Origin of the sequence: Chryseobacterium sp. Bi04, assembly GCF_918698085.1 — a bacterium.
Classification (GTDB): Bacteria; Bacteroidota; Bacteroidia; order Flavobacteriales; family Weeksellaceae; genus Chryseobacterium.
On sequence record NZ_CAKKLP010000007.1, the window covers coordinates 1 to 57671 of the forward strand.

Annotated in this window: 42 protein-coding genes (1 of these 42 running past the window's edge); 20 read left to right on the forward strand and 22 right to left on the reverse strand. The window is 36.3% G+C overall.

Annotated elements, in window-relative coordinates:
• Window positions 1-1029: 1029 nt before the first annotated feature.
• Window positions 1030-3936 carry a SusC/RagA family TonB-linked outer membrane protein gene (locus LQV47_RS12415; RefSeq protein ID WP_230037313.1) on the forward strand — a complete coding sequence of 969 codons (2907 nt, stop codon included), beginning with the start codon at window positions 1030-1032 and terminating at the stop codon, window positions 3934-3936.
• Between the two features lie 16 nt (window positions 3937-3952).
• On the forward strand, window positions 3953-5848 hold the full coding sequence (locus LQV47_RS12420; RefSeq protein WP_230037315.1) for a SusD/RagB family nutrient-binding outer membrane lipoprotein: 1896 nt from the start codon (window positions 3953-3955) through the stop codon (window positions 5846-5848).
• A gap of 112 nt (window positions 5849-5960) precedes the next feature.
• Here the strand turns inward: LQV47_RS12420 and LQV47_RS12425 are convergent, their stop codons facing one another.
• The 10 genes from LQV47_RS12425 to LQV47_RS12470 form a co-directional block, all read right to left on the reverse strand.
• Window positions 5961-6530, reverse strand: a complete 570-nt coding sequence (locus LQV47_RS12425; protein WP_230037317.1) for a hypothetical protein — start codon at window positions 6528-6530, stop codon at window positions 5961-5963.
• 8 nt (window positions 6531-6538) lie between these two features.
• On the reverse strand, window positions 6539-7072 hold the full coding sequence (locus LQV47_RS12430; RefSeq protein ID WP_230037319.1) for a hypothetical protein: 534 nt from the start codon (window positions 7070-7072) through the stop codon (window positions 6539-6541).
• A complete protein-coding gene (locus tag LQV47_RS12435; RefSeq protein WP_230037321.1) occupies window positions 7069-9822 on the reverse strand; it encodes a hypothetical protein in 2754 nt (917 codons plus the stop codon). The genes LQV47_RS12430 and LQV47_RS12435 overlap by 4 nt, the downstream gene beginning before the upstream one ends.
• A complete protein-coding gene (locus LQV47_RS12440; protein WP_230037323.1) occupies window positions 9815-10615 on the reverse strand; it encodes a DUF3324 domain-containing protein in 801 nt (266 codons plus the stop codon). Before LQV47_RS12440 ends, LQV47_RS12435 begins: the two co-directional genes overlap by 8 nt.
• 104 nt (window positions 10616-10719) lie before the next feature.
• Entirely contained in the window at window positions 10720-11298 is a 579-nt protein-coding gene (locus tag LQV47_RS12445; protein ID WP_230037325.1) for a hypothetical protein, read from the reverse strand.
• 194 nt (window positions 11299-11492) lie between these two features.
• Complete coding sequence (locus tag LQV47_RS12450) at window positions 11493-13838, reverse strand: phosphocholine-specific phospholipase C (RefSeq protein ID WP_230037327.1); 2346 nt, start codon at window positions 13836-13838, stop codon at window positions 11493-11495.
• A gap of 80 nt (window positions 13839-13918) precedes the next feature.
• Window positions 13919-15451 (reverse strand): SusD/RagB family nutrient-binding outer membrane lipoprotein, encoded by a 1533-nt coding sequence (locus LQV47_RS12455; protein ID WP_230037329.1) that lies wholly within the window; start codon window positions 15449-15451, stop codon window positions 13919-13921.
• A gap of 16 nt (window positions 15452-15467) precedes the next feature.
• A complete protein-coding gene (locus LQV47_RS12460) occupies window positions 15468-18626 on the reverse strand; it encodes a SusC/RagA family TonB-linked outer membrane protein (protein ID WP_230037331.1) in 3159 nt (1052 codons plus the stop codon).
• 190 nt (window positions 18627-18816) lie between these two features.
• Window positions 18817-20421 (reverse strand): hypothetical protein, encoded by a 1605-nt coding sequence (locus tag LQV47_RS12465; RefSeq protein WP_230037333.1) that lies wholly within the window; start codon window positions 20419-20421, stop codon window positions 18817-18819.
• 154 nt (window positions 20422-20575) lie between these two features.
• Entirely contained in the window at window positions 20576-21364 is a 789-nt protein-coding gene (locus tag LQV47_RS12470) for an SDR family oxidoreductase (protein ID WP_230037336.1), read from the reverse strand.
• 407 nt (window positions 21365-21771) lie between these two features.
• Between LQV47_RS12470 and LQV47_RS12475 the strand changes: the two genes are divergently transcribed.
• From LQV47_RS12475 to LQV47_RS12485, 3 genes are all read left to right on the forward strand, one after another.
• Window positions 21772-24660, forward strand: coding sequence for a TonB-dependent receptor (locus tag LQV47_RS12475; RefSeq protein ID WP_230037338.1), 2889 nt, complete (start codon window positions 21772-21774; stop codon window positions 24658-24660).
• Window positions 24661-24684: 24 nt separating this feature from the next.
• On the forward strand, window positions 24685-26193 hold the full coding sequence (locus LQV47_RS12480) for a RagB/SusD family nutrient uptake outer membrane protein (protein ID WP_230037340.1): 1509 nt from the start codon (window positions 24685-24687) through the stop codon (window positions 26191-26193).
• Window positions 26194-26269: 76 nt separating this feature from the next.
• Window positions 26270-28096: an alkaline phosphatase gene (locus LQV47_RS12485; RefSeq protein WP_230037342.1), complete on the forward strand. Its 1827-nt coding sequence runs from the start codon at window positions 26270-26272 to the stop codon at window positions 28094-28096.
• Window positions 28097-28289: 193 nt separating this feature from the next.
• Here LQV47_RS12485 and LQV47_RS12490 read toward each other — a convergent pair whose 3' ends face one another.
• The 6 genes from LQV47_RS12490 to LQV47_RS12515 all read right to left on the reverse strand — a co-directional run bounded on the left by LQV47_RS12490 (window position 28290) and on the right by LQV47_RS12515 (window position 33691).
• On the reverse strand, window positions 28290-29285 hold the full coding sequence (locus tag LQV47_RS12490; RefSeq protein WP_230037344.1) for a phosphatidylinositol-specific phospholipase C: 996 nt from the start codon (window positions 29283-29285) through the stop codon (window positions 28290-28292).
• A gap of 116 nt (window positions 29286-29401) precedes the next feature.
• Complete coding sequence (locus LQV47_RS12495; protein ID WP_230037346.1) at window positions 29402-30085, reverse strand: hypothetical protein; 684 nt, start codon at window positions 30083-30085, stop codon at window positions 29402-29404.
• 16 nt (window positions 30086-30101) lie between these two features.
• Complete coding sequence (locus LQV47_RS12500) at window positions 30102-30590, reverse strand: hypothetical protein (RefSeq protein ID WP_230037348.1); 489 nt, start codon at window positions 30588-30590, stop codon at window positions 30102-30104.
• A gap of 73 nt (window positions 30591-30663) precedes the next feature.
• Window positions 30664-31887 (reverse strand): 3-phosphoshikimate 1-carboxyvinyltransferase, encoded by a 1224-nt coding sequence (locus LQV47_RS12505; protein WP_230037350.1) that lies wholly within the window; start codon window positions 31885-31887, stop codon window positions 30664-30666.
• A 68-nt stretch (window positions 31888-31955) separates the two neighbouring features.
• A complete protein-coding gene (locus tag LQV47_RS12510; RefSeq protein ID WP_047488591.1) occupies window positions 31956-32282 on the reverse strand; it encodes a nucleotide pyrophosphohydrolase in 327 nt (108 codons plus the stop codon).
• A complete protein-coding gene (locus LQV47_RS12515; RefSeq protein WP_230037352.1) occupies window positions 32282-33691 on the reverse strand; it encodes a hypothetical protein in 1410 nt (469 codons plus the stop codon). The genes LQV47_RS12510 and LQV47_RS12515 overlap by 1 nt, the downstream gene beginning before the upstream one ends.
• 184 nt (window positions 33692-33875) lie before the next feature.
• Between LQV47_RS12515 and LQV47_RS12520 the strand changes: the two genes are divergently transcribed.
• The 8 genes from LQV47_RS12520 to guaB all read left to right on the forward strand — a co-directional run bounded on the left by LQV47_RS12520 (window position 33876) and on the right by guaB (window position 40726).
• Complete coding sequence (locus LQV47_RS12520) at window positions 33876-34127, forward strand: type B 50S ribosomal protein L31 (protein WP_047489008.1); 252 nt, start codon at window positions 33876-33878, stop codon at window positions 34125-34127.
• Between the two features lie 256 nt (window positions 34128-34383).
• Window positions 34384-35544, forward strand: a complete 1161-nt coding sequence (locus LQV47_RS12525) for a putative sugar nucleotidyl transferase (RefSeq protein ID WP_230037355.1) — start codon at window positions 34384-34386, stop codon at window positions 35542-35544.
• Window positions 35545-35642: 98 nt separating this feature from the next.
• The gene (locus LQV47_RS12530) at window positions 35643-36152 is read left to right on the forward strand and encodes a sigma-70 family RNA polymerase sigma factor (protein ID WP_230037356.1); all 510 of its coding nucleotides are present in this window, start codon (window positions 35643-35645) and stop codon (window positions 36150-36152) included.
• A complete protein-coding gene (locus LQV47_RS12535; RefSeq protein WP_230037359.1) occupies window positions 36127-36795 on the forward strand; it encodes a hypothetical protein in 669 nt (222 codons plus the stop codon). Before LQV47_RS12530 ends, LQV47_RS12535 begins: the two co-directional genes overlap by 26 nt.
• A 60-nt stretch (window positions 36796-36855) precedes the next feature.
• Window positions 36856-38136 carry a DUF4252 domain-containing protein gene (locus LQV47_RS12540; RefSeq protein ID WP_230037361.1) on the forward strand — a complete coding sequence of 427 codons (1281 nt, stop codon included), beginning with the start codon at window positions 36856-36858 and terminating at the stop codon, window positions 38134-38136.
• 11 nt (window positions 38137-38147) lie between these two features.
• Window positions 38148-38648 (forward strand): DUF4252 domain-containing protein, encoded by a 501-nt coding sequence (locus LQV47_RS12545; protein WP_230037363.1) that lies wholly within the window; start codon window positions 38148-38150, stop codon window positions 38646-38648.
• A 53-nt stretch (window positions 38649-38701) separates the two neighbouring features.
• Window positions 38702-38908 (forward strand): hypothetical protein, encoded by a 207-nt coding sequence (locus LQV47_RS12550; protein WP_230037365.1) that lies wholly within the window; start codon window positions 38702-38704, stop codon window positions 38906-38908.
• A 357-nt stretch (window positions 38909-39265) separates the two neighbouring features.
• Window positions 39266-40726 carry an IMP dehydrogenase gene (guaB, locus tag LQV47_RS12555; RefSeq protein WP_230037367.1) on the forward strand — a complete coding sequence of 487 codons (1461 nt, stop codon included), beginning with the start codon at window positions 39266-39268 and terminating at the stop codon, window positions 40724-40726.
• Window positions 40727-40790: 64 nt separating this feature from the next.
• On the opposite strand, the gene LQV47_RS12560 is transcribed toward guaB, so the two are convergent.
• The 3 genes from LQV47_RS12560 to LQV47_RS12570 all read right to left on the reverse strand — a co-directional run bounded on the left by LQV47_RS12560 (window position 40791) and on the right by LQV47_RS12570 (window position 44026).
• A complete protein-coding gene (locus LQV47_RS12560; protein ID WP_230037369.1) occupies window positions 40791-40988 on the reverse strand; it encodes a KTSC domain-containing protein in 198 nt (65 codons plus the stop codon).
• Window positions 40989-41066: 78 nt separating this feature from the next.
• Window positions 41067-42941, reverse strand: coding sequence for an AAA family ATPase (locus LQV47_RS12565; RefSeq protein ID WP_230037371.1), 1875 nt, complete (start codon window positions 42939-42941; stop codon window positions 41067-41069).
• Between the two features lie 14 nt (window positions 42942-42955).
• Entirely contained in the window at window positions 42956-44026 is a 1071-nt protein-coding gene (locus LQV47_RS12570) for a DUF4407 domain-containing protein (protein WP_230037373.1), read from the reverse strand.
• A gap of 370 nt (window positions 44027-44396) precedes the next feature.
• On the opposite strand from LQV47_RS12570, the gene LQV47_RS12575 reads away from it, so the two are divergent.
• The 4 genes from LQV47_RS12575 to LQV47_RS12590 are packed head-to-tail and all read left to right on the forward strand — an operon-like array spanning window position 44397 to window position 52926.
• Window positions 44397-46064, forward strand: a complete 1668-nt coding sequence (locus tag LQV47_RS12575; RefSeq protein ID WP_230037375.1) for a T9SS type A sorting domain-containing protein — start codon at window positions 44397-44399, stop codon at window positions 46062-46064.
• Window positions 46065-46068: 4 nt separating this feature from the next.
• Complete coding sequence (locus tag LQV47_RS12580) at window positions 46069-48996, forward strand: hypothetical protein (RefSeq protein ID WP_230037377.1); 2928 nt, start codon at window positions 46069-46071, stop codon at window positions 48994-48996.
• Window positions 48997-49001: 5 nt separating this feature from the next.
• Complete coding sequence (locus LQV47_RS12585; RefSeq protein ID WP_230037379.1) at window positions 49002-52592, forward strand: DUF6443 domain-containing protein; 3591 nt, start codon at window positions 49002-49004, stop codon at window positions 52590-52592.
• 7 nt (window positions 52593-52599) lie between these two features.
• Window positions 52600-52926, forward strand: a complete 327-nt coding sequence (locus LQV47_RS12590) for a hypothetical protein (RefSeq protein ID WP_230037381.1) — start codon at window positions 52600-52602, stop codon at window positions 52924-52926.
• A gap of 129 nt (window positions 52927-53055) precedes the next feature.
• Here LQV47_RS12590 and LQV47_RS12595 read toward each other — a convergent pair whose 3' ends face one another.
• Complete coding sequence (locus LQV47_RS12595) at window positions 53056-53493, reverse strand: hypothetical protein (protein ID WP_230037383.1); 438 nt, start codon at window positions 53491-53493, stop codon at window positions 53056-53058.
• A 68-nt stretch (window positions 53494-53561) separates the two neighbouring features.
• On the opposite strand from LQV47_RS12595, the gene LQV47_RS12600 reads away from it, so the two are divergent.
• The gene (locus LQV47_RS12600; protein ID WP_230037385.1) at window positions 53562-54548 is read left to right on the forward strand and encodes an RHS repeat-associated core domain-containing protein; all 987 of its coding nucleotides are present in this window, start codon (window positions 53562-53564) and stop codon (window positions 54546-54548) included.
• Between the two features lie 360 nt (window positions 54549-54908).
• On the opposite strand, the gene LQV47_RS12605 is transcribed toward LQV47_RS12600, so the two are convergent.
• Both LQV47_RS12605 and ruvC read right to left on the reverse strand, forming a co-directional pair.
• Window positions 54909-55346 (reverse strand): hypothetical protein, encoded by a 438-nt coding sequence (locus tag LQV47_RS12605; RefSeq protein ID WP_230037387.1) that lies wholly within the window; start codon window positions 55344-55346, stop codon window positions 54909-54911.
• A 104-nt stretch (window positions 55347-55450) separates the two neighbouring features.
• Window positions 55451-56005 (reverse strand): crossover junction endodeoxyribonuclease RuvC, encoded by a 555-nt coding sequence (ruvC, locus tag LQV47_RS12610; protein WP_115916273.1) that lies wholly within the window; start codon window positions 56003-56005, stop codon window positions 55451-55453.
• Window positions 56006-56107: 102 nt separating this feature from the next.
• On the opposite strand from ruvC, the gene LQV47_RS12615 reads away from it, so the two are divergent.
• Together LQV47_RS12615 and LQV47_RS12620 are read left to right on the forward strand one after the other, a co-directional pair.
• Entirely contained in the window at window positions 56108-56599 is a 492-nt protein-coding gene (locus LQV47_RS12615; protein WP_230037389.1) for a hypothetical protein, read from the forward strand.
• Between the two features lie 2 nt (window positions 56600-56601).
• On the forward strand, window positions 56602-57671 hold the 5' portion of the coding sequence (locus tag LQV47_RS12620; protein ID WP_230037391.1) for a M64 family metallopeptidase. It continues 292 nt past the right edge of the window; the window shows 1070 of its 1362 coding nt (coding positions 1-1070); its start codon is at window positions 56602-56604; its stop codon lies beyond the right edge, outside the window.

Consider the following 57671-nt stretch of genomic DNA (forward strand, 5'->3'; position numbering starts at 1 on the left):
TTCCCATTCCGAACACAGAAGTTAAGCCCACCAGCGCCGATGGTACTGCTAACGCGGGAGAGTAGGCCGCCGCCAGTTTTTATTTTATTTTTAAAAATCCTTTATCGTAAGATAGAGGATTTTTTTTTGTTTATATACTATAACTGCTATACTCTTATACTTCAACTCTAAACTATACCCAACCTCAGTTGATAGTTGATAGTTGATAGTGCTGTCAACCCTCAACTCATAACTCATAACCCTTCTATTAAGTTTAGGCTAAAGCCAATGGATGGTTTTGTATTTTAATAAGAATGGTTAAAGCCCGTCCCTATTGAATATCATATCTTAAACTGAATTGAACGAACTGAATTTACAACAGGAGCTATTATTCACAATTAACCATTGACCATTGACGATTCATAACTCATAACTTATCACTTATCACTTATCACTCATCATTTATAACACAGATCACTTCACTCTGTTCATTACCTATCCATCATTTATATTTACTCCGCTTATTTGATTATTCAATAGAAATGGGCTTTAGCCCATTTAAACAAGAGCATCCCCAATATGGCTTTAGCCAAAACTTAAAACCGGTAACACTCAAAATTTTAACCCATTGAGGTTTAAGATAAAGCCGATGGATGGTTTTGTATTTTAATAAGAATGGTTAAAGCCCGTCCCTATTGAATAGTATATCTTAAACTGAATTGAACGAACTGAATTTACAGACAGGGGGCTATCTATAACAGACATAATCTTACCATTCTTATAATGTTATAAAGTTTAAATAAACAGCTTAGCTTTTAAATAACTCTAATTTTCATTTCATTTTTTTATTTCTTGATTTTCCTTACTCTCAACCGTTTTTTGGGATTCATAATTGCTCTGTTTTTCCCTTTATTTATATGAGATTTATTAACTTTTATTTAGATAACTCCCATTAAATCAATGTTATTTTTATGCATATTATTTAATTTTTAGTAGTATACTATTAAATACTGTTAAAATATTATATTTGTTTAAATCATTATATATTATATGAATAGAACAATAATTAAGATAGGACTTCTTCCATCTGTAATTTTTTGCTTTAATGGATTGTATGCACAGAATACCGACTCTACTAAAGCTTCAAAAATTGATGAGATCGTTGTAACAGCTTATGGTGTTAAAAAAGAGAAGAAAGCTTTAGGGTACTCTTTCCAGGATGTGAAAGGACAGACCCTTGTTGATGCTAAAGAAACAAATGTTACCAATGCATTGGTAGGAAAGGTTTCTGGACTACAAGTCATAAAAGCAGGTTTTGGACCTGCCTCTTCATCAAGGATAAATCTTAGAGGATTTAATTCATTTAAAGGCGATAATCAGCCTCTTATTGTGGTAGATGGGGTACCATTAAGTAACAATTTAGGATCGAAGCCTAAACAAAATGACGGGAATTACAATAATGATTTTTGGAATCCTGACTTGGATATGGGAAACGGTTTAGGCGATATTAATGCTGAAGATATAGAAAGTATTTCTGTTCTTAAAGGAGGTGCAGCTTCTGCATTGTATGGATCAAGAGGAGGAAATGGTGTAATTCTAATTACTACAAAAACTGGTAAAAAGAAGGGAGGGTTAGGGATTACCTATTCTACAAGCTTAGGTTTTGAAACTCTCTTTATGAAACCTGATACGCAAAAAAGTTTTGGTCTGGGGCTTACCGGTATACCAAATCCTGCCAATAGTGATAATACATCTTCTTGGGGCCCTACTTTTGAAGTATCTGGATCAAAAAGATATGATAATTTAAAGAATTTTTTCAAAACCGGTATTAATTCACAACATACTTTGAGCTTTCAGGAGAACTTAGGAGAAGGGACAAGTTTATATACTTCAGCAAATTACTTAAATGATAACAGCCAAATTCCTAATTCCAAGTTTGAAAGATTCAACTTTATGGCCAAAATGAATTCAACTTTTGGTGCAAACAAAAGATGGACATCAGAAGTAAAAGTACAATATATTAGTTCAAAAGCCAAAAACAGGCCTTCTGGAGGAAGAGGAGATGGTAATTATTATTCTAATATTCTCCTTATGCCACAAAATATCGATATAAGAGATTATCAGGCAGAGCAAACTCAGAATGATATAACATCTCGTTGGATTACACCTAACGGAATTAATCCCTATTGGTCAGCCTATAATAGCCTTAATGCAGATAAAAAAGATCGTTTTTTACTAAATGGATATCTTAAATATCAATTCAATGATTGGTTAAGTGCAGATGTTAGACTCGGTACGGATTTTTATTCTTTAAATTCTGATGCAAGGGTGTGGACAGGATCTTCACGTAAAAATTCTTATGCAACAAATGAAGAGAAGTTTTATGAAAACAATTATATAGCAAGTCTTACGGCTAAAAAAGATAATTTATTTGGAAAATGGGGAGGTTCAGTTTCCGTATATGGGCAAATGATGGAAAGCAGAACTAAAGCTCTTTATTTTTCTACTCAGAACCTTATTGTCCCAAATGTCTTTAGTGTAAATAATACAAGTGACCTTGCAGGTATAGCTAATAATGAAGTAGATTTTTGGAAAAAAATTAACTCAGTATTTGCAGCAGCAGAAATTAATTATGATGGTTATTGGTTCATCAATGCTACAGCAAGGAATGACTGGTCTTCTACTTTAACTATCGAAAATCGATCCTATTTTTATCCATCCATAAGTACCTCCTTGGTTTTAACTGAAATGCTGAATAAATTGAACGGGACGACTTCTAAAATATTGACATTTGCTAAATTGCGTGCAGCCTATGCTGTAACAGGAAATTCTTTAAATCCTTACGAATTATATAATACTTATAAGCTTGGTGCTGATCCTGGTGGCCATGCAGTTCTTGGGAGAAAAAAAATACTTTATAACTCTAATTTGCAGGCTGAAGAACTGAAAACTTTTGAAGTAGGTGCAGACCTTAAATTCTTTAACCGGGTTTCTTTAGATCTTAGTTATTTTAGAAACAGTGCGTCAGGGCAATTGATTGATTTGCCTATGAATCCTCTTTCCGGTTATGAAGCTAAAAAAATAAGTTCAGGGGGACTTCGTAATAGCGGAATTGAGATTGTTTTAAATACAGATATTTTTAAAAAAGAGGTTTTTACATGGAATGTTAATGCCAATTTCTCAAAATTGAAAAGTGTAATCGATAAGATTGATGATAATGTTTTAAAGTACCCTTTGGCTGGTTTTGATAATGTTGGTATTTTTGCGGAAGTGGGTAGACCATATGGAGCTATTTATGGAACGAAATTTTTAAGAGTTGAAGATCCTAATAGCCCTAATTTTGGTAAGCTCATTGTAGGAGAAAACGGTTTACCTCAAGCTACTCCTGATCAGTATTATTTAGGTGATCAAACTCCAAGAGCCTTATTTGGATTTACAAATAGCTTCGTTTACAAAAATATTGGATTTTCTTTTCTTATTGATGGGCGTATTGGAGGAAAGTTTTATTCATCCACTCAATCCGCTCTGCAAAAAGTAGGGCTTGCAGCTGATACTGCACCGGGCGGAAGGCGGGATAATTTCGTACTTGATGCTGTGGTACAACAAAATGGTGGAGGATATGTATCTAATACAAAAGAAATTACTCAACAAGATTATTGGGCTGCTGTTACAGCGGGCAATCTTGGAATTACAGAACAGAATATTTACGATGCTACTAATATTAGATTAAGAAATGTTCAGGTATCTTATAGTTTTCCTAAAAGTATCTTTCAAAAATTAGCTTTACAAAGCGCTAAAGTTTCATTTACAGCCAATAATGTATGGATGATTTATAGTAAAGCAAAAGGAATAGATCCTGAATCTGTGTTTGCCATTAACTCCAATGCTGTAGGATTTGAAAATATGGCTTTCCCTACTACAAGATCTTATTTATTCACTATTACATTAGGATTTTAATATCAATAATAACATCATGAAAAAATATATTTTATCTTTCATAGCGCTGGCCACAATTTTTACGGCATGCAACGATTTTGAGGACATTAACAATGATCCTTTCTCAGTGGACATTAATAAAGCTGAACCTGAATATTTTTTGAATAATTCTATTTTGGGTGCTCAGCAAGATCCTAATATTGCGGAGCGTGTTTTTGTTCTCTACTGGAAAACTGCAGGAAGGCAGCATTTGACAACAGGGATTGCCGGGGGAACATACGATGATTCCTGGACTGTTGAATACTGGAAAGGCATTTCAGAATGGCTTAATAATGCCAATGCAACGATTGAGATAGCCAATGAAAAAAAAGCAATAGGGCAAGGTAAGCCCCATTATGATAATCTCATTCAGGTTTCCCGAATTTGGAGGGCCTATTTGATGAGTGAATTTTCTGATAATTTTGGACCACAGCCTATCCAGGCATTTAAGGGAACAAATCCGGGTTTTAATTCTGAGAAAGAAATCTATTATTTTATTTTAGATGAACTGAAAGATGCAGTTGCTAAAATGGATACCAATCAACCCGTTCCTGGAAATCCTAATGCTAATGATATGGTATATGGTTTTAATTGGGGTAAATGGGTAAAATATGCCAATTCTATGAGAATGAGAATTGCCATGAGAATTGCCGAAGTAGATCCTGCAAAAGCAAAAACTGAGTTTGAATCGGCTGCCAACTCTAATATGTTGATCACTACAAGTGCAGACAATTTTACAGTAAAGGAAGACACTGGTTGGAATCCACTATCAGGAGTAATGTCCAGAGAATGGAATTCTCAAATCTTATCGGCAACTCTTAATAATATGTATATTGGATTAGGGGGAATTAATTCTACGGACCAGCTGCCTGCAGCCCAGCATACTGCTGTGAAAGCCCCTGATTATGTGGGAATAAAATATGATCAGCAGTTCACCACAATGACGAATGATCCCAGTGCGGGTTATTGGCTGGATGGGCTTCCTAATAAAATTGACCCAAGAGCTTATAAAACATTCTATATCCCAGGAGATTTGACAAGTCCTATTTACTCTCTTTATCCAACCTATACCAATCAGGCTACCACCAATTACGGTGATTTGACGTTTGCTGATAATTCTAAAATCACTGTTAATGCCGTAAACACCTGGAATGCTTATACCATTGGAAACTGGGGGGTAAAAGGACAGCGAAACGGATTAAGAAATGTAGTAGGATGTATGCCGGCATTAGGCAAACAATACAGAGAAAGTAAAAACTTCAGAATATTTTTTGCAAGCTGGGAAACGTATTTCCTTATGGCAGAAGCTGCCTTAAAAGGATGGTCTGTTCCTATGAGTGACGAAGCTGCTTATAACAAAGGAATACAGGATAGTTTTACTTATAATGGAGTATCACAATTCTATGGACAGTATATTGCTTCCACAGATTATAACCGTGACGGAACTTCTGTTTCTTATACGCATATAACAGAACCCGGAGCGAGTCACAGTATGAAATATAAAGATCCTGCAACGGGTAATCTGGTTTCTGTTGATATTAAATATCCTGTGAATACTATTTACAAAAACGGATCAGTTAAAAATGATAAGTTAACGAAGATCATCACGCAAAAATATTTAGCCAATACACCATGGCTTCCGTTAGAAGCCTGGAATGATCAGAGAAGATTAGGATTACCATTCTTTGAAAATCCGGCGGTGGAAACTCCATTGGTGAATTTACCTAATTTAAATTCAGGAAATTATATGACTAATTCTATTCAGAATTTTCCGCAAAGATTGAGATATCCCAGTACATTCAGAAATACTGACCAAACCGGATATGATAAGGCAGTGCAGTTGCTTGGAGGAACTGATGCTGTTTTAACACCTCTTTGGTGGGCAAAGCATTAATTAAAAATTATATACAAAAAAGTCCTTTATCATATGATGAAGGGCTTTTTATGTGTTTTAAAGTCATCTATACTACTCTCTTTCATGAACAAAAGGTTGGCTAAAAAGACTTTTAATTAGGTCCTATGGTAAAAACTACTTGCGCACTATATGCTTTGGCAGGAATGACTACAGAAACACCACTTATCTGAAATTGCACATTAATTGCCGAAAAATTGACACTGTTACCAAGTCCTAAAACTCCGGTAAAGTTGATTGTAAAAAATGATGTATCCGTTGTTGGAGGTATTTCCAGATAAGTAGTTCCACCATTGACCGTTGCACTACAGAGAAGACAAAGTCCGTTAATAACAGTACTTCCTCCACTTCTTCTTGTGTAAAGATGCAGCGCACTGTTCCAGGAAACAGGATTATAATGCATACTGACCCTGGCAGCTCCACTTGAAAGAAGATTTAAAAAAGATCCCGGTAAAAATCCGGATAATGTTGTGATATTAGTGGCACTCTCATAAGTTCCGGCATAGTTATTTCCTGCTTCAGTAATAGAAGGGACGCTTACGGTCCACCCACTTCCACTGGCATTTATGGTTTGCGCACTCAGGTAACTGCTCATTGTGAAAGCAATAAGGTATAGATATTTTTGTAAGCGTATTTCTCTGAGAAAGCGACTATTGATTTTCATTTTCAATTTTATTCAGTGATGGTATAAACAATTGTAATAGCCGTATTAGCCTGCGTCAATACATTAGCATAATTATTCGGAACTAATGAGATGGTAAGTCTGTGGCCATTATTGGCTCCATTTCCGGTATAGGCGCCTCCAATACCACTAATAACTGTAACAGGCGTAGTCGTAAGAACAACCTGCCCTGAAGAAGTTCCCAGTGTTCCTCCTCCTGCTCCGGAAGCTGCTGCGGCCTGCAGTCTTATATTAACACCATCAATGACCTTATTTACAGATGCCGTAATTCTTCTGGTAAGGCCTGCGGGAGTAATGGCAGAAGTGTAATTAATCCATTTTGATGTATTGGGAGTTGGATTGCCAAGAGCATTTCCAGCCTCGGTAGGAGCTGTAAAATTCAACGTAATATTTCCTGTAGGCTCAACATCCATTAACGTTACTACAGGTAAAGCTATAGTAACAGTACTGTTAGCAGTCTGGGAATACACCGGACCGGAGAGAATAAAGGATACTATTAATATTATGGAACGGATTAAAATCATCTCTTCTTTTTTATTTCATTATAACCTACCTTTAGGGATTCCTGCTGGTATCTGATTTCTATCTGCTGTTTGACAACGTTAATGCTTAGTTTTTTTGTTTCAGAAGGCTTTAAAGTAAACTGGAATTTATCGGTTGAAATTTTATAACGCTTATCAAGACCGTTCCGGTACACTTTAATTGTCCAGTCACCCGGCCGGAGATAGGTAAAATCAAAATCCTCTCCTATCAAACAGATTTTACGGTACGTTTGATCATTGCCGACAGCTTCTACAATGATACTTTCTTTTTTCTTTTTTTCTTTCTTTGCAAGAAATTCTGAAATACCTGTCTGATTCTTGTCTGCTGATTCTACAAACTGAATATGACCCTGTACACTGGCTGCTGTAGTTAATCCGAAATTAAAGATATTTTCTTTATTAATAAGAGAAAGTGCTGCAGGAAATACCAAGGTAGGAATATCATTGATATCTGTGGTGGAACGGTCTATTTCCAAAAAGTAATTACCGGGAATCACATTTTTAAATAAGTAGTTTCCTTCTTTATCTGTAATTGATAAATAGCTTCCCAGCATTAATCTTACTCCCTCCGTCTTTTTTATTCCCAGGTTGCTGATATTTCCGGATAAAGTAATGTATTCGGCAGTTTTCTGTACCGGAATATTGGGACGCCAGGTATAGCGCATTGAAAATATAAAATCTTTATTTCCTATTTCTCCTCTTTGCAGTGAATATCTTCCCGAAAGGTCAACCTCATGCCCGGAAAATAACTGCTGATGGAACAGAAGTTCAAATAAATTTCTGTCTTTGAAATATTCTTCAGGCATATAATTGTTCTGGTAAAAAAGACTTAGGTTGGTTTTATCAGAAAACTGGCTGAAGATTCTGGCACCGTAATAGAAATTTTTTTGATTTTGCAGCTGGTATCGGGAAGTGACGGCATAACTTCCAAATAGATTAAAAGATGTTTTGAATTTTTGAAAGGAGAGATTGACAGAATAAAAACTGGAATCCCCATTGAATCCTGTCAGATAATTATCCGTTTTACCAAACTGTCCTTCGATATTCATCTGAAATATGCCAATCTGCTGATTAATAATAACTTTGAAATATCGTTCATAGTAATCAAACTGCCGGGGCTCTAAACGGTCCTGATAGGTTTGATAGCCATTGTTAAGCATGATAAAACCATTAGAAAGATATTTATACTGCAGTCCATATTGAAAATATTTTCTGTAAGGTGCAGCCAGCAAAAGAGTATCCCGCTGAAAATTTTTAGCATCCTGCATATAATTGGCGAAAACATTTAGCTTTTTGGTTACATTATAATAAATATTACCGTTAAAGGTATTGGTATTTGTAAAATATCCTGCAAATTCAGGGCTTGCTTTGATATACATTAAACTTCCGTTGAGCCTTTCAAAAATAGCTTCACCCTGCAGCATATAAGCTGTTCCGTCTGTTTTTTTTGTGGTACTGTAAGCAAATTCTCCGGAAAGATTAATGTTTTTTGAAACCTTGAATTTTCCCTTAGCATAGGGAAGATGGGCATCAGAGTCTAACCTTGCATTACTGTAATTTATTTCCCCTTCTCTAGGAGTTTTGTAAAGATATCCAACATAAAGTTCTGATTCTTTTCTTATCCTGAAAGCCGAATAGATATTAAATTCATCTTTAATATCCCTGAAAAACCTCGGATGGTTATAGAAGCCACCCACACTCACTTTATTAAAATCATATCGGACTTCTGCTCCGCGGCCGTATCTTGCAAACTCTGTTAAAAAGGATGAAGAATACGTTTTATCACCAAGATGGATAAAAAAATTATCCCGCTTGTAATTTACAAAATACTCTTCATACTGGGTAAATGTGTTGAATTCTATAGGGTTGTGGGTAATGGCCCGAAATTCAATCTGGTTTTTATTTTCTTTATCCAACGATCCTTTACCATAAATCTCCCCCTGGAAGCCATCATTGTAAATACCCATATTTTTCATTCCAATGAAAGATAATGAGGCCGAGATGGGAAGCCTGTGATAAATATCGTTTTCTGTGGGCTTTACCGCTATAACCTGGGTACTTATATAAACACTTTGATTTTCCTTAGGATTATTTTTAGGATATACCGAAAGATTTAGATTTTGATATTCATTTTGCCGAAGCTCCGGATGAGTTACTTTGTGGATGGTAATAATTTTTGACTCATTAGGTTCCAAAACCAATGATGCATCATGATCAACAACAGCATTTTTACTTTCCAGAATAATATTTTCCGTTACGTTTCCATTATTTTTTAAAAGAAAAGAAGAACGGATAGTTTCTCCGGCCCTTATAAACTCTGGAGAATCTAATGCCGTTACAAAAAGTCTTCTGTTGCCGGAAATGATAATTTTTGAAGTTTTTACAAAAGAAATTCCGGTATTCCGGTCTTTGATATGTAAGGTTACTGAATAATCACCCTGAGTAGTTTCTGCTGCGATACGCAAAGGAACAAGATATACTGAAGTTTCATGGGGACCAATCTGAAATTCCCCTTTTTCTAAAATGGGAATAATAAGCGGACTTGAAACACTCGTTGAGATATCATAGGTTTTGTTCTCATCCGAGTTATTTTCCAATGTAAAAGGTATAGATGTAGATGTTCCCGGAGTTAGGCTATCTTTTTTACTGTTCAATCGGTCTGATTGCTTCTGTGAAAAAATAAATACCGGGAAAAATAGTATGGTAATAAATAATGTCCAAATTCTAATCATTTTTTACGTCTAAGTCCACATTGAGGGCAAAGGCATTCTCTTCCTCATCTGTAGCCATTATCATAGCACGGTATTTATCTGGCGGTACTTTGCTGATATCAATGTAAAATGTTTTAGAAGTAGAAGGCAGCAGCCCCATCGTTAAACTTGAATAAGTCCCCACTTTTTCTCCTGTTTTACGGTTATAGACCTCAATAGAGGCCGTTGGTTTACAGTAAAGATTCCCTTTATTGGCTATGGCAATTTTTGCAGTTTGCTTTCCATCTTCTTTTTCTACTTTTACACTTTCAAACTTAAGGTCCGGTTTGGCCTTTTCTGTATCATAATCTGTAATGATCTGAATGGCATACCGTATGACAGAAGTGATATTCACCCCTGGTTTATTGTCACTGGGCTTTATATCATCTACGGGTTCTACAATCACTACACTCCAGTAGCTGCCGGGATCTACCGGTTGATCTGGAACTGTGATCTCATAGAATACCTCTGTTTTTTCTTTCCCTTTCAGGGTAATTAAATTCGTGTTGAGCTTAATCCAGTCACCATTAGTTCTTTTATTGGTATGTAATGCCGTATAATGGGTTGTTCCATCGGCATTATAGGCGAAGTCCTGTAAAAATAACTTGACACTTTGAGCATTATTTCCCGTGTTCTCGATACCAATTTTCCCTTTGTAAACTTTTCCGTTTTCTATTGTATAAGAATGCGTAAGCCCGTTGAGAATCACAATGCCGGCATGTAGAAAGCTAAACTGTAAAATAAGGGCGATCAAAAAAAGAATACGCTTTATCATTATATAGAGTTTGGAATTAAATCATTAAATAATACAAAACCAGGAAGAAACTGAAAGACAATTTCTTCTTGTTTTTGAAATACAGAATTGAATTTTATTAAATTCTAATTATCTGATATAGTGTAAGTAACAGTGGCTACTGTAGTGGCTGTTGCCTGCAGGTCCGCATAAGCTGCTACACCTCCGGGGCCGCTTCCTGCTGCAAGAGCATAGGTAAGATTATGTCCGTTATTGGCACCATTACCTGTGTAAGCACTTCCGATTCCCGAAATAATAGTTTGGTCGGCAGCACTTAATGTTAAAAGTCCCGCAGATGTTCCTAATGTTCCTCCCCCGGATCCGGTAGCTGCCGCTGCAGTTACTTGAATATCTACGCCAGGAATGATGGCATTAAGGCTTACAGTTACGTTACGTGTAGGATCAGCAACAGATTTGATAGAAGAGTAATTAAGCCAAAGCGTAGTGTTGGCAGTACTTGGAATAATAGGATTTCCGGCTTCAGTAGGAGCTGTGAATCCCAATGTAAGGTTTTTAGTAGCAGCAGGTTCAATGTCAACCAGAGCAACTTCTGGAACTGAAATGGTGATCGTATGATTGTCTGTATTGGTATCTTGTGCACTGATACCAGTAGATATGGCTACCGCAAATAGAGACATTGCAATTGTTAATTTTAATTTTTTCATGATGTAAATAATTAGTTTAGTGAAGGTAATAAAATTCAACATACTATGAAAAAAATATACATTATTTTTTATATTGTTAAATATTACGTTCTTATATTTGAATATGATTGGGAATAATAAAGGAATTAGAGTATGTAATTATGAAAAATCCCGTACAAAAAGTATACGGGATTTTAAGTTTTATTGAGAAGGTTTTAAGCCCAATGAGGATCCGAAATCGAAGCTTTTCCGGTTTCTGCCCTTCCTGCAAAATGCCAGATATGATCTTCCCATATTACTTTTACGTCATACCAGCCTTTATTCTTACTGAGATCAATTAGTATTTTTTCTTCAGGTTGATCTAAAGTTAAGGTTTTCTTATTTTTCTCGTAGAGGTCTTCTAAGAGTATCGGAATATTTCTTTTTTGATTATTTCTGAAGATCAGTTCAACCTGGTTCTTGGGAGTATGATTGATGAGCATAACCTCTATTTCCGGGCTGGAATTTCCTTTAAATTTTCTGAAAAATCCATTAGGACCGAAAATTTCATAATCATAAATAGCAGCACGTACAGGATGCGATAGCTCCTGTTTGGCATATAAAGCATATGAAAAATGATAATCTGTACTGTTGAATTGGGTTCTGTCATACAACAGCAAAGGGACACCATTGTCTTTTAAATTGGACATCCTGATCTTTCCTCCTTCCAGATTAACGTGGAATTGATAAGGAAGTGCATTGGATGGTTTGGTTCCCCTTTCCTGAATGTGCAGGAGAGTATTATTAAGTTCATTTTCAGAATACCATTTTAAATCAGGAACAGGTTTGTTTTTTGCTGCATTAATGGTTTTTGCAAAATCTTTTTGATTCAGATAGTCCATTTGCGGAGCTTTTACACTCGGGGAATTGAAAGCAGAAGTAAGATCTCCACACACAGCTCTTCTCCAGTCACTGATATTGTCCACATGAACATCTTTATTAAATTTTTTCTTAATAAAATTTTCAAGAAACTGAAGTATTGAAGTATGATCCGACACTTCCGAGTTCACAAAACCTCCTTTTGTCCATGGTGAGGCAATGATCATAGGAACTCTATAGCCTAAGCCTACAGTTCCTTCAATTCTTTCATGGTCCTGTAATGGAAGGGTAGACATATATTCCTGGGATTTGTCTACATATTCCACACCTTCTTTTCCATTCATATCAACCGGCTGACTCGGATTTAGAGGAGGTGCAAAAGGCAGGACATGGTCGAAATATCCGTCGTTTTCATCATAATTAATAATGAAGATTGTCTTTTTCCAGATTTCAGGATCTTTAGTCAGAATATTTAAAACCTCAGAAATATACCAGGCTCCATACCAGGGAGATCCAGGATGGTCGGAAAAATGTTCGGGAGCTACCAGCCATGAAACCAATGGAAGTTTTTTCTCCTCTACATCTTTTCGGAACTGGAACAGGACATCACTTTTCGGAACAACCAATCTTTCTCCGTTTTCATCGTTACCTATTTCCAGATTCCAGAAATCAGGATCATTAGAATTGGTAGTAAAGGCCTTTTCGTGAAGGTTTTTTTCCTTTTGGGAAAGTTTTGAATAATTATCCGGATGGTATTTTACCTGATCTTCCTGTAGTTCCGTAATTATGGCTTCAAGTTTTGTTTTCTGACCGGGATTTTTTTCAATCTCTTTTTTCAGGTAACTGATCATATTGGGAATATTCTGAAAATATCCCTTTGAGAATTTAACATTAAAATTTGAAAACCATTCAATAGGATTATCTGTGAAATTACTTAGCCATGCTTCCTGCTCACCGGACATTCCTTTAGGCAGGCTTATTTCATTCTGATAAATTCTCCATGAAACATTCTTCTCTTCTAAAATTTCGGGAAAACTTTTCCATTTCGCTTGTCTGGCCTTATCATAATCAATATGATCATTGTAAACATTGGCCTTTACCTTGCCGTTTTGCTGCTCCCTAAGAGTTCCGGACCAATGGAACAGGCGGTTTGGGGTAGTCCCGGTAAGGGAAGAACAGAAATACTGATCGAATATGGTAAATGCGTCGGCCAGCTGGTAATAAAATGGAAGATCTTCACGGTTGTAATATCCCAAAGTAAGCGGGATATTTTTATACTCTTTATTTCCTGAAGCTTTAAACTGAAGCCACTGGTCATATTTCCTTTTATTTAAAGCTTTTTGTTGGTCAGACCATGAATGGGGCAGGGAGCTCATCCATGTAGATTTTGTATTTTTAAGATCCAGCCTGGCAGGAGAAGCATATTTTCCGTTGTTATCCTTTTGGAAGAAAACAGAATGCCCGTCCTGTTTTATAAAAGCCCTCTGATCTAAAAATCCCCTTACTCCTTTAAGCGCACCAAAAGCATGATCAAAAGAACGGTTTTCCTGCATCAGGATGACCACATGTTCCGCATCATAAAACGTAGATAATGCTGCAGGTTCAATAGCTAATGCTTTTAAGATAGAAGGATGAAGGACGCTTGAAGTTCCCAATCCGGCCAGTAAAAGGCTCGATTTTTCTAAAAATTCTCTTCTGTTCATGTTCAATCGTAATAAGAAAGAAACCGCAAGTTAATAGGATTTCCTGCGGTTTCTTGTTGAATATAAAAATAATTAAAATCTTACTGCAGCCACCAAGGTTTGGAGTTAATATTATCATTTCCTCCATATTGAGCGGTAAGGGCAGCCTTTAGATTAGAGCTGTTGTAATTGTACTCAGACTGTGGATATCTGAACCTGAATGGAGCAGAAACTCCGGCCTTGAGCGGATAATCGGGATAACCTGTTCTCAGATAATCATAATACGAGGTCCATTGTGCCTGATGGAACATGGTCATGTATTTTTGAGTGATAATTTTTTCCAGCTGATTCTGTAGAGGAGCGGCATCGTCATACACAACCAATGGCGTTGCCAGATACTGATTCACATTAAACCCGGCGAAATACTGGTTAGGATTTTTTACATAGGCCTGGTAAAAGCTGAAGCTTGCTTTGATAGCATTATCATAGTGAGTTTTTGCAGATCCGGAGATCCAGCCTCTTGCCGCAGCTTCAGCCAGAATAAACTCCTGTTCAGAATAACTTAATACCGATGAAGGTTCATTGGTAGGGTCTTTATAGAAACGGTCGTTTACTTTAGAAATGTTTTTTGCCGTGATCAATGCTGCATTATCAGAATATGGTGAGGTAGGATTTCCACCATTATATCCTGTAAAATCGGTAATAGCTTTTCCCGCTTCTTTTGCACCGGTAGTCTGGGCTGCAAATGTAAACAAACGAGGGTCCTGTCTGTCCTTGAACATATTGATAAAATAATCAGCCATGTATAAACTGGATCCGTAACCACTGTTGTTAAACATAGTGTATCGGCTGTCCGCAGCATCTGCAAACCTAAGTTCACCGTTATCAGCAATGGAAGTCATCAGAGGCTGGCTTCCGGCGATAGAGGCAAACTCTGTGGCGATATTGTAGTTTCCAACCGTACTTTTCTTAGACATCGTGATCAGGACCTTCAGACGGAAAGCATTGATTAGTTTTTTCCATTTTGCAGCATCCCCATTATAGATGATATCCCCTTCAATCTTATCATTGGAATTGATAAGGCTGCTGGCTTCTTTCAGTTCAGATAAAATTCCGGCCATTACCGCTTCCTGGCTGTCATACTTGGGCTGGGTAATTCCGGATTCTCCTTTTACAGCTTCACTGTAAGGAATACTCCCAACCTTTAAACTTAATGTAAAGAAATAATAGGCTCTGTAGAACTTTCCTATAGCCACATAATTTTTATTGTTTATTTTTTCAGCCTCCTGCATCATCTTTGCCGTGTTCAAAAGCCCTTTTGTATAGACTTCAAAAGAGGTGTCATTCCATTTCATATACTGGTAGGTGTTCTCGCCATCCGTTCCGATCATCATTCGGGAAGCATACATATTATCACCGTTTATCTGAAAAGCATCTTTTGAAACATAGGTCAGAAGAACTTTGGGATCAACGCTTGCCTTATCATTGGGATTCTCATTGATCTTATCAAGACTGGATTCACATGATGCCAATGCCAGCGTTCCGGCAATAAGTAGCGATTTTATAGTAAGCCATTTCGCAGTTTTACCATTTTGCGATGCAATTTTAGCAATACCATTTATATTATTTTTCATTGTATTCTGTACTTAATTAAAATTTAAGATTAAATCCGATTCCAAACCATCTGCTTGAAGGATCCTGGATGTCATTACTGATGTCACCTTCCCTGCCTGTTTTGATCTGGAAGTCAGGATCGGAATAAAGGTTTTTAGATTTTTTCCACATTGCCAGGTTATAAGCTGAAATGTTTGCCGTAAAGCTTTTGATCACTCCGTTCGGATTGAGTAAAGATGAAAAATCATACTCCAATACGACAGACCTTAGTTTGATAAAAGTTCTGTCGAAGACGTTGGCAAATACATCACTCTCGTCCTGGGTAACTCTTGCCTGATAAGGGTAGTTCTGTGCCCAATCCTGGAAACTGATTGCTTTGGTATGAGGCGTGTAAAGCCCTGTAGTTGGATTATAATTGACACCATCGGGAACGAAATAATAACTTCCCGGGTTAGCGTATTCCTGATCTCTATAAGCGGTAGAGTTCGGATGTTTTCCTCCCCACCACATTTTTTCTACCACCTGGGATCTCATTATTCCGCCAATGCTTCCATCGATTCCTATATTTAAGGATATCTTTTTATATTTAAAGTTGTTATTAAATCCGAAAGTCCAGTCCGGGTTGAAATGCCCCAGATTGCTCGGTGCATTGGCTCTTGTTGGCATACCTGATTTTGTATCAAGGATCACTTTCCCGTCCGGAGACTTTTGCCATGTATAATCGTAGTAGCTGTCCATTCTTTCACCCAGCTTGATATTATTGTAGTTGGGCATATTATCATAAATAGAAGTAAGCTTTTGTTCATAAGTACTCCAGTTGACCAATGATTTCCATGTGAAATCCTTGGTTTTTACCGGAACTAATCCTAATGAAATTTCAAGTCCTTTTGTAGTATATTCATTCCCGTTGACATACTGAGAGGTAAAACCTGATGATTGGGCACTTGGGAACTTAAGGATATTATTATAATCCAGTGTTCTGAAATAAGTGACATCCAAACTTACCCTGTTTTTGAATAACCCTGCGCTTACTCCCAATTCATAAGACTTGGTTTGCTCAGGCTTTAAAGAGTTTTCAATATTCAGAATGGTAGGGTAATAATAGGTAGGATTTCCATTAAAGGTAATCCCATCGTTATTTACATAATAATTTCTGGTAGAATAAGGTTTAAAGTCATAGGCTACTTTTGCCCATGATGCTGAAAGCTTTAAGAGATTAATGGCTTCAGGCATTTTGATAAGGTTGGAAATGACAGCACTAACGGAAGCTGACGGATAGAAATAAGATCTGTTAGCCTTAGGCAGGGTAGAAGACCAGTCATTACGCCCGGAAATATTGATGAAAAAGGCGTTATATAACCCGATATCAATGGTTGAATAGGCACTGTAGATCAGCTTTTCTTTAAGATAAGAGTAATATTTTATAGCCCCGATAGAGTTGTCAAGCGTATAAAGTTCCGGAACTTTCAGTCCATCAGTAGATTTATTGTCTATATTATTTTTATAGTAGAATGTAGAACCTCCGGCATTGATGGTAATATCAAAATTCTCGGAAATCTTTTTCTTATAAGTTGCCAATACATCATAGTTGAGGTTCCATGTTTTGGAATCATTAAGAATATAACCTCCACTTCTTGGAGCGTCGTAATTGAAATAAGAATAAGGGCTTAGTTTTTCCTGCTTATTGTGGTTTTCAACAATAGATATCTTACCTTTTACGGAGAAATCTTTTGTAGCCTTATATTCCAGACCGGCCTGAGCATTGATGATATTGGTTCGGTTCTTATTCTTATAATATTCAGCTCCGAACCATGGATTGTTGTACCATGCATAATTCCAGTTTGCCTGTGCAGTACCTTCTTTTCCGGGAACCCACATATGATTTTTCAGTGCATTTCCGTCAACATCACCACCCATCCAGATCAGGATGGTGTACATATGTCCGCTTGGATTGTAGTCATAATTGGGGGTACTCGGTGTAAAAGTCTGGTTGAAATTGAATTTTGTATTGAAGATGAATTTCTCTCCCAAATGATTTTCCGAAGAAAAATTCACGCCATAACGCTGCAGATAAGAGTTGGGAACCCGGTCATCGTAATTCATGAAATTTCCCGAAAGTCTGTATATATCCTGATTGTTTTTATAGCTTATAGAGAAGTTGTTATTGTTGATAACTGCTGGTTTCAGAAATGTATTTAAGTTATCATGGTACTTCCAGTCGATGGGAACTCTTTCATATCTTGATTTGTCATTGTACTGAGTTCCTGTCACGGCTCCATACCATGGGACAATCTGGCCTGTTACTTTATCTCTGATGGGGCTGTTCCATTGTGCAATCTGAAGTCCGGGGGTGAATTTTGGACCCCAGATCATATCTCCGTCATTCACACCACCGTCTGCTCCGTCCCAGAATTCATATTTTCCATGGGAACCATTTCCATATTCGGTTTGAGTTTTTGGAAGATTGATAAACCCGCCGGTAATCATTGTATTTTGTGAAAATTCTACAGAGAAACCTTTCTTTTTAGCACTTTTCGTAGTAATCAGCACGGCACCATACCTCCCTCTGGAGCCATATAATGCAGAAGCAGTAGCTCCTTTCAGAACGTTGATATTCTCAATATTGTTGGGATCCAGGTTTTGAAAGACTTCTTTTTCAACAATTACTCCATCAATAACAAAAACCAGGTTAGAGTTTCCCCTTAAAGTAAAATCCGGGGCCTGCTGCATGCCGGTAGGGTTGGATACATTAAGACCGGCTACCTGACCGGAAAACAAATTTCCTATGCTGGGAGTAGTAACTGTTTCAAACTGCTTAGTGCCTACTTCCTGAGTAGAATACCCAATCTTTTCTTTCTTTTTTGCAATCCCCAAAGCGGTGATGACAACACCTTCAAGCTGTTTTTCATTCACCTTTTTCAGAGTTACCGCATATTGTTTTTTTGAAGAAACTTCTATAGTGTACAAAGAAAAGTCCGGAGAATAAAATTCAAGAATGTCTTTGGGATTGGCCGAGATGGTAAAATTACCATTATCATCGGTCTTAGCCGTCTTACCGGTATTTTTGTCAGTAATATTGACTCCGGAAACACTTGTTCCGTTTTCAGATTTTACATTTCCTGAAATATTAATTTCCTGAGCTGTAAAATAAAGAGGAAGCAGAGAAATTGCAAAACTAGCTAAAGTCTTCTTCATTTTTTTGAAGGCAAATATACCCTGACACTATTACCTGTGTTTTAATGTTATGTTAAATTAAAAATATGATTTTAATATTTTTTAACAATAATAATTAATAAAATGGTAAAATAAGAAGCAATATTTAGAAGATGTTTTTCACTTTATTTTATTTATTAAAGAGTTCCGAAAATGAAGGAAAAAGAATTTTTTAGAACCTGCTCAGGATTCCCCAGTGAATTTTAATATCATTAAACTTAAAAGGATTTCCAAACTCATTACCATTGGAGAGCTGGAAGCTCATCAGCCCTATCGGAATAAAGAAGTTAAAACCGAGCCCGACACTGTAGAGTTTGGGCTTTACATTCAATGATTTATTATTGAGCTGTCCGTACTGTCCAAAGAGGTCGAAAAATGCCTGATTACCAATTAAGTACCGGTATTCTAAACCTCCGTAATAGAAATAATCTGCCGCAAGGGAGTTTTCATTGAAACCCCGCATGGAATTCCAGCCTCCAAAGCGGAATAATTCATTGGTGGAAAATTCCATTTTAGAATCCATCATCCGGCCTTCACCTTTTATATTAAGAAAATGGTTTCCGGAAATATGGTAATTGTGCTCCCCATAAAAGTAAAACTGATTTTGGGTAGCTTTGATATTATCTTTTGTATAGGTGGTCGTTAAGAAATCATATCCGGCACTGATCTTTGTTTTATAAAGAAAAAGATCAATATCGGTAGGTTCAGTCATCTCATACCAGATCCCTATTCCTCTTTTGTTATAATCCTTTCCCTGGGTATATAAAGTATCAATAATACTTGAAGTTTCTAAAGTTCCGCGCAGACCGATTTTGTTCCGGTTATTAAGGTGGTAATAAAAAGCAGGAAGGAATTTGACATTGGCAAAAGTAGAATCCTGTCTGTAAATATTCACCTTTGTATTCAGCCCGATATTGGATTTGAAAAGATAAGGAATATCAACCTGCAGGTCAAAAGTCTGCCCTCTGTCCGGGTTTCTCTGCCAATATAAACTAATTGCTTCAAAACCATTGAACATATTTCTGAAGTTGACATTCATGGTTCCGTTTAAGGTAAACTTATTCGTTTTGTCATTTCCAAAACCGATTACCCCATCAAAACTATTGGTCTTTTTCTTTTCCAGGAAAAGATAAATATTTGTAGAGTCTTTGGTGAATAAAGTCTGAGGCTGGCGTTCCAGTGTTACAAAAGGATGACTCTGAAAACTTTTGTTGACGGCTATCAGATTTTTATCGTCATAGGTTTTTCCTTTAAACTCCTTTTCCAGATTTTTAATAAATCTTTTTGGAACCCTCTCGTAGCCTTTGACCACAAATCCATCAATAGTTCTTTTGTCATTCTTATTGATATCCAACTCTATAACGGGAAATCCATTTTTTTTGCCTTTATATTTTGATTTAATTCTGCTGAAGGAATAGCCGTCATCAATATATTTTTTATTGATACTTTTTTTTGTGGAATCCAGATTTTTGGTGAAAAAATCTTTCTGAACCTTGAGCTTCTGAACTATAGAATCAGAAAGGTCAACATAGGTTTCGTTGTAATTTTTGCCCTTGTCGAAAAAAATTTCAGTGCTGTCGCCTTTTATTTTTACCTCTTTCAGCTGGGTGAAGAAATAATTGTTTTGGGCTAATGAATCCAGAAACTTTACGGCAGACGCTGAATCTTTGACCTTTTTCTTAACCTTTGTTTCCGTATCAATAAGCCAATAATGCTTTTTCTGCGCTTGGATAAAAACGCAGAACAGCACAAAAAATATTTTTAGAAATAACTTCAATTTTAGCTGGGCTTACATCATTAAGAATTATCTTGAGATACAGACAGTCACTCTGACTTTAGTAAATGAACCGAATAAGCGAAGTTCATCTTCATTCTTAACAACTCAATCACCTTAATAGTTTAAAATATAAATAACTTTTTAATAACTGAAACTAGTCCAGTTTATTATATTTCTTCATTAAATTCTCATAAACTCCCTGTGGAAGAATCCATTTCAGCGGAACTCCAATCTTCTGCCCGAATTTACCAAAATAATAATGAGCTTTCCATTTATTTTTTCCTAAAAGCTTTTCTATATATTCTGCTACTTCTACAGGTTCTGTTCCATCATTGACATGAGAGTTCATTAAAGCATATACCTTATTGAACACATTTTTATAAGGCTCTGAAACCTGGGCTATCACCCTGTTCTCTGCAATATTGGTTTTGATATCTCCCAAATGAAGAGAACATACATCAATATTCCATGGGTAAACTTCATACCTCATCGCTTCAGTTACTTTATCCAGTGCAGATTTTGATGCAGAATAAAAACCACGGAAAGGAAGTCCCATTTCACTTCCGATACTGGAAACATTAATAATTTTTCCAAATTGATGCTCACGCATTTTCGGAAGAACAGCGCTCATCATCTGAACGGGACCTGTCAGATTCAGGCTGAATAGTTTTAAGATATCCTCTTGGGTAGAATCTTCCACAGCTCCTACCATTCCCATTCCTGCATTATTGATCAGAACATCGATTCTGCTTTCAGTTTTTAAAATTTCTGTAATAGCATTCTGAATCGCAGTATTATCAGTAACATCCGTTGGAATAGACTTGAAGTACTGACTTTCCGTATATTTTCGGCTTAAACCATATACTTTGTTCCCTTTTTTACCAAAATATTCGGCCAATGCAAAACCAATTCCTGACGATGTTCCTGTGATGATAATGGTCATTTAATCTGTATGATTTAATTGTTCTTTTATTTCTTTATAAGCAGTCTGTTGAGGTTGATTCTATCAGCTGCTTAAAGAAAGCTCTATTTTCAGCAAATGTAAAAAAAGAAAAGAGAAGTCTGTTATTATTTATAAATATAAGACATGAGGTACCTGCTGTTTAATGATGTGCTGATCTATTGTCCCGGAGTGATTAAACTTAAAGTAAAATTAATCTTAATGCTGTCCATAATATAAATGGAATGACTACTTTATTTGTTTATTTGTCTTTAAATCAGAATATTGCGTGTTTTGTATTGTATGTGCATTTCGAATTAAGCTAAAATTTCTTAATAAAAACATAAGGAAACCTTAATGCTGTCCGGGTCTGGGCTGGTCTAATTTTGCATCTAATTAAAAAGGATGTCATGAATGTATTTAAAGTCCCTGTTTCAGTTTCTTATCTGACGGGGAGGGTTTTACTTATTGGTGCAATATCGGTTTCACCGATGTTTCTATCTCAAAAAAAAGACAGCTTAAAAGAAAAAGCCATTGATGAGGTTATTGTTGTGGGCTATGGAACGCAGAAAAAAAGCAAAGTATCCGGTGCTGTTACTGAAGCCTCATTAGATAAACTTACTTCCAGATCTTTGTCAGGAGTAGGAGAGGTTCTTCAGGGGAAGGCTCCCGGAGTAACAGTAGTGAATGAAGGAGGTGATCCTAACGGTTCACCCAAAGTAAATATCCGTGGTTTGGGAGGTATTAACGGAGAAACCCCTCTTTACGTGGTAGACGGAGTGGTTTTCAACGGAACTCCATCTATTAACCCGAATGATATTCAGGATATCTCTGTTCTTAAAGATGCCTCTGCAGCAATTTATGGAGCACGATCTTCAGGAGGGGTGATCCTTATTACCACTAAAAAAGGGAAAAAAGGAGTCCTCACTGTAGACTTTGATGTTAAATATGGTATTAACGAAGCATGGCGATTGAAAGAGTCTTTAAATGCGGCAGAATTTCAGGATGTGATGTACCAGGCTTATGCAAATGCCGGTAAGCTGGGTAGTTTACCTATTGCTTTTAATCCTGAAAAATATCCTGACGGAAGAATTACCAGAACAGACTGGATGAAAGAGATTTTCCGTACAGGAACGATCCAGGAATATAACCTTAATTTAAGTGGTGGAGGAGAAAAGTCCAGATTTTATGTGGGAATGAACCACAGAGCGCTGGAGGGGATTTTATTGAATACCCAGGCAAAGCGATATAATTTCAGGGTGAACTCTGAGCATAAAGTGAAAGACTGGCTGACGATTGGAGAGAATATGTACTATAATTACTCTGACGGAAATACGGCAGATACTAAAAGTGGCTATACAGGAGCTTTGATAGCCGCCATGTATTATCCACCGAATGTTCCCGTATATACCCAAACAGGAGCTTTTTCCGGGTTACCTATTGATGTAGCCGGTGGTTACGGAGATATGATCAATCCTGTAGCCTATCTTAAAAGGATCAATATCAGGAATCCTACCCATGAAATTTTAATTAATCCCTATGCTGAAATTACGTTGGCAAAAGATTTGAAATTCCGTTCCAACTTCTCACAGACATTTAAAATAGGAAACGTAAAGAATTTTACTTCCAGAGTGCTGGAAGTTGGGAAAATATTTGATACGAACAATTTAGAATACCAGTCTAATAATACGTCTACTGCCCTTGCAGAGCAGCTTCTTACCTATAAGTTTACTGCAGGTAAACACAATTTTGATTTCCTGGCAGGTTTTACTTTTCAGAAAACAGTTGAAGACGGGTTTCTGGCAAAATCTTTTGATTTCAGAAGTGAGGCAGATGTTTTCCAGCATCTTCAGAATGCTGCAGATACGAATAAAGAAGTATCCAGTTATAGATTCAAACAGGCTTTGGTATCTTATCTGGCAAGACTAAATTATGATTACGCAGGGAAGTATATCATCAGTTTGCTGGGAAGACGTGATGGTTCTTCATTAGTGGCAAAGCAGAACCGTTTTGCTAATTACTACGCTGTTTCCGGAGCTTGGGTAATATCCAGGGAAAGTTTTATGAATGATATTTCCTGGTTGTCAAACTTAAAACTTAGGGGAAGCTATGGGATCTTAGGAAATCTCGGTGGGATTTCTCCTCAGGCCGTCAATCCTTTAATGACAAGGGATAATAATGTGATTTTTGGACAGGATCCTTCGCAGAATATTGCCTATTATGCTACGACGAGACCTAATCCGGATCTGAAATGGGGAAAATCTGAACAGACTAACTTTGGGGTAGATGCTTCTTTCCTTCACAACAGTCTTTCTTTACAGTTTGATTACTTCGTGAAAAACTCCAAAGATCAGATCTTTAATGTGAGCTTACCAAGTACGGCTACCTATAATAACCAGTATGTGAACGCCGGATTATTTCAGGATAAAGGATACGAATTAGGAATTAACTATAGTGGTAAGAAGACAGGGGATTTTACTTATTCAGTGGGAGTTACTTTTAGTCAACTAAAAAATACGGTGAAGCAACTTGCTGATGTGGATGAAATTTTTATTAATGATAATGGAGTAAGAGGGGTATTGAAACCGACCCGTATAAAAATAGGAGATCCGTTATATTCTTTTTACGGATATAAAACAGGAGGTATTTTCCAGTCTCAGGATGAGATTAATAATTATAAAGATGCTAATGGGAATCTTATTCAGCCCAATGCGAAACCTGGAGATATTAAGTTCCTGAAGAAGGATGGAAATACAGGGGTACTGAGCAACCAGGATTTTGTAAATCTTGGAAGCCCATATCCTAAATTCTCTTATGGATTTTCTTACAATATGACCTGGAAAAATTTTGACCTTAATATTTTCTTACAGGGAGTATACGGGAATAAGATTTTTAACGGGATGAAGTTTATTTCCTTAAATCCGGGAGGAACAGGGCAGAATTATAATATGGACAGAGATATCCTGAATGCCTGGACTCCTCAGAATACCAATACTGATATTCCAAGGCTTGTACATGGTGATCCAGGTGGAAACTATTCCAAGGTATCAGACTTCTATGTAGAAGACGGTTCTTATCTAAGACTGAAAAACCTGACTATCGGGTATTCGTTACCGAGAGAGCTTTACCAAAAGCTGGATGTGAATAAGGTTAGAATCTATGTGACCACCAATAATCTTTTCACTATTACTAAATATACAGGTTTTGATCCTGAAGTAGGAATGAATTCTTATGGGGTAGATACCGGAAGATATCCACAGTCACGCTCATTCATTTTCGGGGTGGAAATAGGATTATAATTTTAAACAACAAAAAGTAAAAAAATGAAATTTTTCAATAAAATATTTTTAGTATCAGGAATATCGGCAATGCTTTTATCATGTACGGGAGAGCTGGATATTCAGCCTGAAGGAACTCCTACGGAAGCCAGTTTCTGGAAAACGGAAAATGATCTGATCACCGGCGCTAATGCTATGTATAAACCTCTGTCTGACGGAGAGTTTTACGGACGAGGTTTCTTTTGGTTTATCAATGCCAGTGATGATATGGTAACAGGAAGGGCGAAGAGTGAGGCGGATAATGCCAAGAACTTCAGCAGCAATTATATAGCAGCGGGAGATCTGGAAACACAATGGAACAAAAGATATAATGTAATCGGAGTTGCTAATCGTGTGATCCGTAATGTTGACAATATTCAGACTTCGGCAGCTATAAAGAATAAATATTTGGGTGAAGCTTTATTTATGAGCAGCCGGATGTATTTTGAGCTAGCCTATAATTATGGAAATGAAAAAGCGGGAATTCCTATTATAGACCGTACAAAAGAACCGGATCCCAATCCTATTCCAAGAGCCGCTAATGTAATGGTGAATTACAACTATATTGTAAATGACCTGAAAAAGGCAGCAGAACTGTTGCCAGCTCAGGCAGAACTTCCGGCAAAGGATTTTGGAAGACCTCATAAAGCCGCGGCATGGGCATTGTTGGCAAAAGTGTATCTGTTTATGAAAGACTGGCAGAATGCAGAATATTGGGCTAATGAAGTAATGACAAAAGGAAACAGAAACCTGCTGAGCAATTATAAGGATGTCTTTAAAGCCGAAAATAATTATAGCTCAGAATATATCTGGTCAATACCAAGTACCCCTAAATTTAATTCGGTGGGAAGTATTCTTCCGGGAGTAATGCTTGAAAACAAAGGATGGGGAGAATATAATGGATGGGGATATTTCCAGCCGACAAAAGAGCTGTATGATGAATATGAAACAGGGGACCTCAGAAGAAGTGCAACGATTCTGAAATTGGGTGATAAGTTTACTTTTAACGGAACAGAAAGAACCTATGCTTCTTCCAATTCCCTTACCGGTTATCAGTTCAATAAATACATGGATGCATTTAAATATCAACTGAACAGTGGCCACGTAAGTGCCAACGGGGATTACCCGTGTACAGATCTTGCCGTTCCGATTATGCGTTATGCTGAGGTGATCCTCATCAAAGCAGAAGCTTTACTGATGAAAGGCAGCAATGCTGACGTAGAAATCAATATGATAAGACAACGTGCAGGCTTAGCTCCAAAATTCGGATGTACTATGGCTGACCTGAAGCACGAAAGACGTTGTGAGCTTGCAGGAGAATGGGCAGATCGTCACAGAGATCTTGTCCGCTGGGGAGATGCTAAAGAAACGTATGCAAAACCTCTTCACGGGATAAACAATCAGGAAGTATGGGCCGCAAGAAATTTTAACCCTGCTGTACATAACGTATGGGCCGTTCCGCAAGCTGAAATTGTAAACAGCCATAATGTTATTAAACAAAATGAAGGTTGGTAAAATGTTAGTCTAATATATATTATCCGCTATATCATCACAGAACTGCTGTGGTGATATAGTTTTTTTCAAAAATAGTATGAAATTATCAAAGATTTTGGCTGTATTGGCCCTGGCTGTTTTCTCTGAAAATCAGGCACAGAATTATTTAAATTATAATGTGGGCAATGCCCATTCTCATAATGATTACATGCAGGAAATCCCTTTCTGGCAGGCTTATTATGCTAATTTTGGTTCTATTGAAGCAGATGTTTTCCTGGTGAAAGGTAAACTATGGGTAGGCCATACGGAAAAAGAACTGTCTTCAGACCGGACCTTAGAAAACCTTTATCTGGACAATATCTCGAAACAGATTAAACAGAATAAAGGACATATTTATCCGGATGCAAATAAAAAGCTGCAGCTGCTTATTGACATCAAGCAGGATTATAAGACTTCTTTGAATGCATTAGTAAGTACCCTGAAAAAATATCCTGAGATTACAGGGGATGCTGGAATTAAAATTGTGATTACGGGAGGAAGGCCTCAGCCGGGTGATTTTAAAAACTATCCCAGTTATCTTTATTTTGATGGGAATCTTGAGAAAAATTATACTCCGGATCAGCTGAAAAGGGTAGGAATGTTCAGTGCAGATTTACCTGAGCTTGTAAAATGGAATGGGAAAGGAATTCCGAGGGATGAAGAAACCGATAAGATTAAAAAAGCAGTGGAAAAGGCCCATGTTCAGCAAAAACCAATGCGTTTTTACGGAGCTCCTGATTTCCCTAATGCTTGGGTGAATTTTATGGATATGGGAGTGGATTATATCAATACCGACCATATTCCGGATCTTAAAAAGTTCATGAATACCATTCCTAAAAACTTTTATAAAAATACCAAAGAATACACTACCTATACGCCCACTTATAAAACGGATGGTATAGCTAAAAAGGTGAAAAATGTGATCCTTCTGATTCCGGACGGAACGTCGCTACCACAGTACTATGCTGCATTTACAGCGAATAAAGGAAAGTTGAATGTTTTTAATATGAAGTCTACAGGATTGTCCAAAACCAATTCTTCCAATGCCTATATTACAGACTCAGCTCCCGGTTCTACCGCTTTTGCTACAGGGGTAAAAACCAAAAATACATTTGTGGGAGTAGACCATATGGGAAAAGCTTTGGCGCAGATTCCTGATATTATTGCAGATAAAGGAATGGTTTCCGGTTTGATTTCTACTGGAGATGTTACCGATGCTACGCCTGCAGATTTTTATGCACATTCAGATAACAGGAATAGCTCGGAGTCGATCCTGAAAGACTTTGCTTCTTCCAAAACAAAAATTTTAATCGGAGGTCCTACCAGTGGATTATCCCAGGAAAACCTGCAAAAGTTTAGAGAGGCGAAAGTAGACGTGTTCTATGATTTAAAATCTGTTAGTAAAATAAACAACCGTACACTGATTATTGATCCTTTAGCTTCGCAGAGAATTACAAACAGAAGAGGAAACTGGCTGGCAGATGCTTTTGACCTTACCTTAAATGAGGTAAAGAACAATAAAAAAGGATTCTTTATGATGATCGAAGCGTCACAGACTGATGGAGGAGGACACAGCAATAATATTGAGCAGCTGGTGACCGAGTTATTGGATTTTGATCACGTGGTAGGGAAAGCCATGAAATTTGCTGATGAAAATAAAGAGACATTAGTAATCGTTGTAGGGGACCATGAAACTGGAGGATTGACGCTTCTGGACGGTAGCCTTAAAGACGGATGGATATTTGGAAACTTCAGTACCAATGATCACACTTCAATTCCTTCCAGTGTATTTGCGTACGGACCCAATTCCAAAGAATTTACAGGGCTGTTTGAAAATACAGAGATCTTCAATAAGATTTTGGCAGCATATGGTATTCAGAAATAATGTATAAGAATAAGGATGTTTCATTATTGAGATTGTCTTGTTGATTGTAATAAGGAATGAAAGCATCATATTATTAAAATTCTTATAACATTAGATTACACAGATTATTCAGATATATTAATTGATCTAATAAAAACCGGCTGTTTCACTTTTGAAGCAGCCGGTTTTTTGTATTTCTTAGAAATTTAAGATTCTAAAAATTTGTTTTAACGATCAGCTCAGATAACTCAGCATTGACAAAGTCTATAGGCATTACCCCGTAAGTTCCTTGTGTATTTGTTTGGAAGAATGTTTTCAATTTAGGATTAATGCTGTTGGAAACTGTAGGGATGCTTGGTATTCCGAAGATTCCCGGTTTGTAACCACTTGTAAAGTTGACAAAAAGCTTATTGCTGCCATCATTCTTGGCTTCATTCAGGAGAGATGAAATGCCTGCCCATTTATCATCATTATTTGTTACCTTATAATAATCCTGGACTTTCATTGGAGCGCCATTGTTATTGATTTCAAATGTAGTATTGTCTGCCCATGAAGTTGCATTGATCCCTTTGGCTGTTCCTGCTGAGAATCTTCTTAATAATTTGATTTTCCCCCTTACCTGTCCAAGATTGGGGATATTGGTTCCCAGATCCCATTTTGATGGATTTTTCTGAATGTACGAATCAAAAGTACTTTCAAAACTTCTGGTCGTATTAGAAGCATCATATTCTTCTTTTACAGACATGATGATGGTTTCTGAAGGATGACTTTCCAGAAATGAATAGCAGGCAGTAAGGACATCATCAAAATTCAGATTCTGATAAATAGGACCATGGTGAATCGCAAAAGAATTGTCAATATGCCGGCAGCGGATATCCAGAAAACGTACCCCTGTATTGAGTTGTTCACCGATACTGAGGTTTTGGGTTTTTGCCGTACCGCTGTTAGAAGGGATTTCTCTGGTAGCACCGGAGTCATGAGTACCAGGAATAGAAATCCTTGAAATTGAAATGTTATCCTGAAGGCCGGACATCCAGCTGTTCATGGCTATAGGAAGTGCAGCATTTCTGTAGTTGGCTTTTTCTACAGATGTTATTCCATTATCATTTACCTCTCTTTCGGTACTGGCATCCGAGCAGGAGAAAAATAAACTTGCGGTGGCAATACTAAGACTCATCGTAGTGAAACGTCTCATGTGGTTCTTGAACATAGTTTTATTATATTTTTAGGTAAGCTAAAAATAAGAATAGGTCAAGATATAAGGAGTTAATTTAATTTTAAGAGATGATTAATTTGTATGACATAAATAAGAAAGAAATCTACATTCTAAAAAAAGAGATCATCAGCAGAACCGGGAATTCTGAATTGATGCCCTCCAATGGTAAAGTCATTCATCTTTATAAGGGTTTTCAGCTTATGGGTAAACTCCTTGTGAAAAGGATCAGGTGCTTTCGTTTCATCATTACAGGATGAATATTCTTTATCAACGATAACCTTTCCTGTTGAAAAATTGATCTCATTCAAAAAAATAAAATCACAGGTGTCTTCAAATTGATCATGGGAACCTATCAAATAGAAATCTCCATTCTGAAACCTGAAAGTATGGTTATAATTTTGGGTATGTCTTGAATTGGTATTAAATGTCTGTGAAATCGTCAGTGCATTATTTTTTATAGAAATTTCCGGAGGGGTATTCTCTTCAGGGTAAAAACCCATTCCGCTTGAAAAAAGAACGGTGGCGTTTTTCTTCCAGACCTTAAGGCTGTTATCCTCGTTTTTCAGAATGTAGAAAACTCTTTTATAATCTTTAAATTCCGGATTGTCTGCGCTTTCTGAAGCTTTCTGATCAGTATCAAATATAATCACCACTTCATCTTTTCCGTCCTTATCCAGATCTCCTTTAGATTCGGCAATCTTTGTATATCCTTTCGGTGTCGGAAAATTTTTCAGACCCTGGGCATTATAAAAAGTGATCAGCAATAAAGCAATTAAAGAGAAAAGACTTTTCATACAGCTATATTTGAATTTATAATCCGGTATCTTCTTTTTCGATCAGTCCGGATTCTTTCAAATAGCACATGCACCCTTTTATCGTTTTGTATATCCCGTTGATATTGGTCTCTTTACCCTTAGTGTCGGTTACTGTGATACCGGTAGAATAGGAATTATCTTCTGCATAGTATGTTCTGAAAAGCTGGTACTGATACTCATTATTGGTAAAGGTCAGGTAGTTGAGTTCCATTCCTGCATTTTGTTTTCCTCCTCCTCTCATATAAGATCTGTACCTGAATTTTTTCCAGCTGTCTTTTGTCTTTTCAGCAGGAAATTCCATTTCTACATAATCTTTATTTCCAAAACGGTACTGAATGTATCCGTTCTCTTTATCTTTTACCAAAGCCATTTTCTTTCCTGTTTTCGTTTCAAAAGAATACAGAATTTCTTCATTGGGAAGCAGGTATTGCGCCCAAACTGACAATGGAAGTAGTAATGAAAATAAAACTAAATATTTTTTCATGGAAGGATATGATGTATTAAATGTAGTAATTTGAAATGACTTATAATCTTATTCAAATTACCACATTCTTAAATTATTTTGTAACTACAGAGGCAAGGTCTTCCCAGAACATCGGATAAGACTTTTCTACAACATCCTCGTCTTCGATATTAAGTTCTTTAATCAGGCAAAAAGGAGCAAAGCTCATCGCCATTCTATGATCCTGGTAGGTTTTAATAGAAATATTTTCTTGCGGATTCCCAAAATGGGTAGATTTGATCGTTAGATCCGTGATTTCCGTTTCCGTTCCCAGTTTTTTCAGCTCATTATATAAAGCCAGTAATCTGTCGGTTTCTTTCACTCTTAAAGTTCCCAGTCCTGAAATATCAAAAGGAATTTGTAATGCTGCCGCAGTTACACAAAGAGTCTGTGCAATATCCGGACAATTGTTCATATCCAATACGATTTTTTCCGGAAAAGAAAAATCCGGCTGAGGTTGTAACGTGATTTTATGCTCATCCTCAGAAAAGATCGTTTTAATTCCGAAGAAGTCTTCATAGATTTTTGCAATGGCCGAATCCCCTTGAGTAGATTCTTTATAAAAGCTTTTTAAATGAATCGTTTTTCTTCCCAACGCACAGATAGAGTAGAAATAAGAAGCCGAACTCCAGTCACTTTCTACTTCATAACTTAATGCTGAAGATTCACTATCCTCATAGTGGTGCTCTACTTGTATGGTATTTCCTTCAAAGCTGCTTGTAATTCCAAATTTTGTTAGAATATCCAGGGTCATTTCAATATAAGATCTTGACGTTACCTCGCCGACAAGATTAATCTTCAGTCCGTTTTCAAGTTTTCCTGCAATAAGAAGAAGAGATGTAATAAACTGACTTGAAATATTGGCAGGAACATTCACCTGGGTTTGAGTGATTTTTCTTCCTGTGATTTTTAAAGGAGGAAAACCTTCATTTTCTAAATATTCAACGTCCACACCAAGATCTCTCAAAGCGTTTACTAAATTTTTGATCGGTCTTTCTTTCATTCTCCCTGAGCCGGTAAGAACTGTTGTTTTCCCTTCCTGAATTGAATAATAGGATGTAAGAAAACGCATGGCTGTTCCCGCATGGTGAATATCCACTACATCAGTATTTGCAGATAATGCTTTTTTAAGCAACTGCGTGTCCTGGGAATTGGAAAGATTTCCGATTTTTATATTGCTAAACAGACTTTCCAAAATCAATAAACGATTCGAAATACTTTTCGAACCGCTGATCTGTACTGTTTTATCTCCAGTTAATGTTGATTTCTCTAGCTTCATTATTTCTTCATATTTCAAAATCCGGACATCAGATTTCAGATATGCTTACCTGAAATCTGATGAAGATCTTATTTTAATTTTTCATTATTCTGATGGCGATCCTTATCCCGATCAGTCTTTATTTTCATTTTTTTGTCAAATGCTTCCTGGAGGTTGACTCCAGTCTGGTTGGCTAAACATAAGGTGACAAAAAGAACATCCGCCAGCTCTTCACCAAGATCTTTGCTTTTGTCGCTTTCTTTTTCGCTCTGCTCACCATACCTTCTGGCAATGATTCTGGCGACTTCGCCTACCTCTTCGGTCAGCATCGCCATATTGGTAAGCTCATTAAAATATCGTACACCGATGGTTTTTATCCATTCGTCAACCTGCTGCTGTAGATGAGTGATTTCCATTATTGATAAGCTCCAAGAGTAGGGTTAGTGGTTCTGGATACATTCACGATATCAAAAGGTACCGTTCCTGCCACTGTTACATTTCCTTTACCTCTGGCCGGAGAAGGCGTTTTTACCCTTAAATTCATTTTAGCCATGAAATAATTGACAAACTGAGGTTCCTCATTCTTGATACTTTGTACCACATTGGTATTATTGTCGAAAGGGAAACCTGCTTCCGATGTTCCGGAATATTTTAATAAACAGTTTTGGATTAAGAATTCAAACTGCTGCCCTGGTGTCTGTTCAAACTGAACAGAATTATCTCTGTCAGAATAGACAATACTGTTTTGCAGGATAAGCTGCTGTAAAGCGCCTTGTTCGGTCTGCCCTGCATCATTTTTCCATTCATTGGTTGCAAAAATTCCTTTTCTGTCAAAAGAACTCATGCTTCTTGAATAATTGGCAATCGTGGCATGAGTATAGGTGTGATTTCCACCTCTGAAAATTCCGATACAGGATGAACCACAGTTGTTCATTACCAGGTTATTGGCATTAACTGTAGAAGCTACTGCATAAATTCCATATTCAAAGAAAGTATGGATGAATGAGTTTTTAATGGTGGCGGTAGTCTGTCTCATATCCAGACCCCTGGTTCCTCCAAAAAGTCTTGCATGGTTCATATTCAGTGTTGAATTGGCTTCCATTCTGATTGAGTTCCAGTTTTTAGGAAGGGTATCATGATCCAAATCATTTCTGTCACCCCTAATAATCACCTGTTGATCCTGTGTTCCGTTGATATTTAAAGTGCTCCCTGAAGAAATTTTCATTCCACTGTTTTGGTGGAAATATACTTTAGTACCCTGTTCTATATTCAACATGATATTCGGATTAACGGTAAGGTTTCCGTAGATGATCTTGGCCTTATTGTTATTCCATGTTGTATGATTTGCAATTATATTAGCATTAGTGGACGTCTGAATAAAAAACTCAGCATCCTGAACTACAGAAAATAAAGTGACATGCTGCTGGCCTGCAGGCCCGGAGAAAAGAACTTTATCTTCAGCAATGGCTTCAGGCCCTGAAGCTTCCGGAGCTATTTCAACAAATATAAAAAGACTGTCTTTCTTTCTTAAAGGAACATCCTTAAAATCATATCCTGGCTTTCCATCTACATTGATCCTATATAAAGAAGCAGCTCCTTTTTCAAGGTTAATTCTTGGGATTAAAATATCTTTATCCTCATTATTATATACTTTTACAACATAGGTTTCTGAACGGACCTGGTGGTATACCGTGTCACAAAATACCGTATCCCTGGAAAAACGCAGCTCCTGTGAAGGGGCATCAAACGTAATATCGTCCTTATTACACGATACTGCGGCAAGCAGTACCCAGAAAGAAAAAGCCAGTAATAATTTGAATTTCATCGAAATTAAAGTTTAAGTAAGTTCCAAATTTAACGAAAATACTTTGAATTTCTTATCATTAAAAAAATATTGAATTCAGTATTTGCATATTTGAAAAAATGTTGTATTTTTGCAACCTAAAATTAGCAGAGAAATATCCATTACTATTTCGGAAGCAAACTTTAATTTTTTTAAAAATAGTATTATGAAAAACGGAATTCACCCAGAAAATTATAGACTTGTTGTTTTCAAAGATATGAGTAACGACGAGGTGTTTCTTTGCAAGTCTACTGCAGAAACAAAAGACACTATCGAGTATGAAGGACAAGAGTACCCTTTGATCAAAATGGAAATCTCTTCATCCTCTCACCCTTTCTACACTGGTAAAGTAAAATTAGTTGATACTGCAGGTAGAGTAGATAAGTTCATGAACAAATACAAAAAATTCGCTAAGTAATTTTTTGCTATCAAAATATAGAAGTCTTCCAATCTTTTGGGAGACTTTTTTTTGTGTCATAACGTGACGTGACTGCCCAGATAAAGCGTAATAAAAGTAGAACTTTGCGTTAAAGAGAAGGTATATTGATGTAAGTTTTTATTACTCCCAATTTTTGCACCTGATCCTATTCTAACTTCTCACATCTTTTTGTATTTTTGTTTTGGATAGAATTTCAGTCTCTGAATTCTAACTTTTAATCTCTAACTTCTAAAAAATGCAATTAGTATTTTCAGACGCACAATATTGGGAAGACTTTCTTCCGCTTACTTTTACCCGCCCTGTTGCAGCAATGCGATGCGGAATCCTCACTTTCTCAGAAAGATGGCAGAAAATCCTGGAAAATAATGAAGTTTCTTATTTTACAGAAAACTATCTTCAGAATAAGTTTAAAAATCCTGAAGATACAGAGAGTCTTTTTCTGGTTGCCAATTTTTTACCTACAGAATCAGTCATTCAGCAGATCAAAGAACTTAAACAGGGAGAGGCGCTGGTATATGAAGACGAATTGGTGGCGGCCAGAATTAACATGAAAGATTTTTCCTTACATCAGATTGAAAAAATGACGGATATTAAGGAAAAGCTTATTTTCTTTAAGAAGCCTGCGGATCTGTTTACCTATAATCATTATGCTATTGATTTTGATTTTGAACTTCTTACAAAAGGAAAAACTTCACAGGAACTTTCTTCTACCAATGGATTCTTAGGAGATAAGAAAGATCTGTTTATTGAAGAAGGAGCACAGATTGAATTTTCAACCCTGAATACCAAAACAGGGAAAATCTATATCGGTAAAAATGCTGAAGTAATGGAAGGCTGTAATCTTCGTGGTCCTATTACATTAGGGGATGATTCTAAGTTTAATCTTGGAGCCAAAATCTATGGAGCTACTACTATCGGCCCCCATTGTAAAGTAGGAGGTGAAGTAAACAATATTATTATTTTCGGCTATACCAGTAAAGGGCATGAAGGCTTTATCGGGAATTCCGTTATAGGAGAATGGTGTAACTTCGGAGCCGATACCAATTCTTCCAACCTTAAAAATAATTACAGCCATGTAAAACTCTGGAACTACAGGACTAAAGCTTTTGAAGATACAGGCTTACAGTTTGCAGGTCTGATCGTAGGTGATCATTCAAAAACAGCAATCAATACCCAATTGAATACAGGAACTGTCATTGGCGTGGCTTCCAATATCTTTAAACCGGGCTTTCCTCCCAATCTTGTAGAAAGCTTTTCATGGGGTGGGCTTAAAGATGATGAAAGATTTAAACTGGATAAAGTATATGAAGTTGCAGAAAGAGCAATGGGAAGACGAAAAGTCTCTCTAACAGACGATGACAAGGCGATTTTAAAACATATTTTTGAGACCTATTAACCTGATTATAAAAAAACTTCAAAATAATTGAAGTTTTTTTTATTTTCGATGTAATAGAATGGTAACAGCAATTGTCTTACCTATAAGAAACAAAACTCATGACCCAAGAAACTTTCAAGAATACGGTGTTTATTCTCAAAGACGAGATGTATCGTTTTGCGAAAAGATTTGTCATGAGCAGTGATGAAGCAGAAGATGTTGTGCAGGATCTGATGATGAAATTCTGGCAGAAGAAGGAGGAACTTGAGCAGTTTGGGAATTTGAAATCCTATGCGCTGAAATCTGTCCGGAACGAATGCCTGAACCGTCTGAAGCATCACAACGTGAAGATAGGGTTTGCAGATATGCAGCTCCACAGATCAGAGCTCTACAGTATGGATATTGATAATCTTAAAGATCATATTATAGGATTTATCAACCAGCTTCCGGAAAAGCAGAAAATGGTCATCCATATGAAAGATGTAGAGGAGTATGAAGTTTCCGAAATTTCTGAAATGCTGGAAATGGAAGAAAATGCAGTAAGGGTAAACCTGATGCGGGCAAGACAAAAGGTAAAAGAACAAATTACACAATTGATGAGTTATGAAAAAAGATCAATTACAAGATAAATACGACGAAATCTTCCGGGACATAAAGGACGAAAAAATGGACTGGAGTTTTGAAGACTTTCTTCAGAAGACAGAAGAAAAAGATACTGCAGAAGATACTGCTCCTATTATTCCTTTAGAAAAGCATAAGCCTTCTTTCCCCAAATGGTTTTGGATGGCAGCAGCTGTTCTGTTACTTTTCAGTATTGGATTTATTTTCAATACCTATCAGAATACAGGTGCTCAGGATGCAGAAAAATTAGTAAAAGATGAAGTATTAAGACAAAAGTCTGACTTTATAGAAGAGAATAATGACCATAAAAGCCAGGTAGCTGTTAATCATACAGATTCTATTTCAGGAGCAAAAAAAGACTCTATTTTTCAGGGACATTCTGTGGCTGAAAAAGATGTATTGGATGAGATTCTACCCAAAAGAGGACGGCTTAAAAAAGAGAGAAAACCGAGATATGTAGATAACTCTTCTTTCAACACTCAAACAAAAAAAGATTCTACAGGCTATGAAAACTCTTACGTTATCGTTAACGGAAAAAGAATTGATAATGTAGAAGAAGCTATTAATGTGACTAAGTATTCATTCCAGATATTTGCAAATAACGTTAGTGAAAAATTGGTACAGCCTAAAGTGGTAGATGACGATTATTAACTGAAAAAGAGACAGGTCTGATCAGTACTACTCATTAACTTAAAAAAATAAAATTGACTCATGAAAAAACTATTCATAATATTCGCACTTGCTTTCTCCCATTTTTTTAATGTATATGGGCAAAGAGACAAATTCGATCAGCTTTTTGAAAAATATCAGGAAGTGGAAGGAGTTACTTCCATCAAGATTGCCAAGCCGATGTTTGGAATGCTTAGCAGCCTGAATATTGATGATTCACAGCTGGATCAGATAAAACCATTATTATCAAAAATTAATGGATTAAAAATTCTGATCACAGAAAACCCTGAAAAAGGAAATACAGCAGACGGACGCAGAGTTCAGGACAACCTTTCTCAATTGAGCAGAGATGTGGCTTCTTATGTGAAGAATCTCAACTACAGCGAAATCATGACAGTGAATAACGCAGGGGCTAAAGTAAAGTTTCTCTCTTCCGAAGCCAAGAATGGAATGCTGGATGATTTGCTGTTGAGCATTGACGGTGGTGGCGGAGAAAGTATTTTTGTAATGCTTGACGGGAAGCTTTCTATGGATGATGTCAGCAAAATCATTAATTCCAGTGAAACCAAAAAGAATCCTGTAACAAACACAAGAAATACACTGACTTCAGAAAATAATGTGTCTTATCTGAATGGAGAAGCAAGAAATGTAGGTGAGTTTTCGGGAATCCAGGTGAGTACAGGAGTAAATGTAGTCTTCAAACAGGAAAAGCCTACCAGCGTTAAGGTAATTGCAGATGCTGATAAGCTGCAATATATTGTTACAAAAGTAGAAAACGGAGTATTGAAGATCCATGTTGATAATAAAGGAGTAAAAAACTTAAGGTTTAAAAACTTAAGCGTTAATGTATCTTCTCCAAAAATGGATAATATTGATATCTCATCAGGATCAAACTTTACGGTAGTCAATTCTATTCAGGAAAAGGATATGAGAATTGATGCATCATCGGGAGCTCACATGACAGGAGATTTTAAAATCATGGAAGCCGTAGACCTGTCTGTTTCATCGGGAGCAAGTGTAAGAGCGGGAGTGACTGCAGGGAATATATCCATTAAAAGCTCAAGTGGATCCAGTACCAGCTTAAGTGGAAAAGCCAATTCAGGAACCATTGATATCAGCAGCGGCGCTGTCTGTAAGGCAGAAGACTTAAAGTTTGACTACGTAGAAACAGAAGCTACGTCAGGTGGAAATCTTACAGTAAGTGTATCGGGAAAATTAAAAGTGAGAGCATCTTCAGGAGGACTGGTAAGATATAAAGGAAGACCGGAAATAGAATCCAATATCAGCAAAACTTCAGGAGGCTCATTAAAAGCTATAGACTAAAAACAATCACCATGAAAATTTTTAAAAACATTTTTCTTGTCTTCTTCACAGTATTTGCACTTCAGTCCTGTGTGGTTTCAGGAAAACCCAATATGGATTTCTTTTCAGATTCCGGGTATGATTTCAAAGGGGCGAAATTTAAAAGTATTAATGTACCCCTGATGATGGCAAAGCCTTTTATAAAGAAAGCCTTAAGAGAAGATGGAGAAAGTGAAGAGGTCATTGATCTGATTAGAAAGGTTTCTAAAATCAAAGTTCTTACCGTAGAAAATGGAAGTAAAGAAATGCTGAATGATTATGCTAACTATTTAAATAATAATAACTATGAAGACTGGGCGACCGTAAAACATGATGGTGAAAATGTGAATGTACGCGTAAAACAGAATGGGGATGCTATTAAAAATATGCTGATTACTGTAAATTCAAGTAAAGAATTGGTATTTGTAGATGTAAAAGGAAATTTTACAGCAGATGATATCTCAAAAATAATTAATTCTGTTTCAGATAAGTAATTTAATTTCATATAAGTCAAAGCAATTTTAATATTTAAAAATTAGTAAAGGAAGTGCGTGCCCTAAAGATTTACGTTGTTTCACTTACTGTAGTTTGTATTCTGTTTTTTATTCTTGCATTCAAAATACAGTCTTCCAATAAGAGGTTTAAAGAAATAGATGTGGAACGCATCAATATTGTAGAGAAAGACGGAACCTTAAAGATGGTCATCAGCAATAAAGAAAGACAACATCCCGGAATGGCCAGTCACAAAGAATGAAGCCGAGAGAAAGAGAGGCGGGAATGATCTTCTTTAATCCAATGGAGATGTGGGTATTTTTATCCGCGATACAAAAGGAAAAGTTCGGCTAAAGGCTTTATATTGATAAAAATAACCAGACCCACATTGAAAAGCTGAACGAAAATGGTAACCCGGTTAGATAACAGAAGTTATGGTGCCGTAAAGATAATTTGTAACAAGTAGTTTCAAACATACTAGATTTATTTTGTGATCAAACCATTCTTATTAAAGGATGGTTTTTTTGATTTAAGTTATAGATTATTAATTTTTATGTAAACTATTAAAAATGATTTTCATATCTCACTAAAATAGCCTAATTTTGCAAAGAAAGTAAAGATGTCTATTCATAACAAAATTGTAGAGACAGCCATCACTTTCGATGACGTTCTTCTAGTCCCTTCTTATTCAGAAGTTTTACCTAACCAGGTATCATTAAAATCAAGACTTACCGACAAAATCACGCTGAATGTTCCGATAGTATCTGCTGCGATGGACACTGTTACTGAAGGTGATCTGGCGATTGCTTTGGCAAGAGTTGGAGGCTTAGGTTTTATTCATAAAAATATGACCATTGCTGAGCAGGCTGCACAGGTGAACCGCGTGAAGCGTTCCGAAAACGGAATGATTTCAGATCCTGTAACCCTTTCTAAAGATTATACTTTAGGGCAGGCCAAAGAAATGATGTCGAAATACAAAATTTCAGGGCTTCCTGTAGTAGATGCTGATAATGTTCTGATAGGAATCATTACCAACAGAGATGTGAAATATCAGGAAAATCTTGATATGAAAGTGGAAGAGATCATGACCAAAGAAAATCTTATCACTTCCGATAAAGATACCAACCTTGAAAAAGCTAAAGAAATTCTTCTTAAAAGCAGAGTAGAGAAACTTCCGATTGTAGATAAAGATAATAAGCTTGTAGGGTTAATTACCATCAAGGATATTGATAATCAATTAGAATACCCTAATGCTAATAAAGATCAGGGAGGCCGTCTTATTGTAGGTGCGGGAGTAGGAGTAGGAGAAGATACATTAGATAGAATCGAGGCTTTGGTAAAAGCCGGTGTTGATATCATAGCAATTGACTCTGCACACGGACATTCGAAAGGGGTACTGGATAAGATTTCAGAAATTAGAAAAAAATATCCGGATTTAGATATTGTAGGAGGAAATATTGTAACGGCTGATGCTGCTAAAGATTTGATTGAAGCAGGGGCTAATGTTCTTAAAGTAGGAGTAGGTCCGGGATCTATCTGTACAACGAGAGTGGTTGCCGGAGTAGGTGTACCACAGCTATCAGCTATTTATAACGTATATGAATATGCGAAATCTAAAAATGTTACCGTAATTGCAGATGGAGGGATTAAGCTTTCCGGAGATATTGTAAAAGCAATTGCAAGCGGGGCAGGAGCAGTGATGCTAGGATCTCTTTTAGCAGGAACAGATGAAGCACCGGGTGAAGAGATTATCTTCCAGGGAAGAAAATTTAAATCTTACCAGGGAATGGGAAGCCTTTCTGCAATGAAAAGAGGAGGAAAAGAAAGATATTTCCAAAGTGAAGCTAAAAAATTCGTTCCGGAAGGAATTGAAGGAAGAGTACCTCACAAAGGAAAACTAGAAGATGTAATCTTCCAGTTAACGGGAGGATTAAGAGCCGGTATGGGATATTGTGGAGCTAAAGATATTGAAGTTTTACAAAAAGATTCCAAACTGGTAATGATCACAGGAAGCGGATTAAAAGAATCCCATCCACATGATGTCATCATTACTCAGGAAGCTCCGAACTACTCTTTATAAAAAGAAGTTAATATTGTTCAATAGAGAGCCTTTAAAAGTGAATTACTTTTGAAGGCTTTTTTGTTCAGCTTATTCTGGAATATTTAAATCCGGGTTTAATGATCTTATTTAGGAAAATGCCTTTTGACTTGGCTTTTCTAAACTTTTCAACAATATCAGACGGTACATTAAGGTAGTCATAAACAGCTCCCGACTGATATATAATTCGCAATATTTCAGTTTCAGGAAAATAAATAAAGCTATTTACGACACTTGATGGCATACCAGGGTAAAGCAAAAAATGTTCCTGATTTGAAAAAGAAAAGCTTCCGGATATCCGAAAGCTTTAGTTATACTATTCTCAGTCTTTTTTCTGAAGATGGAGAAGGTCATGGTAATCTGTAATATGAAGATAGCCCTCCTCTTTAATGCTTACCTTTAGATGATGCTTAATGGCAATATCGTAAATTTCTTTAGGCAGCATGCTTCCTTTTTCACTCAGTATTTTGCTTATATCTATCAACAGGTCCAGGTGAAGGATAAGGTCTTCCCTGGTAATTTTGGCGAGATCCTGTATCAGTTTTTCTACTCTCTCATCGGTAATATGCTGTTGCATGCGGTGAGGATAATCTTCCAGGTTATAGGTGGCCTGGAAATCCTCTTCAAAACCATATTTTCGGATATAATCTATAGCAAGAACAGTAGCCTGCTCTCTATCATGACTTCTTCCTATGCTGGCATTCTTTTCGCCAAAAATAATTTCTTCAGCAATTCCTCCTGCAAGATAAATTTTAATTCTGTCCAGGATACTTTCCCTTGTGTCGTGTATCTGATGGGGAAATGTAAAACCTGCGGCATAGCTGCTTGCCACCTTACTTTTCAGCTGTAACGGGGCAAATCCGGTATAAAGCATATAGCAAACGGCATGACCGCATTCGTGGACGCTGATATTAGCGACGGCATTCTGTTCATTAGCCTGACGTATGCTGTCTATTCTTCCCGTATAAGGAATTTCAACCATTCTGCTGCCTATTTTCCCGGTAATGATCTTCTGTTCCTGAAGGTAATCAATTTCTATAGTTGTATCCTCATTCATTATCGCTTCAAAAAGAAACTGGCTGAGGTTGGTGTCCAAAATATCCACTACACTGCTGAATACGGGACGGACACCCTGTACAGGAAACACTCCGTTTCTATAAATAAGCCCGTTGATATTTTTATTAATCTTCAGAGCAACACCGAATTTTGTTTTAGTTTTATGTCTCAGATTATTGATCTCCCGTTGAATAAGCTTGTAAAAATCTTCTGTTTTCAGTGAAAAATAAATAAGATGGATATTACCAAATCGGGCAACCTGCTCAGGACGGAATTTTCTGGCTAATGCATTCTTTATGTCCACCATCGTAATTTTCTTGGTGAATGCATGGTAGATATTGGCATCTATATCAGCTTCACTGGTTTCGCGGGACATTTGAAAGGCTTCATCCAGGTTTCCACTGATGATGATCAGCATTTTGCTGTAATCTACAGGCTCATAGATTTTCTTTTCCTTTTGTTTCTTACGGATCAGCTTGATCATATCTTCCTCTTTCATATCAATGATGCTCATCACATCATCGTCCATGCTGAGGTATTTCTTAAGCTCTTTTGCATCCCAGAGATTGAGATAGGGGTTTTCTTCCAAATCTGTTTCACCACCTTTTTTCCGTCTCTCATTTTCCTTTTTCCGTAAAAGGTAGGAGAAGAGGTAATGTTCCAGGTCTTCACGTTCCCTTTTACTTAACCTCCCATCACTTAAAAGCTCCCAGAAATCTGTGTATTTAGTCTGCGGCACAGGAGTTCCATCTGGTTCAAGAGTATTAAAGCGCTGGATCTCGTCAAAAAGGGCAATACTGGGTTTCTCATCACCAAGACCATTAGTTTGAAATATATCAGCAACGCTTTTGCTCCATGAGGTTTCATCACTGTTGCTGAGCTCAATTTCTACGAAACGGTTTTGAAAATCCAGAAACCGGACCATTTTTCTTACCAGGTCTGTTTTTCCTACTCCTGTCATTCCCCAAAGGCTTATCACCACAGGGCGGGTAAGAATCTCAGGCATCAGATACCATACCTGAATATATTCCATCAGGTTATCAATAATTTTATCTATTCCAATGAATTCTTTTTTGAGAAAAGCTTTACAGTCATCCAGCTTTTTCTTTTTTTTCCGGATTTCTTCTTTATCAATAATCATATTTGAAAAATACGCTAATTTTTTAAATTATCCTTAAAATCATCAATACGAAAATCAGTCAGTGCATTTCCTTTTTCAATTTTTTCTTTGGAATACAGTCTGAAGTCATTTTCCGTTTTTTCTAAAAGATAATCATAAGGCCCTACATGGGATATTAATTTCACCAGAACAGGGGAGATCTCAAGACAGATAAAAAGTCCCATTATGAAAGCAGCAGCCAATCCGATAATGGCAGAATTTTTGCCAAGTTCATCCAGAGCCTGCAGTCTTGCGGCAAAACCGTTGAATTTATCTTCAAAGGTTTCTGAAGATTTTCTTTCAGTTTCCAGATTAGTATATACCTTGGAAATTTCTTTATCCAAATATTCCAGTCTGGGAGCAGATTGTTTCTGAAAATTTTCAAGATCCATCCTGCGCTGTTCTTTTAATTGCTGTTTACGTTTGGCATTAGGCCCGAAACCTTCTTTTCCACTGGTCAGTCCGGACTGTTTTCCCAGAATTTCTTTCTCCAGTTCCACAGATGCTGAATCATAAGACTTTTGGTATTGGGCTATCTTTTCTGAAATCTGCTGCTTCTCGGTTTCAAAGGGTCCGCTTTGCTGAAGAATTCTTCCGCTCATTTCTCCCTGAAGCTGCTTCTTATTTCTTTGTATAATAGTGTTAAGCTGTTTGTTGACTTCTTTTTCAAAAATTTTAAGCTCTAAAGGTTTTGAAATGATAATTCCTAAAAATGTGGCCAAAATCAGGCGGGGAATAGACATCAGGATCTGGTTCCACCATGTCCCGGTCTTCTTAATGGATGAAACAATATAACGGTCCAGGTTGAAGATCATTAATCCCCAAAGAATTCCGAATCCTATAGAAGCCCAGATATTATCAAATACCGTATACATGGCATACCCTGCAGAAAGAGTAGCAAATACAGCGGTGAAAAGGACAATTCCTCCAATCCCCGAAAATTTATTCCATTCACTTGGGGTTTTTCTCAAAATATGGATGTTTCCGCCGGAACATACCATCAGAAACTGCTGGAACCAATTTATTTTATGATTCCCTTGATTTATAGTTTGTTGGTTTGTTTTCATAACTGAAAATTTATACAAATGTAATACTAAAAATCATACCAATGTAAAAGATAGTATTATGTTTTACCAAGTAATCTTCTTTTTATCCGTATTTTTTTGTAAAACAAACTATTATATGAATATGTTTAATTGAATATAATGTAAAAGAATATGAAATTTCTATTTTAGAATTAATTGCTTCTTTTCCATGATTATACGACAAGTTTTGTCGCTTCTGAGTACTATTTTTGAATGAAAATAACATCAACCTATAAAAAGTTAACAGATCATGAATTTGTGCTTATTCACGTCAATAAATCTTTCGACAGTGAACTAAAAAGAATACTTTTGCAGCAAAATTAAAATAATAATAACTTAAAAAGAACAGGGAATGAAAAAACTTTATCTCGGTGCATGGTTTCTGTGCACAGCTCTGAGCTTCTCTGCCCAGGAAGTGATCTGGCAGAAAGACATCAAATCCTCCACGCAGGATTTTCTCAATCAGGTAATCACAACTATTGATCAGCAATATCTTATCACAGGAAGCTCTATCCAGGTTAAAAGCCAGTCGCCAGCTGCTAATAGCCAAAAGCAAAACAACGGCTATGATTATCACCTGATCAAACTCAACCAACAGGGAGAGCCGGTTTGGGAGAAATATTTTGCCGGACAAAACCACGATTATTTATCAGGAACTGTGACCACCCAGGATGGTGGATTTCTGGTTTCAGGAACTTCTTATTCCGGAAAAGGGCTTGATAAAAAAGAAGATTCCAAAGGCGGATCGGATATCTGGCTGATCAGGCTGAATGAATTTGGTGATGAACTGTGGCAAAAAAACCTGGGAACTTCCTCAGATGAAGAAGCCAAAGCTGTCATTCAAACCACGGATTTAGGATTTTTTGTAGCCGGAAATATACAAAACTCATCCAAAGGTTATGGTTCAAAAGATGTCTGGATCACCAGACTGGATAAAGACGGAAAAGAATTGTCTCAACTTATTCTAGGGGGAAGAGGATTAGACGAAGTGGAAAAAATGATCCCAACAAAAGACGGCGGAGCATTACTGGGAATCTATTCGAGGAGTTCCGAGGTTAGTGGTTCGGGTTCCGGAATTGGAAATCCTGAGACTACACCTTCGACTGAAAGATCATCTGTCTCAATATCCATTAGTCAAATGCCAAAAGCCAGCACCAACTTCGGTGAAGGCGACTACTGGATCGTAAAGTTGGATAAAAACGGAAAACTAGAATGGGAAAAGAACTTTGGCGGAAAAGGCGATGATCATATCAGAACTCTGGCTCTAACTTCAAACGGTTTTATTATCGGAGGAGAATCCAGATCCGAAAGATCCGGAAATAAATCAGTAGGTATCGAAGAAGGCACAGACCTTTGGCTTATTTCTTTGAATGAAAGAGGTGAAGAGATCTGGCAGAAATCTTACAATTTCAAGAACAGGGATATTCTGATGGGAATGAATGTGATACAGAGTCAAGAATCAAGAATCAAGAACCAAGAGCCGAGAGCCAAGAACCAGGATGCTACCAAAGGAATATTGTTGGGTGGTTATACTCAGTCGGAAGGAAGAATAGAGAAAGATGATGAAACCTTTTGGATGCTCTATCTTGATGGCAACGGAAATGAGCAGTGGCGAAAACATGTGAGTGGCGACTCGAGGAAAAGAGAGGAGAGACTTTCAGATTTGAGACTTAACAGAGATGGCTCAATTATTCTGGCCGGAACCAGTGCTGAGGAATTAGGAAAAGAGAACTGGAAGATTGTAAAGCTGGGAGACAAACAGGTTGATCAGTTAATAGAAAAGCATGATATCAAGATTTATCCGAATCCGGTTTCAGACTATGCTTATGTAGAAATAGGCTTTGACTTTAAGGAAGCTGACATTATGCTATACGACATGAGCGGAAGACAGCTTCAGAATATAAAAACTAAAAATAATGTTACCAAAATCAATACCCAGGCGCTTATTCAAGGTGCTTATCTGGTGACCATAAAAACGGATACGAATAAAACGGCGAATGCTAAATTGATTAAAAAATAACACGATGGAAAAAATAAAATTGGGCATTCTTTTATTGGGAACATGTCTAGGAATAAATGTTATTGCACAAGACAGACCTTCAGAGAGTTTGTCTCTAATAAATAATGTAACGACAAATAATAATCTATATAATGGTGCCGTTAATGTAACTGTTCCATTATTCAAAATTCCAGTTGGAAATTTGACATTATCTAACGAAATATCGAATACATCAAGTGGATTTATGCCAAGAGTTGATGAAAGCATCTTTGGTTTGAATTGGTATGGGAATCAGATTGGAAGTATTACCAGAGAAGTAAACGGTGATTTTTTACTCTCGCAATTTTTTGTTGCTGAGCCCCTTGATAATCTCTATGGCTTCATTGCTTCTGATGAACGTAAGAAGCAAGCTACAACTGATTGTATTATTCAACAACAAAGTCTTAATTATGGATTTAGTCCTTCAAAAAAACAAATTTTAGAAAACCCAAATGGTAATGTAAAATCAGATTTTAAGCCAGATAAATTTTATTTTGATTTTTTTGGGTATAAAGGGTACTTCATATTTGATAATAGAGGTACTCCATTAGTATTTTGTGAAAATGCTAAATTACAAATAGTGGGTCCTGATTTACTTAATTCTAAATGCTATTCCGTAGCAAGTCCTATAGATTTTCAAAATAAAAATGTTAGTGAAATAAAGGTTATTGACGATAAGGGCAATAGATTTTACTTTGGAGGTTCTTATGACGCTTTAGAAGTTAATTATTCTGAATATACAAATAAAGGAGCTACTTCAACACATAGTTATTACAGCGCAACTAGGGCTAACTATATAGTATCGTGGTTTTTAAAAAAAGTAGAGTTAAGTAATGGTGATGTAATTCAAGCAACCTATAAGCAAGGTGATGCAACTATATTCAATCCTTTTTTACAAAAAACTCTTACAAATGGAAGTTTATTCCCAACCAGTTATCCAACCCAAGCTCAGTTAGATGCCTCAAATACAGTGGCCACTAAATCTTTTGAAGTTCATGTTGGGACTACTGAAAGTATTATAACCACTGCTAATTACACGAAAAGAGCAATCCTCCAAAACATAGAAGTAGTAGGAAAAAATATAAATATTAATTATAGCTATTTTAAGGATGGTAATAACCTTACACACTTAAATGGTATCAATTTAAATTATTTTGGAAGAAATGAAAGTATAGCTTTGAATCAAACCCCCTTTGGTGGAACAAATTTTAGATATTTTTTAACATCTATAAATAAAAATAACGAAAGCTATTCATTTGACTATTACAAAACAAACAACCTACCACCTAAAAATAGTTATGGAACAAATGCATATGGATTTTGGAATGGAACTAATAATATAGGTGAAGGAGATACTAATAACTTTATAGATGTTACTTTATTGCAAAAAGTTAATTATCCTACTAAAGGATACACTATTTTTAATTATGAAAAAAGTGATTATTCTAAACAAAATAAAACTTCGGATACATCTCCATTTGCTTCTCAAGTAATTGATTTTAATTCTAATCCTGCTTACTCCTCTACCAGTAGGATTGCTTCCAAAATTGATTTTGATGGACAAAATAATTATACAACTAATTATACGTATAGACTTGCCAACAATGCAAGCTCTGGGATATATAGCGGAAGAAAAATAAAATTTAGTCAGGTAACTGAAAAAATTAACAATAAAGGGCATACTGATTATTTTTTTAGTGATTTTGCTACTAATCCTGATGTTAATTCTGTTAGAAGATATAATTTCATTGATTTTGTTCATTATGGAGGGAACAGGGGATATGAAAGAGGTAAATTAATGAAAAAACAAATCTTTGATTCTTCAAATAAATTATTAAAAGAGTACCAATATGAATATCAAAATTTTTTAAAACCTGAAAGTGAGTTAGCTGATTTAGGGTTAAATGACTGTAGTACATGTAAAGTTTCTGACGAGAATTATTACGTTTACACCGAAGTTTATGAAAACCACATACAGAACGGGATTCCAACAAGAAGTTATACCATGTACATTCCTGTAATCCCGTATCTACTAAAGAAAGAAAAAGTGATTGACTATCTTAATGATAAACAAGTTTCAACAGAAACAAAGATTCAATACAGAGAATCTAATATTCTCTGGCATCCATATCCAGAGCAGATTGAAACAACCACTGCTTCAGGAACAAGTATTAAAAGAATTCTTTATGCTCAAGATGTCCGATCAGGTGGTTGTAGAACAAATTGTCCTGGAAACGAAACTATAGTGGGTGGGCAGGAACCAGCTTACAATTCGATGGTTAATTCAAATATCATGTATCCTGTAATAGCAATTACGAAAAATGAGAACAACAAATACTCACTTCAGGAGAATCTTTTTTATGCACCTCCATTTGTTGCTAAGAAAATCAGGTATTCAAAGCTTGATACCAACTTGGATTTTACCAACTATAAAATTAATGTAGATAACACGGTTGATCAAATAAGTTATGATTTAATAGATGACAGAGGCAATTATATTCAAACAACAGATAAATCAGGAGTTCCAACAGTTATAATTTATGGGTATAAGCAAAGTTTACCCATTATGAAGGTTGCAGGATTGACTTATGCACAGTTCATGCAAATATTGGGTCAATCTACGGCTTCTACAGATTATTTAAGCCTTGATATTGTGACAAAATCCAATGCAGATGTAGATAGTACATCAGAACAAAATCTGATTAATAGTTTAATTACTTTGAGAAATAATCCGTTACTGAAAGGGTATTTGATGACAACCTATACTTATGATCCATTAGTTGGAATAACAGGCATCACCCCACCATCAGGGATCAGAGAAAACTACATCTATGATTCAGCTAACAGACTTGAAAAAGTAATTGATGTGAATGGCAAAGTGTTGAAAGAAATGAAGTACAACTATAAAAACTAATACCGATGAAAAAAATAATTATTCCGATAGGATTTCTGATAGTGGGAACTGTACAAGCACAGGTATCCAACACAGAAAACTATATCCAATCCAAGACTTACCTTGATTATAATGGAACTACACCTACCAAAACATCAGAAACGGTTCAGTATTTTGATGGACTAGGAAGACCAAAACAGGTCGTCAATGTAAAAGCTTCCCCGTTGGGAAGAGATGTTGTCACCCATATCGAATATGATCAGTTCGGAAGACAGGTCAAAGATTATTTACCCGTTCCGCAGGGAGGAACTCTGAATGGAGCTATCGTTCCCAATCCATTAGCTAATGCCACCCAACCTGGAATTTATGGTCAGGAAAAGATTTATGCAGAGAAAATATTGGAAAACTCACCTTTAGACAGAATCCAACAGCAGATTCAGGTGGGAAATGACTGGGCTGGTAAACCTGTGAAGTTTGAATATGATGCTAATATTCATGAAGATTATGTAAGAAAATATGAAACCACAACCACTTGGGTTGAGGGCAGAACTCAAACTTCCATTCAGCTGTTGCAGTATTTCCAGGCTTCACAATTATATAAAAACACAGCTACTGATGAAGATGGAAACAAAACTATTGAATTCAAAAATGGAAAAGGACAGCTTATATTATCCAGAAAGCCATTAAATACAGGAAATGCTGATACTTATTATGTTTATAATGAATATGACCAGCTGGCATTCGTTATTCCACCTTTAGCGTCCGCTCCCACAGTAGAACCTGCAACGGTAGAAAACCTATATTACCAGTACCGTTATGACGGCCAAAACCGATTGGTAGAAAAAAAGCTTCCCGGAAAAGGCTGGGAATATATGGGATATGACAAGGCAGGCAGGTTGATCATAACACAAGATGCTAATATGAGAGAACAAAACAAATGGCTGATTACCAAATATGACAGGTTGGGAAGAGTTGCTTATATTGGATCCCGGGCTGGTGGTGGGAGAACCGAAATGCAGAATGAAATTGCAGACGTTGTAGTTATTGAAAACAGAGAGCCCCAAGGGTTTATAAGAAGTGGAATGACCATCTATTATTCCAATACCTATTTTCATAACTTAGAAAATGTTTTGACTGTCAATTATTATGATACTTATCCGGTTTACAGTTTCAATCCATCTTTTCCGGCAACTATTCAGGGACAAAATGTATTGACGGAAAATCCTGGTACAGATGGAAGAAGCACTAAAGGGCTTCCTGTCATGAGTCTTGTGAAGAATGTTGAAGATGATAACTGGACAAAGAACTATACGTATTACGACACCAAAGGCCGGGCGATAGGAAGTTACTCCATTAATCATTTAGGAGGCTATACCAAAACAGAATCCAAACTGGATTTTGCTGGAGTACCTCAAATGGTTGTTACCAGACATAAAAGACTGAATACAGATACTGAAAGACTGATCACAGAAAATTTTGAGTATGATGCTCAGAATAGGTTGCTGGTACATAAACATCAGGTAGACAGCAATCCTGTTGAGATTTTGGCTCAAAATACCTACAATGAATTGTCTCAACTTTCCAATAAGAAGGTAGGAAACAATCTTCAAAGTATTGATTACGCCTACAATATCCGTGGTTGGATGACTCAGATTAATGATCCTGCTAATTTGGGGAGCGATCTGTTTGGATATCAAATTAATTATAATAAAGTAGAAGGACTTGAAGTTCCGAACTCAGATTTCACTGACCTGAAAGTAAAGCCAAAATATAACGGGAATATTTCTGAAGTCTCATGGAAAACTCTGATTGAAGAGAATGAACCATTGAAAAGATATGGATATTCTTATGATTCATTAAACAGACTCTCTGCTGGTTTTTATCAAAAAGCCGGACAGGAAAGTATTAACGAATTTTTTGAGAAAGTTGACTATGATTTAAATGGAAATATTCAACGATTAAAAAGATCAGAAGGAGCTCTCATCGGAAGTAATATTGCAAAGGTAATTGACAATCTAAAATATGAATATATTGGAAATAGATTAATAAAAGTAATTGACGAACAGCAGAATCCTTCAGGTTATCCATATTTAGCAGCTCCTAATACTGTTGGATATGACAACAATGGTAATATGACCTCACAGTTGGATAAAGATATTTCTTCTATTGAATATAATTATTTAAATTTACCTAAGCAGATTATCCAAGGTCCAAGTATTACCAAATATATTTATCGGGCTGATGGTACAAAAGTGAAGAAGCTTTTTGGAGATAAGATAGAGGTGGATTATCTGAATGATTTCCAGTACAAGTCTACATTTGATGTAGAGTATTGGAATGGAGAAGGAACTTATCATCCTGATCCTAATGAAATTCCCGTTTTAAAATTGAGAGTTATTTCTACATCAGAGGGGTATTATGATGAACTTAATCAACGTTATGTGTATAATTTTACTGATCATCTGGGAAATATAAGGTTAAGTTTTACAGATACTAATAAAGATGGAATTATTCAACCAAGATATTATAAAACAACTGTATGTCGTCCTAAAATGGGCTGTGTAGACACTTGGGCGCATGGAGAGATTGTTGATGTAAACAATTATTACCCTTTCGGATTATTGCATAATTACACATTGACTACCAAGAATGCTTACCAGTACAAGTACAACGGCAAGGAATTGCAGGAGACGGGTATGTATGATTACGGGGCCAGAATGTATATGCCTGATATTGGTAGATGGGGGGTGGTGGACCCATTATCGGAAACTTCCAGACGTTGTTCTACCTATGCTTATGCATTTAACAATCCAATTCGTTTCATAGACCCAGATGGAAGACAGGGAACAGATTGGTTTAGTAATTCCATGGGACAGATGGTGTTTAGAGATGATGTAAAAAGCCAACAAGATCTTACAGACAAAGGAATAAAAGGAACATATGTAGGAGAAACGGCTCAGCGGGGAAGTTTAAATTATGCTGCAAATGGAGTGGTTTATGATGAATCTTCTGGCGGGAAACCCATTGCCGATGGACGAGTTTATGATGTTGGAGAGGTTAACATAACTCCTAAAAGTGTTACTGCTGAAAGAAATCTTCAAGCTGCAAGAACAAGACTCGGAGCTGCTGAATCTGCTATGTTTGGAAAATATGCATATGGAATTTCAGCAGGGTATGGTTATGGTAATACTAGTTATAATTTTACTTTAGCTCAAAACTTTGGAACAGGTCAAGCAAAATTATTAGGAACAAGTTCTATTAGATTGGCAGGAAATGATGGTTTTGGAATGTCAATTCAACTAAATCAACTAAGTGCTTATGGAACAAATCCCGATGGATCAAAATATACTAACGTATTTGAAGGAGCTCTAGGACATTCTATAGAATCTTCTGGAGCCTATATACTTGGAGGCTCCGTAAGTGCTAGTACAACTCCGACAGGGATGTTACCTTCGAGATCTGGAACAGTAACAACAAGTGTTAATTTAGGAACAAGTTATGGAGCTGGAATATCAAGAACATATACGAATGACTTAACTCCAAGTTTAAATAGAATATTAAATTATATATTTGATAAGAAAAATTATTCAATTCATTCCAATTCACAGATTCCATAATCGAAGTATGAAATTATTACCATATTTAAGTATTTTCTTTATTTTTCATTCTTGTATGAGCTGTAAAAGTTATACAGAAATAATTTCTCAAGAAAAATGCAGTATAGTTGTAGAGATTCCACCAACAAAATATCCTGATTTATTTAAAACAAAAGGATATGATCCTGTAACTAATAAATCTAAATTTTGTGAAAGCGATAATAGATGGTGGAATTTATACAAAAAAGAGATAAATGCTGGAGATACTATAATAAAAGAAAAGAAAAAATTAACATTTAGTATTCATAAAAAGGATACGATAATTACCCATGAATGGAAATGTTATGAAGACTAAAATAAAGAGGCCGTCTCACAACTCGTGAAAACGGCCTTTTTTATGAAATTTTCCTGTACCCCTATATGAGAAGGGTTTTCGTTTAAATGATTCTCAACCCACATCGTTTAGTTGTGAGACGGCTTCTTTTTATTTATTTGGAACAATGTCAAAATCTATTCTATAGCCAGTGATTTTGATTGTATCATTTTCCTTTTTTAAAGAAATTATTTCTTTTGTTTTTCCGTAGTTTCTATTAACGTCATAGGTTAACTCATATTCTGAAAAAGAGTTTGTTCCTTTAGAAACAAATGTTCGCCAACTATTAAGACTATCACTTTGAATTTCTCCATATTCATTTTCTGTTTTATCAATAACTTGGTATAATTTATCTTTATTGGTCACCTTAAAAAAATTATTACCAAACAGCTTAGACATTTCTTCTCTGTTATTTTGTTTTATTAATGAATAAAATCTATCAACCACCTTTTGAGCATCTTGCTTATCAGACTCTCTATTTTCATAGGTATTATTAAAATTGCAGCTTGTTAGAAAAAAAGAAATAAAAAATAATATATGTAGTTTCATTATCATTTGATTTTTTAATAAACAAATTTAATAATTTTAGTTGGTCTGAAAACAGGGAAGTCTTCATAATGAATAAGCTTTCCTACAATATTCCGGATTGTTATTTTTACCAGTCCCAACGGCAGAAGACTAAGTACAATGGAAAAGAGCTTCAAGAGACCGGAATGTATGATTATGGGGCGAGATTTTATATGCCGGATTTGGGAAGATGGGGTGTTGTGGATCCACTGGCAGAAACCTCTAGGAGATGGTCGACATATACCTATGCTTACAACAATCCAATCAGATTTATTGATCCGGATGGGAGACAGGGAACAGATTGGTTTAGTAATTCCATGGGACAGATGGTGTTTAGAGATGATGTAAAAAGCCAACAAGATCTTACAGACAAAGGAATCAAAGGAACATATGAAGGAGAAACGGCTCAGCGGGGAAATTTAAATTATGCTGCAAATGGAGTAGTTTATGATGAATCTTCTGGAGGGAAACCAATTGCTGATGGAAGAGTTTATGATGTTGGAGAGGTTAAAATAACTCCTAAAAGTGTTACTGCCGAAAGAAATCTTCAAGCTGCAAGAACAAGACTTGGAGCTGCTGAATCTGCTATGTTTGGAAAGTACGCTATAGGGATTACTTTTGGAGGTTCTTTTGCTCAGAGCTCAGGAAGTTTAACCTTAGCTTATAACTTAGGTACTGGCCAAGCAAATTTGTTTGGAACTTATGGAGTGCAGGATTTACCAAGTATAGGAATGGGCTTTCAATTTAACATGATGAATGCCTACGGAACTAATCCTGACGGATCTAAATATACAGATGTTTTTGGCGGTGCAGTAGGGGAATCCACTGCATACTCAGGGTCTTATGAAGTAGGTGGAGAATACAGCAAAAGTTCATCAAATGGAAAGTTTTCTCCTTATGGTACAGAAACAAGAAGTCTTAATTTAGAATTAGGGTATAGTGCTGGAAAATCTAAAACAAATACTATAAGTATAAGTAATTGGATGAAAGCTAATCCCCAATATTTTAGGATTGGGAAATCCCCCAATTTAAATTAAATGTATAATGAAATTATTTATAATTATTAGTTTTCTTTTTTTATTTTCTTGTGGAAAAGTGAACTGTGATGAGTATACTAAAATGCTTTCTAAAGAAGAATGTCTAATAGTAGTTGAAAAACTTCCTACGTCTTCTGTCTATTTTGAAGTAAAAGGTTATGATCCACGTACACAAAAGCCTAAAGTTTGTAAAAACTACTAATCGATGGTGGAATTTATATTGGAACGAAGTAGAAATTGGTGATACAATAGTGAAAAATAAAGGGGAGTTAAGTTTTAATATTCATAAAAAAGATACTATTATTACCCATTCTTGGAAATGCTATGAATAGAAAAAAATAAAGCGGAATTTTTTCGCTTTTATTTTTTTGGTATAATATCAAAATCAAGTCGATAAGAGATTATTTTAACAGTATCATTTTCTTTCTGCAGTCTAAAATATTCTTTTGTTTGAGTGGAATCTCTTGTAACAAGATATGAAAGTTTATATTTGGAGATAGAATTAGATCCCTTAATTATTTGTGTCCAGCTATCTGTAAGTTCATAATCTTTTACTTTTCCAAAATCATTATCTGTTTTATCTAAAATTTGTTCAAATCTTTCTTTTCCTACTTCCTTGAAAAATCGATCACTAAATAATTTAAAAACCTCTTTATTATTATCTTCTTTTATTAAAAAATAAAATTTATTAATAACTTTTTGGGCGTCTTGTTTATCAGCTTCTCTATTTTCATAGATTTTATCGTAACTACATCCTATAAAAAGAAAAGAAATCAGTGTTAAAATATATTTTTTCATTTTTGAATTTAATATAAAAAAAAGCTACTACACAATACTATATTTAAAAATGTAAATGATAAAAGCCCTTGTATATCCAATAATGACTTTATGTTTTATATGAGTTATTTCAACCGGTCCGGGTTCTGTTTCAAAAAACTATCCCAGCCGGAATATGATTTTGTATCTGCAATGGTTCCGGAATTGAAATGATGGCATACGGCAACGGCAAGGCCATCGGAGGCATCCAGGTATTTTGTGGGGAATTCCTTTAGGTTAAGAAGGTTCTGAAGCATTCCTGCTACCTGTTCTTTACTGGCATTTCCGTTTCCGGTAATGGCCATTTTAATTTTTTTAGGAGAATATTCTGTGATGGGAATATTTCTGTGGAGGCTGGCAGCCATGGCTACACCCTGGGCACGGCCTAATTTTAACATACTCTGTACATTTTTCCCAAAGAAAGGGGCTTCAAGAGCTACTTCGTCAGGATGGAATTCATCAATGAGCGCTAACGTCTTATCAAAAATATATTTAAGCTTCGTTTCGTGATTAGGATATTTTTTTAAGATCAGTTCATGAATGGAGATCATTTCCATTTTACCTTTTTTAACGGAAATAAGACCAAACCCCATGATAGCTGTTCCGGGATCAATACCTAAAATTATTTTCTCTGAAATCATTGGTTCAAAGATAAGGACTTTCTGCCATCTTTTCAGTCATCAAAAAAAGTCAAATAGGAGTGATTTGTATTTAAAAGTTTATTAACTTTAAAAAAAATAGACATGAAAAATTTGATCAATTTATTAATCGTTCCCTCTTTTCTGTTTTGTAGTTTTCAGAAAGAGAGTGGGTTAGCTTCGTACGGGAGTGTGGCAGTAGAAAATACGGTAGAAAAAGGTGACCGGATTATTTATTTGTTTTTTAAAGCAGATAAAGACCGATCCGGAAGTGAAAAAATTATCCTTCAGGAAAGCAAAATTTCGGAAGGTAAGATGAAGTCAATGCCTTCTTTTGACCGAAAAGAAGTTCAAAACGGGGATTTTATTATTACGCTTGTAGAAACGGGAGGCAAAGAAATTGCCAGCCAGCATATAAAAGATCCTCTGAATCCGGAACTTGAAGTCTATGAAAAAGAAGGGATGTCCCGGCATAAGGCTTCACTTCAAAATGCCGAGTTCAGCGTGAGGTTTCCCTATTCTGAAAATATGGGTCTTGTAAAAATTGAAAAAGCCACAGACAATGGTGTAAAGCTATTATTCACTCAAAAACTATAATCATGAAAAAAATATTATTATCTCTTCTTATGGGAAGCAGCTGTTTTGGACAGGTATTTGACAAAGTTCCCCTTTTACAGAGTGGCAGCAATGATAAACGTGTTATTATTGCGGTTTTAGGGGATGGTTTTACTGCTGCACAGCAAACATCTTTTGTGTCATCAGCTCAGTCAACCATTGATTATCTTTTTACCAAAAGTCCTTACAAAGAATACAAAAATTATTTTAATGCCTATGCCGTGAAAGTAGTTTCTGCTGAAACGGGCGTTAAGCATCCCGGAACGGCTACTGATGTTACAGAACCCGTAATACCGGTTTCAAATCCCAATAATTATCTGGGGTCTACCTTTGATGTTGGGGTTCATAGATGTATTTACAGCAATACAACCAATAAAGTAGGACAGGTACTGGCTGCCAATATCCCGGATTATGATATCACGTATGTACTGGGTAATTCTACAGAATATGGCGGTTGTGGAGGCACCTATGCCTTTGCATCGTTGAATGGTTCTGCCAGTGAAATTGTAGTTCATGAGCTGGGGCATTCTTTTGGGAAATTAGCAGATGAATATTGGTTTGCCGGTTCTCTTGAGTCTCCCAATAAAACCCAAAACTCTAATCCGGCTACTATAAAATGGAAAAACTGGGTAGGATTAAACAGTGTGGGAGTCTATCCGTATACAGAAAGCCCAAGCTGGTTCAGACCGCATCAGAGCTGTGAGATGAGGTACCTTAACCAGCAGTTTTGCTCCGTTTGTAAAGAAGCAATTATTGAAAAAATCCATTCTTTAGTTTCTCCCGTAGATTCTTATACTCCAGCCAACAATACTACCTTAAGTGCGAGTTCCAATATCACGTTTACAGTGAATGAAATTCTTCCGATTCCCAATACCTTAGTGAATACCTGGAAATTGAACGGTGCTGCTCTTAGTGCAACAGGAAATACACTAACAGTTACCCCTGCTCAGCTGAACAATGGCAATAATACTTTATTATTTTCGGTAACAGATAATAATCCGCTGTTAAAAGTAGATAACCACAGTACGCTTCATCTTACCAATATTACATGGAC

What these genes read in the sequence shown, in the direction of transcription:
- LQV47_RS12415 (WP_230037313.1), top strand. Translation starts at nt 1,030, where the DNA reads ATGAATAGAACAATAATTAAGATAGGACTTCTTCCATCTGTAATTTTT.
- LQV47_RS12420 (WP_230037315.1), top strand. Translation starts at nt 3,953, where the DNA reads ATGAAAAAATATATTTTATCTTTCATAGCGCTGGCCACAATTTTTACG.
- LQV47_RS12425 (WP_230037317.1), bottom strand. Translation starts at nt 6,530, where the DNA reads ATGAAAATCAATAGTCGCTTTCTCAGAGAAATACGCTTACAAAAATAT.
- LQV47_RS12430 (WP_230037319.1), bottom strand. Translation starts at nt 7,072, where the DNA reads ATGATTTTAATCCGTTCCATAATATTAATAGTATCCTTTATTCTCTCC.
- LQV47_RS12435 (WP_230037321.1), bottom strand. Translation starts at nt 9,822, where the DNA reads ATGATTAGAATTTGGACATTATTTATTACCATACTATTTTTCCCGGTA.
- LQV47_RS12440 (WP_230037323.1), bottom strand. Translation starts at nt 10,615, where the DNA reads ATGATAAAGCGTATTCTTTTTTTGATCGCCCTTATTTTACAGTTTAGC.
- LQV47_RS12445 (WP_230037325.1), bottom strand. Translation starts at nt 11,298, where the DNA reads ATGAAAAAATTAAAATTAACAATTGCAATGTCTCTATTTGCGGTAGCC.
- LQV47_RS12450 (WP_230037327.1), bottom strand. Translation starts at nt 13,838, where the DNA reads ATGAACAGAAGAGAATTTTTAGAAAAATCGAGCCTTTTACTGGCCGGA.
- LQV47_RS12455 (WP_230037329.1), bottom strand. Translation starts at nt 15,451, where the DNA reads ATGAAAAATAATATAAATGGTATTGCTAAAATTGCATCGCAAAATGGT.
- LQV47_RS12460 (WP_230037331.1), bottom strand. Translation starts at nt 18,626, where the DNA reads ATGAAGAAGACTTTAGCTAGTTTTGCAATTTCTCTGCTTCCTCTTTAT.
- LQV47_RS12470 (WP_230037336.1), bottom strand. Translation starts at nt 21,364, where the DNA reads ATGACCATTATCATCACAGGAACATCGTCAGGAATTGGTTTTGCATTG.
- LQV47_RS12475 (WP_230037338.1), top strand. Translation starts at nt 21,772, where the DNA reads ATGAATGTATTTAAAGTCCCTGTTTCAGTTTCTTATCTGACGGGGAGG.
- LQV47_RS12480 (WP_230037340.1), top strand. Translation starts at nt 24,685, where the DNA reads ATGAAATTTTTCAATAAAATATTTTTAGTATCAGGAATATCGGCAATG.
- LQV47_RS12485 (WP_230037342.1), top strand. Translation starts at nt 26,270, where the DNA reads ATGAAATTATCAAAGATTTTGGCTGTATTGGCCCTGGCTGTTTTCTCT.
- LQV47_RS12490 (WP_230037344.1), bottom strand. Translation starts at nt 29,285, where the DNA reads ATGTTCAAGAACCACATGAGACGTTTCACTACGATGAGTCTTAGTATT.
- LQV47_RS12495 (WP_230037346.1), bottom strand. Translation starts at nt 30,085, where the DNA reads ATGAAAAGTCTTTTCTCTTTAATTGCTTTATTGCTGATCACTTTTTAT.
- LQV47_RS12500 (WP_230037348.1), bottom strand. Translation starts at nt 30,590, where the DNA reads ATGAAAAAATATTTAGTTTTATTTTCATTACTACTTCCATTGTCAGTT.
- LQV47_RS12505 (WP_230037350.1), bottom strand. Translation starts at nt 31,887, where the DNA reads ATGAAGCTAGAGAAATCAACATTAACTGGAGATAAAACAGTACAGATC.
- LQV47_RS12510 (WP_047488591.1), bottom strand. Translation starts at nt 32,282, where the DNA reads ATGGAAATCACTCATCTACAGCAGCAGGTTGACGAATGGATAAAAACC.
- LQV47_RS12515 (WP_230037352.1), bottom strand. Translation starts at nt 33,691, where the DNA reads ATGAAATTCAAATTATTACTGGCTTTTTCTTTCTGGGTACTGCTTGCC.
- LQV47_RS12520 (WP_047489008.1), top strand. Translation starts at nt 33,876, where the DNA reads ATGAAAAACGGAATTCACCCAGAAAATTATAGACTTGTTGTTTTCAAA.
- LQV47_RS12525 (WP_230037355.1), top strand. Translation starts at nt 34,384, where the DNA reads ATGCAATTAGTATTTTCAGACGCACAATATTGGGAAGACTTTCTTCCG.
- LQV47_RS12530 (WP_230037356.1), top strand. Translation starts at nt 35,643, where the DNA reads ATGACCCAAGAAACTTTCAAGAATACGGTGTTTATTCTCAAAGACGAG.
- LQV47_RS12535 (WP_230037359.1), top strand. Translation starts at nt 36,127, where the DNA reads ATGAAAAAAGATCAATTACAAGATAAATACGACGAAATCTTCCGGGAC.
- LQV47_RS12540 (WP_230037361.1), top strand. Translation starts at nt 36,856, where the DNA reads ATGAAAAAACTATTCATAATATTCGCACTTGCTTTCTCCCATTTTTTT.
- LQV47_RS12545 (WP_230037363.1), top strand. Translation starts at nt 38,148, where the DNA reads ATGAAAATTTTTAAAAACATTTTTCTTGTCTTCTTCACAGTATTTGCA.
- guaB (WP_230037367.1), top strand. Translation starts at nt 39,266, where the DNA reads ATGTCTATTCATAACAAAATTGTAGAGACAGCCATCACTTTCGATGAC.
- LQV47_RS12560 (WP_230037369.1), bottom strand. Translation starts at nt 40,988, where the DNA reads ATGCCATCAAGTGTCGTAAATAGCTTTATTTATTTTCCTGAAACTGAA.
- LQV47_RS12565 (WP_230037371.1), bottom strand. Translation starts at nt 42,941, where the DNA reads ATGATTATTGATAAAGAAGAAATCCGGAAAAAAAAGAAAAAGCTGGAT.
- LQV47_RS12570 (WP_230037373.1), bottom strand. Translation starts at nt 44,026, where the DNA reads ATGAAAACAAACCAACAAACTATAAATCAAGGGAATCATAAAATAAAT.
- LQV47_RS12575 (WP_230037375.1), top strand. Translation starts at nt 44,397, where the DNA reads ATGAAAAAACTTTATCTCGGTGCATGGTTTCTGTGCACAGCTCTGAGC.
- LQV47_RS12580 (WP_230037377.1), top strand. Translation starts at nt 46,069, where the DNA reads ATGGAAAAAATAAAATTGGGCATTCTTTTATTGGGAACATGTCTAGGA.
- LQV47_RS12585 (WP_230037379.1), top strand. Translation starts at nt 49,002, where the DNA reads ATGAAAAAAATAATTATTCCGATAGGATTTCTGATAGTGGGAACTGTA.
- LQV47_RS12590 (WP_230037381.1), top strand. Translation starts at nt 52,600, where the DNA reads ATGAAATTATTACCATATTTAAGTATTTTCTTTATTTTTCATTCTTGT.
- LQV47_RS12595 (WP_230037383.1), bottom strand. Translation starts at nt 53,493, where the DNA reads ATGAAACTACATATATTATTTTTTATTTCTTTTTTTCTAACAAGCTGC.
- LQV47_RS12600 (WP_230037385.1), top strand. Translation starts at nt 53,562, where the DNA reads ATGAATAAGCTTTCCTACAATATTCCGGATTGTTATTTTTACCAGTCC.
- LQV47_RS12605 (WP_230037387.1), bottom strand. Translation starts at nt 55,346, where the DNA reads ATGAAAAAATATATTTTAACACTGATTTCTTTTCTTTTTATAGGATGT.
- ruvC (WP_115916273.1), bottom strand. Translation starts at nt 56,005, where the DNA reads ATGATTTCAGAGAAAATAATTTTAGGTATTGATCCCGGAACAGCTATC.
- LQV47_RS12615 (WP_230037389.1), top strand. Translation starts at nt 56,108, where the DNA reads ATGAAAAATTTGATCAATTTATTAATCGTTCCCTCTTTTCTGTTTTGT.